The 57,671-nt window shown below is 65.7% G+C and carries 25 protein-coding genes (2 of these 25 running past the window's edge); 13 read left to right on the top strand and 12 right to left on the bottom strand.

Annotated elements, in window-relative coordinates:
- Both NJF35_RS10645 and dsbD read right to left on the bottom strand, forming a co-directional pair.
- Positions 1-636: the 5' portion of a TlpA family protein disulfide reductase gene (locus NJF35_RS10645; RefSeq protein ID WP_225789869.1), read on the bottom strand. Its footprint begins 201 nt before the window's first position; the window shows 636 of its 837 coding nt (coding positions 1-636); its start codon is at positions 634-636; its stop codon lies off the left edge, out of view.
- Positions 636-2,348 carry a protein-disulfide reductase DsbD gene (gene dsbD, locus NJF35_RS10640; RefSeq protein ID WP_253091013.1) on the bottom strand — a complete coding sequence of 571 codons (1,713 nt, stop codon included), beginning with the start codon at positions 2,346-2,348 and terminating at the stop codon, positions 636-638. Before dsbD ends, NJF35_RS10645 begins: the two co-directional genes overlap by 1 nt.
- A gap of 256 nt (positions 2,349-2,604) precedes the next feature.
- On the opposite strand from dsbD, the gene NJF35_RS10635 reads away from it, so the two are divergent.
- The 3 genes from NJF35_RS10635 (at position 2,605) to NJF35_RS10625 (ending at position 6,160) form a co-directional block, all read left to right on the top strand.
- The gene (locus NJF35_RS10635) at positions 2,605-3,288 is read left to right on the top strand and encodes a response regulator transcription factor (RefSeq protein WP_225789867.1); all 684 of its coding nucleotides are present in this window, start codon (positions 2,605-2,607) and stop codon (positions 3,286-3,288) included.
- On the top strand, positions 3,285-4,601 hold the full coding sequence (locus NJF35_RS10630) for an ATP-binding protein (protein ID WP_225789866.1): 1,317 nt from the start codon (positions 3,285-3,287) through the stop codon (positions 4,599-4,601). The genes NJF35_RS10635 and NJF35_RS10630 overlap by 4 nt, the downstream gene beginning before the upstream one ends.
- Positions 4,602-4,768: 167 nt before the next feature.
- On the top strand, positions 4,769-6,160 hold the full coding sequence (locus tag NJF35_RS10625; RefSeq protein WP_225789865.1) for an aspartate aminotransferase family protein: 1,392 nt from the start codon (positions 4,769-4,771) through the stop codon (positions 6,158-6,160).
- 37 nt (positions 6,161-6,197) lie between these two features.
- On the opposite strand, the gene NJF35_RS10620 is transcribed toward NJF35_RS10625, so the two are convergent.
- Positions 6,198-7,169 carry a siderophore-interacting protein gene (locus NJF35_RS10620; RefSeq protein ID WP_225789864.1) on the bottom strand — a complete coding sequence of 324 codons (972 nt, stop codon included), beginning with the start codon at positions 7,167-7,169 and terminating at the stop codon, positions 6,198-6,200.
- A 178-nt stretch (positions 7,170-7,347) separates the two neighbouring features.
- Here NJF35_RS10620 and NJF35_RS10615 point away from each other — a divergent pair, with 178 nt between their 5' ends.
- The 5 genes from NJF35_RS10615 (at position 7,348) to NJF35_RS10595 (ending at position 37,925) form a co-directional block, all read left to right on the top strand.
- Positions 7,348-15,252: a non-ribosomal peptide synthetase gene (locus NJF35_RS10615; RefSeq protein WP_253091012.1), complete on the top strand. Its 7,905-nt coding sequence runs from the start codon at positions 7,348-7,350 to the stop codon at positions 15,250-15,252.
- A 25-nt stretch (positions 15,253-15,277) separates the two neighbouring features.
- Complete coding sequence (locus NJF35_RS10610; protein WP_410896977.1) at positions 15,278-18,604, top strand: amino acid adenylation domain-containing protein; 3,327 nt, start codon at positions 15,278-15,280, stop codon at positions 18,602-18,604.
- Positions 18,605-18,618: 14 nt separating this feature from the next.
- Positions 18,619-25,086 (top strand): non-ribosomal peptide synthetase, encoded by a 6,468-nt coding sequence (locus tag NJF35_RS10605; protein ID WP_253091011.1) that lies wholly within the window; start codon positions 18,619-18,621, stop codon positions 25,084-25,086.
- Positions 25,086-36,923, top strand: coding sequence for an amino acid adenylation domain-containing protein (locus NJF35_RS10600; protein ID WP_253091026.1), 11,838 nt, complete (start codon positions 25,086-25,088; stop codon positions 36,921-36,923). The genes NJF35_RS10605 and NJF35_RS10600 overlap by 1 nt, the downstream gene beginning before the upstream one ends.
- A 63-nt stretch (positions 36,924-36,986) precedes the next feature.
- Positions 36,987-37,925: an alpha/beta hydrolase gene (locus tag NJF35_RS10595; protein WP_225789860.1), complete on the top strand. Its 939-nt coding sequence runs from the start codon at positions 36,987-36,989 to the stop codon at positions 37,923-37,925.
- A 110-nt stretch (positions 37,926-38,035) separates the two neighbouring features.
- Here the strand turns inward: NJF35_RS10595 and NJF35_RS10590 are convergent, their stop codons facing one another.
- The 5 genes from NJF35_RS10590 to pvdM form a co-directional block, all read right to left on the bottom strand.
- The gene (locus NJF35_RS10590; RefSeq protein WP_225789859.1) at positions 38,036-40,477 is read right to left on the bottom strand and encodes a TonB-dependent siderophore receptor; all 2,442 of its coding nucleotides are present in this window, start codon (positions 40,475-40,477) and stop codon (positions 38,036-38,038) included.
- 102 nt (positions 40,478-40,579) lie between these two features.
- Complete coding sequence (locus NJF35_RS10585; protein WP_253091010.1) at positions 40,580-42,229, bottom strand: cyclic peptide export ABC transporter; 1,650 nt, start codon at positions 42,227-42,229, stop codon at positions 40,580-40,582.
- Positions 42,230-42,343: 114 nt separating this feature from the next.
- Complete coding sequence (locus NJF35_RS10580) at positions 42,344-43,264, bottom strand: formylglycine-generating enzyme family protein (RefSeq protein ID WP_410896960.1); 921 nt, start codon at positions 43,262-43,264, stop codon at positions 42,344-42,346.
- Between the two features lie 28 nt (positions 43,265-43,292).
- Positions 43,293-44,573 carry an aminotransferase class V-fold PLP-dependent enzyme gene (locus NJF35_RS10575; RefSeq protein WP_225789857.1) on the bottom strand — a complete coding sequence of 427 codons (1,281 nt, stop codon included), beginning with the start codon at positions 44,571-44,573 and terminating at the stop codon, positions 43,293-43,295.
- A gap of 8 nt (positions 44,574-44,581) precedes the next feature.
- The gene (gene pvdM / locus NJF35_RS10570; protein ID WP_225789856.1) at positions 44,582-45,934 is read right to left on the bottom strand and encodes a pyoverdine-tailoring dipeptidase-like protein PvdM; all 1,353 of its coding nucleotides are present in this window, start codon (positions 45,932-45,934) and stop codon (positions 44,582-44,584) included.
- A gap of 179 nt (positions 45,935-46,113) precedes the next feature.
- Here pvdM and NJF35_RS10565 point away from each other — a divergent pair, with 179 nt between their 5' ends.
- Positions 46,114-47,736 (top strand): twin-arginine translocation signal domain-containing protein, encoded by a 1,623-nt coding sequence (locus tag NJF35_RS10565; RefSeq protein ID WP_253091009.1) that lies wholly within the window; start codon positions 46,114-46,116, stop codon positions 47,734-47,736.
- Positions 47,737-47,856: 120 nt separating this feature from the next.
- Here the strand turns inward: NJF35_RS10565 and NJF35_RS10560 are convergent, their stop codons facing one another.
- The 3 genes from NJF35_RS10560 to NJF35_RS10550 are packed head-to-tail and all read right to left on the bottom strand — an operon-like array spanning position 47,857 to position 52,413.
- On the bottom strand, positions 47,857-49,266 hold the full coding sequence (locus NJF35_RS10560; protein ID WP_253091008.1) for an efflux transporter outer membrane subunit: 1,410 nt from the start codon (positions 49,264-49,266) through the stop codon (positions 47,857-47,859).
- Positions 49,267-49,269: 3 nt separating this feature from the next.
- On the bottom strand, positions 49,270-51,234 hold the full coding sequence (locus NJF35_RS10555) for a MacB family efflux pump subunit (protein ID WP_253080420.1): 1,965 nt from the start codon (positions 51,232-51,234) through the stop codon (positions 49,270-49,272).
- Positions 51,235-52,413, bottom strand: coding sequence for an efflux RND transporter periplasmic adaptor subunit (locus NJF35_RS10550; RefSeq protein WP_253080419.1), 1,179 nt, complete (start codon positions 52,411-52,413; stop codon positions 51,235-51,237).
- Positions 52,414-52,629: 216 nt separating this feature from the next.
- Between NJF35_RS10550 and NJF35_RS10545 the strand changes: the two genes are divergently transcribed.
- The 3 genes from NJF35_RS10545 (at position 52,630) to NJF35_RS10535 (ending at position 55,200) form a co-directional block, all read left to right on the top strand.
- Positions 52,630-53,106, top strand: a complete 477-nt coding sequence (locus NJF35_RS10545) for a sigma-70 family RNA polymerase sigma factor (protein ID WP_225790366.1) — start codon at positions 52,630-52,632, stop codon at positions 53,104-53,106.
- Between the two features lie 212 nt (positions 53,107-53,318).
- The gene (locus tag NJF35_RS10540) at positions 53,319-53,804 is read left to right on the top strand and encodes a histidine kinase (protein WP_225790367.1); all 486 of its coding nucleotides are present in this window, start codon (positions 53,319-53,321) and stop codon (positions 53,802-53,804) included.
- A gap of 70 nt (positions 53,805-53,874) precedes the next feature.
- Positions 53,875-55,200 carry an MFS transporter gene (locus NJF35_RS10535; protein WP_253091007.1) on the top strand — a complete coding sequence of 442 codons (1,326 nt, stop codon included), beginning with the start codon at positions 53,875-53,877 and terminating at the stop codon, positions 55,198-55,200.
- A 157-nt stretch (positions 55,201-55,357) separates the two neighbouring features.
- Here the strand turns inward: NJF35_RS10535 and NJF35_RS10530 are convergent, their stop codons facing one another.
- A complete protein-coding gene (locus NJF35_RS10530; protein WP_253080417.1) occupies positions 55,358-57,022 on the bottom strand; it encodes an electron transfer flavoprotein-ubiquinone oxidoreductase in 1,665 nt (554 codons plus the stop codon).
- A 590-nt stretch (positions 57,023-57,612) separates the two neighbouring features.
- Here NJF35_RS10530 and NJF35_RS10525 point away from each other — a divergent pair.
- On the top strand, positions 57,613-57,671 hold the 5' end (the start) of the coding sequence (locus tag NJF35_RS10525) for an electron transfer flavoprotein subunit beta/FixA family protein (protein ID WP_225790370.1). Its footprint extends 691 nt past the window's final position; 59 of the gene's 750 nt are visible here — the first part of the coding sequence; the start codon lies at positions 57,613-57,615; its stop codon lies off the right edge, out of view.

Here is a 57,671-nt window from a genome sequence, read left to right as displayed (position 1 = left end):
GCTCAAGCCGGTGGTGGCCAGGAACGTACTGACGTTCTCCGGCGTCTCGCCCTGGTTGACGAACAGGAAGGTCACCTGCGGGTAATCGTGCTGGGCCTGCTGCAGCACCGGCATCTCGCGTCGGCAGGGCGGGCACCAGGTGGCCCAGAGGTTGATCACCAGTGGCTTGCCACGGTAGTCGTGCAGCGCTACCGACTGCCCTGTGGCATTGCGCAGGCTTAGCGCCGGCAACTCGGTGCCCTTGCTGTAGAGGTGGCTGCCAAGGCTCGCCAGCCCCCAGAACAGCGCGCCGCTGAACAGCGCCCAGCCCAGCGGACGGCGCAGGCCCGGGTGGCGCCAGCCCTGCCACAGGGTGCCGAGCACGATGCCGATCAGGCCGGCCCAGAGCAGGAAGCCGCCGTCGCGAATGTCGATCACCTGCACAGGGTCGTCGCGGTACATCGGCCAGTAGGCCAGCACGAAGCCCAGGCGGGCGAACACCAGCCCCAGCAGGAACAAGTTGAACAGCGCCGACTCGGGGCTTTCGCCGCCGCGCCGGGCGACCCACCAGCCGACCAGGCTGGCGATCCCGAGAGCTGCGAGCAGCAGCAGGTGGTTGAGGGCCATGGTCAGCGGCCCCAGGGTCACGGTCAGCATCAGCCTTGGCCCCTGGTCTGTGTCCAGTGCTGCAGGAAGGTGGCGGCATCCACCTCGCCGGTGATGCGCCGGGCGCGGCGTTCCTCGCCTTCCGGGCCGATCCAGATCAGGCTGGGCGGGCCTGGCACCTGGTAGCGCTGCAACAGTTCGCGGCTCTGCGGGCTGTTGGCGGTGACGTCGAGGCGCACCAGGTGCACGTTGGCCAGGTCGGCCTGGACATCAGGCCGGGCAAATACCTGTTTTTCCATGACCTTGCACGCCACGCACCAGTCGGCATAGTAGTCCAGCATCACCCACTGGCCGCGCTCCCGGGCGGCGTCCAGTTCACGTTGCAGCGCCTCGGGGCGGTTGACCGTGACGAAGGCATCCTCGGCCTTGGCGTTCGCCACGGGGGCACCGCCCCCCGCGAAGGGTTGCAGCGGTTGCCAGAGGTCGTCACCGCCGGCTGCGGCGCCGACCAGCAACAGGCCACCCCACAGGGCGCCGAGCAGCGGCATGGCGCGCAGCGCGGGCAGGCGGTGCAGGGCAGGCCAGGCGGCCCAGGCCAGGGCGATCAGCCAGGCGCCAGCGAGGGCCAGCAACAGCGTTGCCGGCAGCAGGCTGCGCAGGGTGTACAGGGCCATGGCGAGGAAGACGAAGCCGAACGAGCCCTTGACCAGGTTCATCCAGGCGCCGGGGCGCGGCAGGTAGCGATTGCCCAGGGTCACCAGCAACAGCAGCGGCACGCCCATGCCCAGGCCCAGGCTGAACAGCACCAGACCACCGTGCAGCATGTCGCCGCTCTGGGCGATATACAGCAGCGCACCGGCCAGCGGTGCGGTCATGCACGGCCCCAGCAGCAGGCCGGAGAGGGCGCCGAGCAGCGCTGCGCCATACAGGTTGCCACCACGGGTACCCTGGCCTGCGCGGTCGAGGCGGTCGCGCAGGGCCGCCGGCAGTTGCAGCTCGAAGGCGCCGAACATCGGCAATGCCAGGATCACGAACAACGCGGCCAGGCTGCCCAGCAGCCAAGGTTGCTGCAACCACGCCTGCAGGCTGGCGCCGAGCAGCGCGGCGACCACGCCCAGGGCCGCATAGACCAGGGCCATGCTCAGCACATAGACACCGGCCAGCACCCAGCCACGGCGGGCGCTGGCACCGTTGCCCAGGACCAGGCCGGCGAGGATCGGCAGCATCGGCAATGAGCACGGGGTGAAGGCCAGCAGCAGGCCGAGGCCGAAGAAGGCCAGCAGGCTCCAGGCCAGGCTGGCGTGCTGCAGGTCGCTGGCCAGGGCCTGGTCGCTGGCCAGCTCGGTGGTCGCCGGGGCTTGGCCGCCGAGTTCGATCACGGTGGTTTGCGGTGGGTAGCACAAGCCGGCGTCGGCGCAGCCCTGCCAGCCCAGGCGCAACTGGCCCTGGGCATTGGCGGGGAGCAGCAGCTCGAGCTGCTGGCGGTAGACGGCGCTGTCGCCGAAGAACTCGTCGTGGTGGTTCAGCGCCGGCGGGAGCTGCGGGTGCTGATCGGCGGGCAGGCCCTCGAACTTCAGGCGTTTCTGGTAGAGGTAATAGCCGTCCTGGATCTGGAAGTGCAGGCGCATCTGGCCGTCGGGCAGGCGATCGTGGCTCAGGACGAAAGCCTGGTCGACGGGTAGGAAATCCGGTTTGACCTCGAAGGGGTTGGCCTGGAGCGGGCCGGCCAGGAGGAATGTCAGCAAGAGCAGGAAAATGCGCATGTCTTCGCCTTGGCAGTGCAGTGAGGGGGCCCATGCTGGCCTGGGCTGATTAACCGAGGGTTAACCGGGTCCTACAGGCTGCCTTGTAGGACTGTTGGGTTCGGATGCTGGTCAGTTAAGCGGTATTGGAGCTGCTTTGCAGCCCCACTACCAACAATCACCCCAGCGCGACGAATCTCCCCGCCAGGCGTCATAATCCCCCCTTAATCCCCCCACTGTGCAATGCAAGCCAAGCTTCCCCACTGGAGAACCTCCCATGCACGTACTGCTCTGCGAGGACGACGACCTGATCGCCAGCGGCATCTGCGCCGGCCTCGCCGCCCAGGGCCTGACCGTGGACCGGGTGGCCAGCGCCGGTGCCGCGCGGGCGCTGCTGAAGGCCGCGCAGTTCGACGTGATGATCCTCGACCTGGGCCTGCCCGACGAAGATGGCCTCAGGCTCCTGCGCCGCCTGCGCCAGCAGGGCGAGACCCTGCCGGTGCTGGTGCTCACCGCCCGTGACGCGATCACCGACCGGGTCGATGGACTGCAGGCCGGCGCCGACGACTACCTGCTCAAGCCCTTCGACCTGCGCGAACTGGCCGCGCGCCTGCACACCCTGCTGCGCCGCGTGGCCGGACGGGCGGTGAACGTCATCGAGCACGGCCCGTTGCGCTACGACCCCAGCAGTTGCGAGGCGACCCTCGCCGGCCAACCGGTGGACCTGTCCCGACGCGAGCAGGCGCTGCTCCAGGCCCTGCTGCAGAACCCCGGCCGGGTGCTCTCCAGCGAGCAGCTCAAGGACTGCGTCTACGGTTTCAGCGACGAAGTCGAGAGCAACGCCCTCAACGTGCATATCCACCACCTGCGCCGCAAGCTCGGCAACAGCATCGTCGAGACCGTGCGTGGCCTGGGCTATCGCCTCGGGCCGGCCCAGGCCTCCCAGGAGACCACCCCATGAGCCTGCGTGCACGCCTCTCGCTGATCCTGGGCAGCGCCTTCGTCATCATCTGGGTGCTCGCCGCCGCGTGGATGCTGCGCGACCTGCGCCAGCAGATGATGTTCTCCCTCGACCAGCGCCTGGTGGCCTCGGCGCGTATGGTCGCCGGCTTGATCGACCAGTTGCCGCAGCCGCTGACGGCCAAGGGCGAAGACGCACATTTTTCTGCCGACCAGCTCAGCGTGCCGGACGGCATGGCCTGCCAGGTCAGCTCCCTGCGCGGCGAAATCCTCGCCAGCAACCACAAGCACGACGGGGCCATGGACGACCAGAGCAGCGGCTTCCGTGACCAGTCCATCGATGGCGCGTCCTGGCGCACCTTCACCTACAACCATGGCGATGTGCGCATCACCACCGCCGATCGCCACCTGGAGCGCGAGGCGCTCAACCGTTCGATCCTCCTGGCAGCCTCGGCGCCGGTGCTGATGGCCCTGCTCGGCAGCCTGGGGCTGCTGTGGATCGGCGTCGGCAAGGGCCTGGAGCCGCTCAACCGGATGCGTGACGCCCTGCGCCGGCGCCGCGCCGACAGCGTCGAGCCGTTGCAGGTGACCGGCATGCCCAGCGAACTCCAGCCGCTGCTCGAGACGCAGAACCAGTTGTTCCTGCGCATCGCCCAGACCATCGAGCGCGAACGGCGCCTGACCGACGACGCGGCCCACGAGCTGCGCAGCCCGCTGACCGCGATCAAGACCCACCTGCAAGTCGCGCGCATGACCGACGGCACGGTTCGCGAGCAGGCGCTGGAACACGCGGAGCAGGGGGCCGATCGTATGCACCGCACCCTGGAACAGTTGCTGATGCTGGCCCGGGTGGAGGGTAGCCTGTCGTTCGAAGATGGCGTGCAATGCAGCGCCGAGCAGGTGGCGCGCCAAGCGGTGCAGGATGCTGGCGGAGGCGACAACCGGCGCATCGTCCTGCGCCTGCCGGAGGAGGCTGCCCAGGTCTACCTGGGCATGCCCGCGCCGCTGGCGGTAGCGGCCTTGCGCAACCTGCTGGACAACGCCCTGCGCCATGGCGGCGATACCGCCGTGGAGCTGGAGGTGCAGGCGGCCGACGGGCAGGTGGGCTTTTTGGTTCGCGACCATGGGCCGGGCATCGCCGAGGAGGACCTGCAGCACCTGACCGAGCGTTTCTGGCGCCATGGCCAGAGTGGCGGCTGTGGCCTGGGCCTGGCGATCGTCCAGGCGATCGTGCAGCGCTGTGCTGGCAGCCTGCGCTTCGACAGCCGCAGCGATGGGCTGCGGGTATGGCTGCAGGTGCCGGCGCGTCACTGACGGTGTCGCGCCCCTTCGCGGGCTTGCCCGCGAAGGGGCCACACAAATCCTGTAACAACTGCTAAATCCTCGCCCCGCTGAAGCGTTTTTCAAGCGATGACAACCCGACACACATCCGGCTCCAGGGGCGTGGCGGGCACTTTCGCTTGCTTGCGAGGATTTTTCCGATGTCGACCGCTTCCAGCCTTGCCCAGGTCCTGCCGGCCACTGCGCCGCAGGCGCTGTACGAATTCGAGGATTCACCCCTGTTGCAGCGCCAGCAGCAACAGGAATCCAACGCCCGCAGCTACCCCCGGCGTATTCCTCTGGCCCTCAAGCGCGCCCGTGGCATCCATGTCGAGGATGTCGAGGGCCGTCAGTTCATCGACTGCCTGGCGGGGGCGGGGACCTTGGCCCTGGGCCACAACCACCCTGTGGTGATCGAGGCGATCCAGCGCGTGCTGGCCGACGAACTGCCGCTGCACACCCTGGACCTGACCACGCCGGTCAAGGATCGCTTCGTCCAGGACCTGTTCGGTGTGCTGCCCGAGGCACTGCGCCGTGAGGCGAAGGTGCAGTTCTGTGGCCCCACCGGTACCGACGCCGTGGAGGCGGCGCTCAAGCTGGTGCGCAGTGCCACCGGGCGCAGCACGGTGCTGGCATTCCAGGGGGCCTACCATGGCATGAGCCAGGGCGCGTTGAGCCTGATGGGCAGCCATGGCCCCAAGCAGCCGTTAGGTGCCTTGCTCGGCAACGGTGTGCAATTCATGCCGTATCCCTACGATTACCGTTGCCCGTTTGGCCTGGGCGGCGAAGCCGGGGTCAAGGCTGGCCTGCATTACCTGGAGAACCTGTTGCTCGACCCTGAAGGCGGTGTACCGCTGCCGGCAGCGGTGATCCTGGAGGTGGTGCAGGGCGAGGGCGGGGTGATCCCGGCCGATATCGAATGGCTCAAGGGGGTGCGCCGTATCACCGAGCAAGCCGGGGTGGCGCTGATCGTCGACGAGATCCAGAGCGGCTTCGCCCGTACCGGGCGGATGTTCGCCTTCGAGCACGCCGGCATCGTCCCGGACGTGGTCACCCTGTCCAAGGCCATCGGCGGTAGCCTGCCGCTGGCGGTGGTGGTCTACCGCGACTGGCTGGACACCTGGAAGCCAGGTGCCCATGCCGGTACGTTCCGTGGCAACCAGATGGCCATGGCTGCGGGCTCGGCGGTGATCGGCTACCTGGTCGAGCACCGCCTGGCCGAGCATGCCGAGGCCATGGGGCAGCGCCTGCGTGAGCACCTGCTGCGGTTGCAGCGGGATTATCCGCAACTGGGCGATATCCGTGGTCGTGGCCTGATGCTCGGGGTCGAGCTGGTCGACCCGCAAGGCCGGCCCGATGCCTTGGGTCACCCTCCGGTCAACCGCGAACTGGCACCGAAGATCCAGCGCGAGTGCCTCAAGCGGGGCCTGATTCTCGAGCTGGGTGGGCGCCATGGTGCGGTTGTGCGTTTCCTGCCACCGCTGATCATCAGTGCCGATCAGATCGACGAGGTGGCGCAGCGGTTTGCCGAGGCGGTGACGGCGGCGGTCTGATCGTACCCTGGGGCTGCCGCGCAGCCCCAGGTATCGCTCATTCGAACGAGCGTCCCCTGCGCCAATACCCCATCAGCGTCAGGCATGCACGATCAAGGTGCCGAACATTGATCAGGTGCCGACGAATCCGCATCACAGTGGCCGATTCCCCGGCCACCCAGGCATAGAAATCACCCCGTCGGGCTTTTGCCAGTTCCCAGGGGCGTCGTTGCTCGATGTCGATTTCCTCCAGAAGGCACGCTTTGTTCGGGGCCTGCATGATCGGCAAGTCGGCCAACTGCTCGACGGCCTGCAGCAGGGCGGTGCCGTGGGTGCTGCCGAGCACATCTCGCGGTAGCCAGTGCAGGTGGGTGTCGCGGGGGCAATCCAGGCTCAGGCAGTCGGCTTGCAAGGGGACTTCGACAAAGGCCTGCACCAGGGGTGGTTGCGCGCTTGCGGCCAGCTCTTCGAGGATGCTGGCGATGGCTGGCAAGGCCGTTTCGTCGCCCACCAACAACACGTGGTTTACGCCGGCAGGCGGGTTCCATTCATGGCCGCCTGGGTCTTTTCGGTAGGCCAGGTCGGGTGCCAGCATCTGCAGGCGATCGCCGCTGCGGGCCTGGGCCGCCCAGGCCGAGGCAGGGCCGTTGACACCATGCATGACGAAGTCGATATCCACCTGCGCCTCGGGGCGGCGTAGGGCGCGAATGGTGTAGGTGCGCATTGGCGGTCGCGAGGCCTCCGGCAGTTGTTTGCGCGCTTCGTTCCAGTGGCTGTCGTGGGGCAGTGATGGCAGGCTGCCGTCGGCGGCGGGGAAGAACAGTTTTACCCGCTGGTCGGGCCCGGCGCATTGCATGCTGGCGACATCGGGCCCGGTAAACACCAGGCGGCAAAGCGAGGGGCTGAGTTCGATCTTGTGCAGCAGTTGCAAGTCGAACATCCGGTAGGCGCTGGGTTTTTGCGCCAGGCCGCTGGTCAGCCTGCGAAGGCCCCGCTGCATGGCACTGGCGAGAGAGGAAGAGGTGGACATGGCAGGTCCTTTGGCATCGGGTTCACCGATTGGACGAACCCTGCGCCGGCCAATTTAGCGGCTGTATGGGCCCGCTCGGCTTGCACAGGTGGGGCAGCGCTAATTTTTCCGGCCTGGGTTCGTTCTATAGGGACGACCTGTCATCGGGTCATTCGATCCACGCTCCGGATGCCAAGAAATGAATGCTGAAGACGCCCTGAAACTCGCTCGCCGGTTCATCGGTCTGCCCGTGGAAAAACGCCAGGTATTCCTGGCGGCGCTGCGCAAGGAAGGGGTGGATTTCTCCCAGTTCCCCATCCCGCGGAATGTAGAGGCCCAGGACCGTCAGGCCCTGTCCTATGCCCAGCAGCGGATGTGGTTTCTCTGGCACCTGGACCCGCACAGCGGCGCCTACAACCTACCGGCCGCGGTACGCCTGAAGGGCGCGCTCAATCGCCAGGCCCTTGAGCAGGCTTTCGCCAGCCTGGTCGAACGCCACGAGACCCTGCGCACGGTGTTCCGCCAACAGCCGGACGATAGCCTGTGCCAGGTTCCCTGCGAGCAGGCGTTGACCATTGCCTGGCGCGACCTGGGCAAGCTGGCGCCCGAGCAGCGCGAGGCCGAAGTGGCGGCCGAGGCCGAAGCCCAGGCGCAGCAGCCGTTCGATCTGGCCCAGGGCCCGCTGCTGCGGGTGCGCCTGCTGCGCCTGGCCGAACAGGAGCACGTGCTGCTGCTGACCCTGCATCACATCGTGTCCGATGGCTGGTCGATGACCGTGCTGATCGATGAGTTCTGCCGTTTCTACGATGCCCATGATCAAGGCGGCCAGCCACAGCTGGCGGCGCTGCCGATACAGTACAGCGACTATGCCCTGTGGCAGCGTCGCTGGCTGGAGGCGGGCGAGCAGCAGCGCCAACTGGATTACTGGATGGCGCAACTGGGTGACGAACATCCGGTGCTGGAGTTGCCCAGCGACCATCCGCGCCCGGTACAGCCGACCTACCAGGGGCGCCGCCACGAACTGGCCCTGGATGCACAGTTGGTCGAGCAGATGCGCGCACTGGCCCGGCAGCAGGGGGTGACCCTGTTCATGCTGATGTTGGGGGCGTTCAACATTGTCTTGCATCGCTACAGCGGCCAGGGCGACCTACGTATCGGCGTACCCATCGCCAACCGCAACCGTAACGAGACCGAGGGCCTGATCGGCTTCTTCGTCAACACCCAGGTATTGCGCACCCGGCTCGATGGCATGACCTCGGTGGCTGAGCTACTGACCGATATCAAGGCCGCCTCCATGGGCGCGCAGGATCACCAGGACCTGCCGTTCGAATGCCTGGTGGACGCCCTCAAGCTCGAGCGCAGCCTGAGCTACAACCCGCTGTTCCAGGTGATGTACAACCACCAGCCGGAAGTGGCCGACGTCACCCGCCTGACAGTGGGCAAGGGCCTGGAACTGGGCGTCATCGAGTGGGAAAGCCGCACTACCCAGTTCGACCTGAGCCTGGACACCTACGAGCAGGGTGGCCGCTTGAATGCCGCCTTCACCTACGCCTGCGACCTGTTCGAGGCGCCGACCATCGAGCGCCTTGCCCGGCACTGGCTGACTGTGCTGCGGGCGATGGTCGCCAACCCGGCCCAGCGTATTGGCGAGATCGCCCTGCTGGACCAGCAGGAATACCGCCAAGTGGTCGAGGGCTGGGGCCGCAACGAGGCCCAGTACCCCAACGAGCTGACCGTGCATGAGCTGTTCCAGGCCCAGGCTGCGTGTGCGCCGGATTCGCTCGCGCTGATTTTCGACGGTCAGCAACTGACCTACGGCGAGCTCAATGCTCAGGTCAACCGCCTGGCCCGCACCCTGGTCGAGCGTGGTGTGGATCGCGAAGTATTGGTGGGCATCGCCCTGGAGCGCGGCCTGGACATGGTGGTCGGCCTGTTGGCAGTGCTCAAGGCCGGTGGCGGTTACGTGCCGCTCGATCCCCAATACCCGGCCGACCGCCTGCAATGCATGATCGAAGACAGCGGCAGCCGCCTGATCCTGACCCATGACGGCCTGCTGCAGCGGCTGCCGCTGCCCCAAGGCGTGCAGACCCTATGCCTGGATCGCGACGAGGCCTGGGTGCACGGCGACGACAGCGACCTGCCCAACCGTGCCTTGCCCGACAACCTGGCCTACGTCATGTTCACCTCCGGCTCCACCGGCCGGCCCAAGGGCGTCGGTATCAGCCACCGTGCGCTGGTGCGTCACGCCCATGTGTCGTTGGGCTTCTTCGAACTGAGTGCCGCCGACCGGGTGCTGCAGTTTGCCACCTTCAACTTCGACGGTTTCGTCGAGCAGCTCTACCCGGCATTGATCTGCGGTGCCTCGGTAGTGATCCGTGGCAGTGAGATCTGGGACAGCGAAACCCTTTACCGCCAGTTGATCGAGCAACGCATCAGCGTGATGGACCTGACCACCGCTTACTGGCACATGCTGGCCAAGGAGTTCGCCGCAGTCGGTCCGCGTGACTATGGCGTGCTGCGCCAGGTGCACGGTGGTGGCGAAGCGATGCCACCTGAGGGCCTGCTGGCCTGGCGCCAGGCTGGCTTGGGTCATGTACGCCTGCTCAATACCTACGGTCCCACCGAGGCGACGGTCACCGCCACTACCCTCGATTGCGACGATTATGTGCACGGCCAGCGCCCGATCCCACTGACCCTGCCGATCGGTGCCGTCCTGCCGGGGCGCAACATCCTGGTACTGGACGACAACGGCTTGCCGGCACCGGTGGGTGTGGTCGGCGAACTGGTGATCGGTGGCGAGTTGTTGGCGCGTGGGTACTTCCAGCGCCCGGGTTTGAGCGCCGAGCGCTTTATCCCCGACCCGTACAGCGGTGTTGGTGCACGCCTGTACCGCACCGGCGACCTGGCTCGTTTCAATGCCGAGGGGGTGATCGAGTACGTCGGCCGAATCGACCACCAGGTGAAAATCCGCGGTTTCCGCATCGAGCTGGGCGAGATCGAAGCACGCTTGCTGGAGCGTGACGAGGTGGCCGATGCCCTGGTGCTGGCATTGCCGGGGGCCAATGGCCTGCAACTGGTCGGCTATGTGGTGCCGGCCGAGCGCGAGCTGGTCGACGCGGATCTGGCCACCCAGGCCGCCCTGCGTGAAGCCATCCGCAGCGGCTTGCAAGAGCAACTGCCCGACTACATGGTGCCTGCGCAGTTGCTGCTGTTGGCTCGGTTCCCCCTAAGCCCCAACGGCAAACTCGACCGCAAGGCCCTGCCACGCCCCGACGCCAGTCAATTGCAACACAGCCATGTGGCGCCCCGCACTGCGTTGGAACAGCGAATCGCAGCCATCTGGCAGGATGTGCTCAAGTGCGCGCAGGTCGGTGTCACCGACAACTTCTTCGAGTTGGGCGGCGACTCGATCATGTCGATTCAGGTGGTCAGCCGTGCCCGCCAGGCCGGCTTGCTGTTCAGCCCCAAGGACCTGTTCCAGCACCAGACCGTACAGGGCCTGGCCAGCGTCGCTCGCCTGGGCGATGACGTTGTGGTGATCGACCAGGGGCCGGTGACCGGGGCCCTGGGATTGCTGCCGATTCAGTACGATTTCTTCGCTCAGCCCATACCCGCCCGCCATCACTGGAACCAAGCGTTGCTGCTGCAGCCGAAGCAGGCGTTGCAGGTCGATACCTTGCACCAGGCCCTGGCATCGCTCGTTACCCATCACGACGCACTGCGCTCGCGCTTCGTGGTGCAGGACGGGGGCTGGCGGGCATGGATTGCCGAGCCGACCGCGAGCGATGACGACCTGCTGTGGCTGCGCGAGGGCGTGTCCCTTGAACGGCTTGGCGAACTGAACACCCAGGCACAAGCCAGCCTGGACCTTGTCAAAGGGCCATTGCTACGTGCGGTGCTGGCGACCCTGGACGATGGCAGCCAGCGCCTGTTGCTGGCCATTCACCACCTGGTGGTGGACGGGGTGTCCTGGCGCATCCTGCTGGAGGACTTGCAGCACGCCTACACCCAGTTGCTGCAGGGGCGACCGGTACAGTTGCCGGCCAAGACCAGTTCGACCCAGGCTTGGGCCGAGCGCCTGACTGCATTGGCGCAAACCCCTGCCATGCAGGACGAACTGGGCTACTGGGCCGGCGTGTTGAGCGATGCCCCGCTCGACCTGCCGTGCGATCGCCCGCAGGGCAGCCTGCAAAGCCGTCACCGTCAGGTGGTCCGCGGCCGTCTCGATCGCGAGGCCACCCGCCAACTGCTGCAACAGGCGCCCGCCGCCTACCGTACCCAGGTCAACGACCTGTTGCTCACCGCCCTGGCCCGCACCCTGCGTGGCTGGACTGGCCATGCCGACGCGCTGATCCAGCTCGAAGGGCATGGCCGTGAAGACCTGTTCGCCGACATCGACCTGAGCCGCAGTGTGGGTTGGTTCACCAGCCTGTTCCCAGTGCGCCTCACCGCCCACGACGACCTGGCGGCCAGCCTCAAGGGCATCAAGGAACAACTGCGCGCCGTACCGGCCAAGGGCCTGGGCTTCGGTGTGCTGCGCTACCTTGGCCAGCAGCCGGTGCGGGATGCCCTTGCGGCATTGCCGCAGCCACGGGTGACCTTCAACTACCTGGGCCAGTTCGACGCCAGCTTCGACGACGGTGCGCTGCTGGTGCCGGCCCATGAAGGCGCTGGTGCTGAATTGAGCGAAGACGCGCCGCTGGGCAACTGGCTGGAGGTGGAGGGCCAGGTCTATGACGGCGAGCTGGAGATGCGCTGGACCTTCAGCGGCGAACAGTTCGACACCGCTACCATCGACCACCTGGCCGCCTGCTTCGATGAGCAGCTACGCGCCCTGGTCGAGCATTGCTGCCAGCCTGGGGTCATGGGCGTCACGCCGTCCGACTTCCCGCTGGCGGGCATCGACCAGGCTCAGTTGGATGCGCTGGACGTGCCGGCCAGCCAGATCGAGGATATCTATCCGCTGTCGCCCATGCAGCAGGGTATGTTGTTCCACAGCCTGCTGCGACAGGGCAGTGGCGAGTACATCAACCAGTTGTGCTTGGATGTCAAAGGCCTTGAGGTCGAGCGTTTCCGCGCCGCCTGGCAGGCAGCGATGGATAGCCACGACATCCTGCGCAGCGCCTTCGCCTGGCAAGGCGGTGGCCAGCAGTTGCAGATCATCCACCGCCACCTGCCGCTGGACTTCACCTGCCATGACTGGCGTGGTCGCGACGACCTGGCCGTCGCCCTGCGAGCGTTGGCCGAGCAGGACCGCGCCCGAGGCTTCGAGTTGTCGAGCCCCGGCCTGCTGCGCCTGACCCTGGTGCGCACCGGCGAGCATAGCCATCACCTGATGTTCACCAACCACCATATCCTCATGGACGGTTGGAGCAGCTCGCAGTTGCTGGGTGAAGTGATGATGCGTTATCACGGCCAGGCGTTCGAGCGCCCACTGGGGCGTTATCGCGACTACATCCAGTGGTTGCAGCAACGCGATGCCCAGAGCAGCGAGCGCTTCTGGAAAGAGCGCCTGGCGGCGTTCGAGGCGCCGACGTTGCTGGCCAAGGTGGGCGCCGAGCATGCTGGCGGCAGCGGCCACGAGCTGTTGCATCATGATTTGGATACGGCCTCGACCCAGCGCCTGAACGCCTTCGCCCGGCAGCAGAAAGTGACCCTCAACACCCTGGTGCAAGCCGCCTGGCTGCTGCTGTTGCAGCGTTACACCGGCCAGGATTGTGTCACCGTCGGCACTACTGTGGCCGGCCGCCCGGCCGACCTGCCGGGGGTAGAAAGCCAGTTGGGGCTGTTCATCAATACCCTGCCGCTGGCCGCCAGCCCGCACCCGCAGCAGACCGTGGCGCAATGGCTGCATACCCTGCAGGACCTGAGCCTGGCCATGCGTGAGCACGAGCACAGTGCGCTGTTCGAAGTGCAGGGCTGGGTCGGTCACAGCGGTGAGGCGCTGTTCGATAACATTCTGGTGTTCGAGAATTTCCCGGTCTCCGAGGCGCTGGAGCGTGGAGCATCGCAGGGCCTGCGTTTCGGCCCGGCCAAGCACAGCGACTTGACCAGTTACCCACTGACCTTAGGCGTGACCCTGGGCGAGCGGCTGGCGCTGCACTACAGCTTCGACCTGGCGCACTTCAGCGCCGAGCGCATCCGCCGCATCAATGGCCACCTGGCCCAGTTGCTCGAAGCTTTGGCGCAGGACCCGCAGCGCACCCTGGGCGAGCTGGACATGCTCGCTGTGTCCGAACAGGCGCAGGTGGTCGAGCAGTGGAACGCCACTTTCGTCGATTACCCGTCGGACACCTGCGTACACACCCTGATCCAAGCCCAGGCGCGGAAGACTCCGGACGCTGTGGCCCTGGTGTTCGGTGAGCGTCAGTTGAGCTACCGCGAATTGGACCAGCAGGCCAACCAGTTGGCTCACCAGTTGATCGAGCTGGGGGCGGGCCCGGACGTGCTGGTAGGCATCGCCGCTCAGCGCAGCCTGGAGATGGTCCTTGGCCTGCTGGCGGTGCTCAAGGCCGGTGCCGCCTACGTGCCGCTGGACCCGGAGTACCCACGCGAACGCCTGGCCTACATGTTCGAGGACAGCCGTATAGCATTGCTGCTGACCCAAACCGAGGTGCTGCCACAACTGCCGCTACCGGCGGGCTTGCACGCCCTGTGTCTCGACCGGCAGGCTCACCTGGGCTACCCGCTGAGCGCGCCTCAGGTACAGCCTGCGCCGGAAAACCTGGCCTACGTGATCTACACCTCTGGTTCCACCGGCAAGCCTAAAGGCGCGGGCAATCGCCACAAGGCTTTGACCAATCGCTTGTGCTGGATGCAGCAGGCCTATGGCCTGGATGCCACGGACGCGGTGCTGCAGAAAACCCCGTTCAGCTTCGATGTGTCGGTGTGGGAGTTCTTCTGGCCGCTGATGGTCGGTGCCCGCCTGGTGGTCGCGGCGCCGGGCGATCACCGCGAGCCGTCGCGGCTGGTGCGGCTGATCGAGCAGCAGGGCATCACTACGCTGCACTTCGTGCCGTCGATGTTGCAGGTGTTCCTGCAGGATGAAGGCGTGTCGCGCTGCACCAGCCTCACGCGCATCGTCTGCAGCGGCGAGGCGCTGCAGGTGGATGCCCAGCAGCAGGTGTTCGCCAAACTGCCGAATGCGGGCCTGTACAACCTCTATGGCCCGACCGAGGCGGCCATCGACGTGACTCACTGGACCTGCCGCGACGAAGGTCTGGACAGCGTGCCGATCGGGCAGCCGATTGCCAACCTGAGCACCTACGTGCTGGCCGACGATCTGTCGCCACTGCCAGCAGGGCTGGTGGGCGAGCTGTACCTGGGTGGCGAAGGGCTGGCGCGGGGCTACCACCGTCGCCCGGGGTTGACCGCCGAGCGTTTCGTCGCCAGCCCGTTCGCCACTGGCCAGCGCCTGTACCGCACCGGCGACCTGGCGCGTCAGCGCGCCGACGGGGTGATCGAGTACATGGGGCGCATCGACCATCAGGTGAAGATCCGCGGCCTGCGGATCGAACTGGGCGAGATCGAGGCGCGCCTGCTGGAGCAGCCTGAAGTGCGCGAAGCGGCAGTGCTGGCGGTCGGTACCGGTGCCGACATGCAGTTGGCGGCCTATGTGGTAGCGCATCAAGCAGATTCGGCGCAACTGGGCGAACAGCTCAAGGCCCGCCTGCGCACGCTGCTGCCCGACTACATGGTGCCTACCCACCTGGTGCAGCTGGCCAGCCTGCCCCTGAGCCCCAACGGCAAGCTCGACCGCAAGGCCCTGCCAGCGGTCAGCGCGGCGGTGAGCAGTGCGCAGTTCCGCGCCCCGCAGAGCGAACTCGAGCGCCAGCTGGCGCAGATCTGGCAGGACGTGCTGGGCCTTGAGCGGGTTGGCCTGGATGACGACTTCTTCGCCCTGGGTGGCCACTCGCTGCAGGCGGTGATGCTGCTGTCGCGTATTCGCGGTGCGTTCGGGGTCGAGCTGCCGGTCAAGGAATTCTATGAACTACGCCAGCTCGGACAGCTGGCGGCGCATCTGCAAGGTGATGCCGGTCAGGCGGCCGATGAGCTGGACCTGATCTTCGGCGCGCTCGACGAACTGGAGGAAAGTAATGCCTGAGCACAAGCAGGACCGTACGCAGGAACTGGTTGCGCGTCTGCGCAACCTTGATGGCGAGCGCCGTCGGCAGCTGTTTGCCAAGCTGGCCCAGGCCGGTGTCAATGTTGCGCGCCTGCCCATCGTGCCGGCCCTGGAGCAGGGGCCGCAGCCGCTGTCCTACGCTCAGCAGCGCCAGCACTTTCTGTGGCAGTTGGAGCCGTCGAGCAGCGCCTATAACATCCCGGCGGTGCTGCGCTTGAACGGCGCCCTCGACATGGCTGCGTTGCAAGCTGGCCTCGAAGACCTGGTGCGTCACCAGGGCAGCTTGCGCACACGCTTCGTCGAGCACCAGGGGCAGGTCTGCCAGGTGCTCGATGATGCGTTGCACCTGACGCTGGTGGTCGATGAAGTGGGCGCGAACGATGAAGTCGAGTCAGCCATCAAGGCGTACGCCGAGCGCTGCACCGCCCAGCCATTCGACCTGATGCAGGGCCCGCTGGCCCGGGTCAATCTGCTGCGTGTGGCGTCCGACGACCATGTGCTGGTGCTGACCTTGCACCACAGCATCGCCGATGGCTGGTCGATCAACGTGCTGATCGAGCAGTGGCTGGCCTGCTACGCCAGCCGCCTGCAAGGCCAGGTCGCACACCTGGCCGAGGCGCCGATCCAGTATGCCGACTATGCCGCCTGGCAACGTCAGTGGCTGGAGTCGGGGGAGGGAGACCGCCAGCTGGCCTACTGGAAAGACCAGTTGGGCGAAGCGCCTGAGGTGCTGACCCTGCGGACCGACCGGCCACGTCCGACCCAGGCCAGCCACCGGGGCGCGGTGCTCGACCTGAACCTTGATCCGGCCTTGCTGGAGGGGCTGAAGGCGTTGGCCCAGCGCCAGGATGTCAGTCTGTTCATGCTGTTGCTGGCGTCGTTCCAGGCGCTGTTGCATCGCTACAGCGGGCAGGCCGAGATCCATGTTGGCGTGCCGGTGGCCAACCGCAACCGGATGGAGACCGAACGGCTGATCGGCTTCTTTGTCAACACCCAGGTGATGAAGGCGCGCATCGACGGCCTGCAGCCTTTCGAAGCCCTTCTGGCGCAGGTGCGCGAGGCGGCGCAGCAGGCCCAGGCGCACCAGGACTTACCCTTCGAACAGCTGGTTCAGGCGCTGCACCCGGAGCGCAGCATGAGCCACAGCCCGCTGTTCCAGGTGATGTTCAACCATCAGGTCGCAGGTGCAGGCCAAGGCATGGCCCTGCCGTGCCTGGACGTGCAGCCGGTGCAGCGCGATGAACGCTCGGCGCAGTTCGACTTGAGCCTGGATACCGTCGAAACCGCCACGGGCCTTGTGGCTAGCCTGACTTACGCCACCGACCTGTTCGACCGCGTCAGCGCCGAACGCCTGCTGCGTCACTGGCAGAACCTGCTGTACGGGGTCGTGGCCAACCCGGTCGAACGGGTGCAAGCCTTGCCATTGTGCGATGCCAGCGAGTTGCAGCAACTGGTTCACGGCTTCAACGACACCTTCGTCGATTACCCATCGGGCACCTGCGTGCACAGCCTGATCGAGGCGCAGGCGCAGAAGACCCCAGACGCCGTGGCCCTGGTGTTCGGCGAACGCCAGCTGAGCTACCGTGAGTTGGACCAGCAGGCCAACCAGTTGGCCCATCAGTTGATCGAGCTGGGGGTGGGCCCGGACGTGCTGGTAGGCATCTGCGTCGAGCGCAGTATCGAAATGGTGCTGGGCCTGCTGGCAGTGCTCAAGGCCGGTGGCGCCTATGTGCCGCTGGACCCTGAATACCCGCGCGAGCGCCTGGCCTATATGTTCGAAGACAGCGGTATAGGGCTGCTGTTGACCCAGTCGCACCTGCGCGACCAACTGCCGGTGCCAGGTTCGGTGCGTGCCCTGAATGTCGACGAGCAGGGGCACTTCGCGTGTTCCGTCGAGGCCACCGGCGTACAACCGCAGCCAGAAAACCTGGCCTACGTGATCTACACCTCCGGCTCCACCGGCAAGCCTAAAGGCGCGGGCAATCGCCACAAGGCTTTGACCAATCGGTTGTGCTGGATGCAGCAGGCCTATGGCCTGGATGCCACGGACGCGGTGCTGCAGAAAACCCCGTTCAGCTTCGATGTGTCGGTGTGGGAGTTCTTCTGGCCGCTGATGGTCGGTGCCCGCCTGGTGGTCGCGGCGCCGGGCGATCACCGCGAGCCGTCGCGGCTGGTGCGGCTGATCGAGCAGCAGGGCATCACTACGCTGCACTTCGTGCCGTCGATGTTGCAGGTGTTCCTGCAGGATGAAGGCGTGTCGCGCTGCACCAGCCTCACGCGCATCGTCTGCAGCGGCGAGGCGCTGCAGGTGGATGCCCAGCAGCAGGTGTTCGCCAAACTGCCGAATGCGGGCCTGTACAACCTCTATGGCCCGACCGAGGCGGCCATCGACGTGACTCACTGGACCTGCCGCGACGAAGGTCTGGACAGCGTGCCGATCGGGCAGCCGATTGCCAACCTGAGCACCTACGTGCTGGCCGACGATCTGTCGCCACTGCCAGCAGGGCTGGTGGGCGAGCTGTACCTGGGTGGCGAAGGGCTGGCGCGGGGCTACCACCGTCGCCCGGGGTTGACCGCCGAGCGTTTCGTCGCCAGCCCGTTCGCCACTGGCCAGCGCCTGTACCGCACCGGCGACCTGGCGCGTCAGCGCGCCGACGGGGTGATCGAGTACATGGGGCGCATCGACCATCAGGTGAAGATCCGCGGCCTGCGGATCGAACTGGGCGAGATCGAGGCGCGCCTGCTGGAGCAGCCTGAAGTGCGCGAAGCGGCAGTGCTGGCGGTCGGTACCGGTGCCGACATGCAGTTGGCGGCCTATGTGGTAGCGCATCAAGCAGATTCGGCGCAACTGGGCGAACAGCTCAAGGCCCGCCTGCGCACGCTGCTGCCCGACTACATGGTGCCTGCCCACCTGGTGCAGCTGGCCAGCCTGCCCCTGAGCCCCAACGGCAAGCTCGACCGCAAGGCCCTGCCGACACCCGACAGCAGCCAGCGCCAGCAGGCCTACGTGGCGCCGCAGACCCCGCTGCAAGAGCAGTTGGCGCACGTCTGGCAAACCCTGCTCAAGCTCGAGCGGGTCGGTCTGCACGACAACTTCTTCGACCTCGGCGGCCACTCGCTGCTGGCGACTCAGATGATGATGCAGATCCGTCAGCAACTGGGCGTCGACGTGCCGCTCAAAGCCCTGTTCCAGACCGCCAGCCTGGAACAGTTCGCCGATCAGGTGCAGCAGCTGCAAACAGACGTCCAGCCCGTTGAAGACGAGTTGGCTAAATCCTTGGAGGCCCTCAAACGTCTATCAGCACAAGAGCTTGAAAGTCTGATTTCCTAGTTTGGGGGTTGCGCGTGCAAAAGTTGATCGAGTCGGTGGAAGGGCTGTCCTTGGCCGAGAGGAAAGCCCTCGCCGTGATGCTTGGGAAGAAAGGGATCAATCTGTTCGGCATAGCGCCGATGTTCAAGCGTGATGCCTCCCAGCCGCTGCTTTTGTCTTATGCGCAGGAACGTCTGTGGTTTCTCTGGCAGCTGGATCCTGCCGGTAGCGCCTACAACATGTCGTCGGTACTGCGCCTGCAAGGCTCGCTGGACAGCGATGCCCTGCAGGCGGCTTTCGATGAGCTGGTCGTCCGGCACGAGTCGCTGCGCACCCGCTTCGCCGAAGTCGACGGCCAGGTGGTGCAGCAGGTCGATGGCCAGGGCTGTATCCAGGTCGAGCACCAGTCAGTGGCCGACCCGGCAAGCCTGGCCGAGCTGATCGAAGCCCATGGGCAACAGCCGTTCGACTTGCGTGAAGGGCCGCTGCTGCGGGTCAAGTTGCTGCGCCTGGATGACCAGCAACACGTGTTGTCGTTGGTGCAGCACCATATCGTTTCCGATGGCTGGTCGATGCGCATCATGATCGACGAGCTGATCAAGTTGTACAGCGCCCGTGTCTCGGGTAGCACGGCAGCGCTGGCGGCATTGCCGGTGCAGTACGCCGATTACGCCCTGTGGCAGCGCAGTTGGATGGACGCCGGCGAGCGCGAGCGCCAGCAGGCGTACTGGAAGCAGCAACTCGGTGGCCACCAGCCGGTGCTTGAGCTGCCCATCGACTTCCCCCGGCCCCAGGTCATGAGCTATCGCGGCGACCGGGTGGACTTCCAGCTTTCACAAGCGTTGACCCATGGCCTCAAGGACCTGGCCCGGCGCGAGGGCGTGACGCTCTATACCTTGCTGCTGGCCGCGTTCCAGGCATTGTTGTACCGCTACAGCGGCCAGGAAGATGTGCGCGTCGGTGTACCTGTGGCGGGGCGCAATCGCCCCGAGGTCGAAGGCCTGATCGGTTTCTTCGTCAACACCCTGGTGCTGCGCGCTGTGGTCGATGGCAGCCAGCCCTTCACCGCATTGCTTGCCCAAGTGCGTGAGGCGACCTTGCAGGCCCGGGAATATCAGGATCTGCCATTCGAGCAATTGGTCGAGCTGCTGCAGCCACAACGCAGCATGAGCCACAGCCCGTTGTTCCAGGTCATGCATAACCACCGTGGCCAGGAAGTCGGTGAAGCCTCGGTTACCCGCCTGCCGGGTCTTGAGGTGAGCAACCATGAAGCCCGCCAGCACACCGCGCAGTTCGACCTGACCCTGGAAACCGTCGAAACCCCCGACGGTATCGGTGCTTCCCTGGTGTTCGCCACCGACCTGTTCAGCCCCGCCACGGTCCAGCGCCTCGGCCGCCACTGGCAGAACCTGCTGCAGAGCCTGCTGGCCAAGCCCGCCGAGCGGGTCGATGCCTTGGCGCTGTTCGACGCCGCCGACTGGCAACAGTTGGTTCATGGCAACAACGCCACGGCCATGGCCGTGCCGGCATTGTCGGTGCACCAGCAGTTCGCCGACCTGGCGGCACGCACCCCGAATGCCCCGGCGCTGGCTTTTGCCGAGCAGGTACTGAGCTACGCCGAACTGAACCTGCGCGCCAACCAGTTGGCCCATCGGCTGATTGCCCTGGGCGTTGGTCCGGAAGTGATGGTAGGCCTGGCCGTCGAGCGCGGGGTTGATCTGGTGGTCGGTCTGTTGGCCATCCTCAAGGCAGGCGGCGCCTACATTCCGCTGGATCCGGCCTACCCACAGGCGCGCCTGGACTACATGATCCAAGCCAGCGGCATGGGCCTGCTGCTGACCCACGAAGCCCTGGCGCCACGATTCGAAGGCCGCGGCGCGCAGTTGTTGTGCCTGGACCGTCTGCCCGAGGCAGCGGTGGCGCAGGGTGACCCGCAGTTGAACCTGCCCGCCGATTCGGCGGCGTATGTGATCTACACCTCCGGCTCCACCGGCAACCCAAAAGGCGTGGTGATCAGCCATCATGCCCTGGCCAACTTCGTCGCCAGCATGGCGCAGCAGCCTGGCCTGGACGCTGCCGACCGCATGCTGTCGCTGACCACCTTCTCGTTCGACATCTTCGGCCTGGAGCTGTACGTGCCGTTGACCTGTGGCGCCCAGGTGGTGCTGGCTGGCAAGGACATCGCCCAGGACCCGGCCGCGGCGTTGGCGTTGGCCCGGCGCTGGTCGGTCACGGTCTTGCAGGCCACACCGTCGACCTGGCGTATGTTGCTCGACCACGGCGACACCCAGGCACTTGCAGGCTGCAAGTGCCTGTGCGGTGGCGAGGCCCTGGCGCCAGAGCTGGCCGCGCGCATGCTGGAGGCCATCGGCCCGGTCTGGAACCTCTATGGCCCGACCGAAACCACCATCTGGTCGGCGCGCTACCGGCTGGACGCTGAGCGAACGCGGCCGCTGCTTGGCCGGCCGATCGGCAACACCGAGCTGTATGTGGTCGGTGCCGACTTCAGCCCGGTGCCAGAGGGTGTGGCGGGTGAACTGATGATCGGCGGCCAGGGCCTGGCTCGCGGTTACCTCAACCGCGCTTCGCTCACCGCCGAGCGCTTCCTGCCCAACCCATTCTCCGACCAGGGTGAGCGGTTGTACCGCACCGGTGACGTGGCGCGGCTGAACGCTGGCGGTGAATACGAATATATTGGCCGCGCCGACCACCAGGTGAAGATTCGCGGTTTCCGCATCGAGCTGGGCGAGATAGAGTCGGCCCTGCTGGGTTGCGAGGCCGTACGCGAGGTGGCCGTGGTCGCCCAGCCGGGGATCGGCGGCGACCAGTTGGTGGGTTATGTCGTAGCGCACGACTCGGCGTTGGCCCAGGCCGACAGCGCTGCCCAGCATGCCGTTCGCGAGCAGCTCAAGGGCCGGCTCAAGGCGCAGTTGCCAGAGTACATGGTGCCGGCGCAGGTGATGTTCGTGGCGGCGATGCCGCTGACCCCTAACGGCAAACTGGACCGCAAGGCCTTGCCCAAGCCGCACGCCAGCCAATGGCAACAGGCCTATGTGGCGCCACGTACCGTGCTGGAGCAGCAACTGGCCGCCATCTGGCAGACCCTGCTGAAGCTCGAGCGGGTCGGCCTGCACGACAACTTCTTCGACCTGGGCGGGCATTCGCTGCTGGTCACCCAGCTGGTGTCGCGCATTCGTGACGAGTTGGGCCGCGAGGCCAGCCTGCGTCAGGTTTTCGAAAACAGCACCCTGCAAGCCCAGGCGGCGATGCTTGAAGCCCTGCAATTGGGTGGCGGGCCACGTATCGCTCGAGCGCCGCGTGAAGGTGCATTGCCGTTGTCGTACGCCCAGGAGCGTTTGTGGTTCCTCTGGCAGATGCAGCCCTTCAGCGCCGCCTACAACCTGCCACGTGCCCTGCGCCTGCGTGGCGTGCTGGACATCGAGGCCCTGCGTGCCAGTTTCGACAGCCTGGCCGCCCGCCACGAGCCGCTGCGCACCACTTTCGCCCATGACGCCGACGGTGTTCGTCAGGTGGTGCATGCCACGTTGCCGGTGCAGATTCAGGTACACGCCCAGGCCGATGAAGGTACGCTCATCACCCACTTCATCGATGAGCAGGTGCGCCAGCCGTTCGACCTGGTCAATGGCCCGCTGCTGCGTGTAGCCCTGTTGCCGCTGGGGGAGCAGGACCATCTGTTGGTGCTGACCCAGCATCACATCGTCTCCGATGGCTGGTCGATGCAGGTGATGGTCGATGAGCTGGTGCGCAGCTACGCCGCCCAGGTCGAAGGCCGTGATCCAGGCTTTGCCGCCTTGCCGATCCAGTACGTCGACTACGCCCTGTGGCAGCGCCAGCGCATGGAAGGCGGCGAGCGCGAGCGGCAGTTGCAGTACTGGCGTGCGCAGTTGGGCGAGCAGCAACCCGTGCTGCAACTGCCAGGCGACCGTGCGCGCCCGGCCCAGCCTAGCCATCGTGGCGGGCAGCTTGAGCTGCAACTGGACGCGCCGTTGTGCGAAGGCTTGCGCCAGCTCGCCCAGCGCCAGCAGGCGACCTTGTTCATGGTCTTGCTCGCCGGGTTCCAGGCGCTGCTGCACCGCTACAGCGGCCAGGACGATATTCGCGTCGGTGTGCCGGTGGCCAACCGTAACCGCCAGGAAACCGAAGGCCTGCTCGGTGTGTTCATCAACACCTTGGTCATGCGCGCCAGTGTCGATGGTCGCCTGTCGTTGGGGCAGTTGATCGAGCAGGTGCGCCAGACCACCCTGCAGGCTCAGGACCATCAGGACCTGCCATTCGAGCAACTGGTCGAAGCCTTGCAGCCTGAGCGCAGCCTGAGCCACACCCCGTTATTCCAGGTGCTGTTCAACCACCGTGCCCAGGGCACCCAGGCACAAGGCCCGGTGGTGGCAGGGCTGAACATCGAGACGTTGGCCGCCGACGTTCAGGAGGCCAAGTTCGACCTCAACCTGGAAACCGTCGAAGCCCCCGAGGGCGTGATCGCCACCCTGGTGTATGCCGTCGACCAGTTCGACCCGGATACCGCCGAGCGCCTGCTGGCTGACTGGCGCTGCCTGCTGCAGGCGATGGTGGACGACGCCACCCAACCGGTCGGGGCAGTGCAGTTGGGCAGCGAGGCGTCGCGCCAGGCGCTGGCTGCGCTGTGCCAGGGTGACGTACGGGGCGATAGCCAGGCGCTACAGGCCTTGCAATTGTTCGAAGAGCAGGCAAGAGTCAACCCATCCCGGGTCGCGCTGGTGTGTGGCGAGCAGCGCCTGAGCTACGGCGAGCTGAACCAGCGCGCCGTGGACCTGGCCGTGCACCTGCAAGCCAACGGTGTTGGCCCGGAACGTGTGGTGGCGATTGCCGCCGAGCGTTCGGCGCAGTTCGTGATCGGCCTGCTGGCGGTGTTCAAGGTCGGTGCGGCGTTCCTGCCGCTGGACGTACGGGCACAACCTGCGCGTACCCGGCAGATGCTCGAGGACAGCCAGGCAAGCCTGCTTCTGGGCCCGGCTTCCTGGTTGGTCGAACACACCACCTTGCCTGCGCTGCGCGGCCTTGCTTTCGAAGAACTTGCCCAGTTGCCGCAAGGCGGTTCGCTGGATGCCGTACAGCGCGAGGCCGAGTTGGCCGCCTACGTGATCTTCACCTCTGGTTCCACAGGCCGGCCGAAAGGCGTGCTGGTCAGCCAAGGGGCGCTGGCCGACTACCTGGCTTCGGCGCTGGCGGTGCTGCCATTGGAAGGGGTAGAGCGCATGGCGCTGGCCTCCACTTTGGCCGCCGACCTGGGTTACACGACCCTGTTCGCGGCCCTGTGCAGCGGCCGCAGCCTGCACCTGCTCGACGAGCAGTTGGCCATGGACGCCCAGGGCATGGCGCAGTACATGAGCCGCGAGGCGATCGACTTCATCAAGCTGGTGCCTTCACACCTGCAATCGTTGCTCAAGGTGGCCGAGCCGGCCCAGGTACTGCCGCGTCGTTGCTTGGTGCTGGGCGGCGAAGCCTGCAGTGTCGAGCTGCTCGCCGAGGTTCGGCGACTGGCGCCGACGTGCCGGGTAGTCAACCACTATGGCCCGAGCGAAACCACCATCGGCGTGTTGGCCACTGAACTGCCGACAGCCGCGCAATTGCAAGGTGTGCCCTTGGGGCGTCCGTTGCTCAATGTGCGCCTGCAACTGCTGGACGCCAATCTGCAAGCGGTGGCCGAAGGGGTTCATGGCGAACTGTATGTGGGGGGGCCGAGCCTGGCCCGAGGCTACCTGGGCCGCCCAGGGCTCACCGCCGAGCGCTTTGTCCCGGACCCGCAGGCCAGCCATGGCGAGCGGCTGTACCGCACGGGCGACCGGGTACGTATCCACCACGGCGCGATCGAAACCCTTGGCCGTATCGATGACCAGGTGAAAATCCGTGGTTACCGGGTCGAGCCCGGTGAAGTCGGTGCCTGCCTGCGCGGCATGGCGCAGTTGGCCGATGCCGCCGTGGTCGCCCGTGACACCGAGCAGGGCAAGCAGCTGGTGGCCTATGTGGTGGCGCTGGACGACGCGGGTGGGCTGCGTGAGCAGGTACAGGCCTACCTGCGCCAGCACCTGCCCGAACACATGATTCCGGCCCACGTGGTGAGCCTTGCGGCCCTGCCGCTGACCGCCAACGGCAAGCTCGACCGCCAGGCCTTGCCTGCCCCAAACCTGGATGCCGCCCGGGTGGCGTACCAGGCACCGCAGACCCCACTGCAGGAACAGGTCGCGCAGATCTGGCAGGACGTGCTCAAGGTCGAGCGGGTAGGGCTGGGCGACAACTTCTTCGAACTGGGCGGTCATTCGCTGCTGGTCATGGGCGTGCTGTCACGCCTGCAACTGGAAATGGGCATCGGCGCCGCACCGCAACTGATGTTCCAGTTCCCTGTACTCAATGAGTTCGTCGATCACCTGGAACCGCCCGCCGGCGTGCTGGATGCGGACCGTTTGAATCGACTGGAAAGTTTGCTGGATGAGGTGGATGAAGCATGATGGACAATAAAGCAGCTGCACTGAAGATCGCCGAGCGCTTCATCCTGCTACCGCTGGAAAAGCGTCGGATCTACTTGCAGAAAATGGCTCAGGAAGGCATTTCCCCGGCCAACCTGCCCATCCCCCGCACCCGCGCCCAGTTCGAGCATGTGCCGCTGTCGTTCGCCCAGCAACGCCAGTGGTTCATCTGGCAGATGGAGCCGCACAGCAATGCCTATGCCATTGCGCGTGCGTTGCGCCTGCATGGCGCCCTCGACCTGGCGGCGCTTGAAGGTGCCTTCGCCCACCTGATCGCCCGCCACGAGCCACTGCGCAGTACCTTCCATGAGCATGATGGCCAGGCGGTGCAAGTGATTGCCGAGCCGAGCGCGCCGAACATCGTCGTCGAGCCGCTGGTTTGTTCGGCCGACCCAGAGCAGCGCGACCAACAGATTCGCGCCGCGGTAGAGGAGGAGACCCAGCGCCCGTTCGACCTGGGCAGTGGCCCGTTGCTGCGGATCAAGCTGCTGCGCCTGGCCGCTAACGATCATGTGCTGGTGCTGACTCAGCACCACATCGTCTCCGATGGCTGGTCGATGCAGATCATGGTCGACGAGCTGATCCACGTGTACGCCGCGCTCAGCACCGGTGGCAGCGTCGACTTGCCGGCGTTGCCGATCCAGTATGCCGACTATGCCATCTGGCAACGCCGCTGGATGGAGGCAGGCGAGCAGGAGCGCCAGTTGACCTACTGGCGCGAACAGCTTGGCGCGACCCAGCCGGTGCTGGAACTGCCCACCGACTACCCGCGCCCGGCGGTGCAGAGCATGCAGGGCGCTCGCCTGCAGGTACCGTTCAGCCGTGCGCTCAGCGACCAGCTCTCGGCCTTGGCGCAGCAGCAGGGCGCCAGCCTGTTCATGGTGCTGCTGGCTTCGTTCCATACCCTGTTGTACCGCTACAGCGGCCAGCAGGACATCCGCATCGGCGTGCCACTGGCCAACCGTAACCGGGTGGAGACCGAGCGCCTGATCGGCTTCTTCGTCAACACCCAGATCATCAAGGCCGAGCTGCATGGCGAGCTGAGCTTCCTCGATTTGCTCGCACAGGTACGCGCCACCACCTTGCAAGCCCAGCAGTACCAGGAGCTGCCGTTCGAGCAACTGGTCGAAGCGCTGCAACCGGAGCGCAGCCTCAGCTACAACCCGCTGTTCCAGGTGATGTACAACCACCAGAGCGCGGGCAAGGGCGCTGGCCAGTCGCTGGGCCAGTTGCCAGGCCTGAGTGTGGGGGGCCTGGATTGGGAGATCCGCAGCGCCCACCTGGACCTGACCCTGGACACCGTCGAAGGCCCAGAAGGGCTGTCGGCCAAGCTGGTCTACGCCACCGACCTGTTCAGCCCGGCCACCGCCCAGCGTCTGGTCGACCACTGGCTCAACCTGCTGCAAGGCATCACCGCCAACCCTGCGCAAACCCTGGGCGCCTTGCCGCTGCTCAGTGACGCCGAACAACGCACCTTGCTGCTCGATGGCCAACCGCAAAGCGATGCCCAGGCGCCGCTGGTGCACCAACGCATTGCCGAGCAGGCGCGGCTCACCCCGGATGCGCCGGCAGTGGTGTTTAGCGGTCGCACGTTGACCTTCGCCCAGCTCGATCAGCAGGCCAACCGCCTGGCCCACGCCCTCGTCGCCCGTGGTGTCGGCCCGGAAACCCGGGTGGCGGTGGCCTTGCCGCGCAGCGAAAACATGATCGTGGCCCTGCTCGCGGTGTTCAAGGCAGGTGGCGCCTACGTGCCGCTGGATAGCCAGTACCCCCGCGACCGCCTGGCCTACCTGATGGGCGACGCTGGCATTGGCCTGTTGCTTACCGACACCAGCCTGCAAGCGCAACTGCCGGTGCCTGAGCAGGTCGCCGTGCTGCTGTTTGACAGCCTCGACCTGAGCACCTTGCCGACCCAGGCGCCCGAGGTGGACGTCGACCCGCGCAACCTGGCCTATGTGATCTACACCTCCGGCTCCACCGGCCTGCCCAAGGGCGTGGCGGTCAGCCACGGCCCTCTGGCCATGCACTGCCGCGCCATCGGTGAGCGCTACGAGATGCATGCCGACGATTGCGAGCTGCTGTTCATGTCGTTCGCCTTCGACGGTGCCCAGGAGCGCTGGCTCACCGCGCTGACTCACGGCGCGCGCCTGCTGGTGCGCGACGACAGCCTGTGGACACCGGAGCAGACCTACCGGCAGATGCACGAACACGGCGTGACCGTGGCGGCGTTCCCGCCGGTGTACCTGCAACAGCTGGCCGAGCATGCCGAGCGCGAGGGCAACCCGCCGGCGGTGCGCGTCTACTGCTTTGGCGGCGACGCGGTGCCCCAGGCCAGTTTCGAACTGGTCAAGCGGGTGCTGCGCCCGCAGTACATCATCAACGGCTACGGCCCCACCGAAACCGTGGTCACGCCGCTGATCTGGAAGGCTGCGGCCAGCGACGTCTGCGCGTCGGCCTACGCACCGATCGGCACGCGCATCGGTCACCGTCGCACCTGCACTCTCAACCTTGAACTGAACCTGCTGCCGCCGGGTGCCAAGGGCGAGCTGTACCTGGGCGGCGAAGGGTTGGCCCGTGGTTATCTGGACCGGCCTTCGCTGACCGCCGAACGCTTCGTACCCGACCCGTTCGATGGCCAGGGCGGGCGTTTGTATCGCACCGGAGACCTGGTCAGCCAACGCCAGGACGGTGTGTTCGACTACCTCGGCCGGATCGACAACCAGGTCAAGATCCGTGGTTTCCGTATCGAGCTCGGTGAAGTCGAAGCCCGCCTGCAAGGGCTGGCCGAGGTTGCCGACGCGGTGGTCGCGGCCCAGGACGGCAACACCGGCAAACAACTGATCGGCTACGTGATCGCCCAGCCCGGTACGGCCCGCGAAGGCCTGGCCGAGCGCCTGCGCGGCCAGCTCAAGGCGCTGCTGCCCGACTACATGGTGCCGGCGCACATCCTGTTCCTCGAGCGTTTTCCGGTCACCCCCAACGGCAAGCTCGACCGCAAGGCCCTGCCCAAGCCGGACACCAGCCTGCTGCAGCAAACCTACGTGGCGCCGCGCACCGAGCTGGAGCAGCGCATCGCCGAGATCTGGCAGACGGTGCTCAAGCTCGAGCGCGTCGGCCTGAGCGACAACTTCTTCGAGCTGGGCGGCGACTCGATCATCTCCATCCAGGTGGTGAGCCGGGCGCGGCAGATCGGCATTCGTTTCACCCCCAAGGACCTGTTCCTGCACCAGACCGTGGAAGGCCTGGCGACGGTGGCCCAGGTCGATGACGGCATCGCCCAGGACGACCAGGGGCCGGTGAGCGGCCCGATTACGCTGCTGCCGGTGCAGCAGGCGTTCTTCGCCGAGCCGATGGCCGAGCGTCATCACTGGAACCAGGCCGTGCTGCTGCAACCGCAGCAGGCGCTGGACGCCGCAGCGCTGGGCCAGGCCCTGGATGCGCTGCTTGAACACCATGACGCCCTGCGCCTGCGCTTCGTCGAGCAGGACGGTGTGTGGAGCGCCAGCCATGGCGAGCCGGGCCCGCGCCCGCAACTGCTGTGGCAGGTGAGCCCGGATTCGCTGGAGGCACTGGACGCCGTGGCCAATCAGGCCCAGGCCAGCCTTGACCTGGCCAGCAGCGAGCTGGTGCGTGCAGTGCTGGCGACGTTGCCCGATGGCAGTCAGCGGCTGTTGTTGGTCGTGCATCACCTGGTGGTCGATGGTGTGTCCTGGCGCATCCTGTTCGAAGACCTGCAAAGCGCCTACCAGCAGATCGTCCAAGGCCAGGCGGTGCGCCTGCCGGCCAAGACCAGTGCCTACCAGGCCTGGGCCGCCCAGCTTCAGGCGCATGCTCGCAGCCCACGTTTGCTGCAGGAGCTCGAAGGCTGGCAACAACGCCTGCAGGGCGCCCCTGAAGGCCTGCCGTGTCGCAACCCGGCGGCCAGCCAGGAAAGGCGCCACGCCGTGAGCGTGCACACCGTGCTCGACAAGGACCTTACCAGCCAACTGCTGCAACGTGCCCCGGCGGCTTACCGGACCCAGGTCAACGACCTGCTGCTGACCGCCCTGGTCCAGGTGCTATGTGACTGGAGCGGGCACGGGTCGGCGCTGGTCCAGCTCGAAGGCCATGGCCGCGAGGCGCTGGACGACGCGATCGACCTGACCCGCACTGTCGGTTGGTTCACCAGCGTGTTCCCGGTGCACCTGGCCCCGGCGGCCGACATCGGCAGCTCGATCAAGCGCATCAAGGAACAATTGCGCGCAGCGCCCGATAAAGGCCTGGGCTTTGGCGTGCTGCGCTACCTGGCCGATGCGGACGTACGTCAGGCCATCGAGGTGCTGCCGGTGCCGCGGGTGACGTTCAACTACCTCGGCCAGTTCGACGGCAGCTTCGATGCCGAGCAGGGTGCGTTGTTCACCCCGGCGCCAGAGTCGGCGGGCGAGGAGCAAAGCCCGTCGGCGCCGCTGGGCAACTGGCTGACCGTCAACGGTCGCATCTATGACGGCGAGCTGAGCCTGAACTGGACCTTCAGCGGCGAGCGCTTCGAGCAGGCGGCCATGCAGGCCTTGGCCGATGCCTATGGCGTTGCCCTGCGGCGTGTGGTCGAGCACTGCTGCCAGGCCGACAGCCAGGGCGTGACCCCGTCGGACTTCCCGTTGGCCCGCCTGACCCAGGCGCAACTGGACAGCCTCGGCCTTGCGGCCGGCCAGATCGAAGACATCTACCCGCTATCGCCGATGCAGCAAGGCATGCTGTTCCACAGCCTGTACGAGCAGGGCGATGGGCATTACATCAACCAGCTGTGCCTGGAAGTACGTGGGCTCGACCCGCAGCGCTTCGTGCAGGCCTGGCAGGCCATGCTCGAGCGCCACGACATCCTGCGTACCGGCTTTGTCTGGGGCGGGCTGTTCGAGCAACCCATGCAGGTGGTGCACAAGCACCTGCAACTGCCGTTCGCCGAACACGACTGGCGCCATGAGGCCGACCAGCCGGCGCGCCTGACTGCATTGCTGGCCAGCGAGCGCGAGCGCGGCTTCGACGTCGCCCAGGCGCCATTGCTGCGCCTGGTGCTGGTACGCACCGGCGAAGACAGCTACCAGGTGGTCTACACCAACCACCACGTGCTGATGGACGGCTGGAGCAACTCGCAGCTACTGGGCGAGGTGTTGCAACACTACGCCGGCCAGCCTGTCCAGCGACAACCGGGGCGTTTCCGCGATTACATCGGCTGGCTGCAGCAGCGTGACGCGGTGCGCGGCAAGGCGTTCTGGGATGGGCAACTGCGCCACCTGGGCGAACCGACCCGGCTGGTGCCGGCCATGGCCAGCGGCAAGCTGCTGGGCCTGAGCGGCCACGGCCACTGCGCCCGCCTGCTGGACCAGGCCACCACCCAGCATCTGGCCGACTTCGCCCGCCAGCAGCGGGTCACCCTCAACACCCTGGTGCAGGCTGCCTGGTTGTTGCTGTTGCAGCGCTACACCGGCCTCGACACCGTGGTCTTCGGTGCCACCGTGGCGGGTCGCCCGGTTGAACTGAAGGGCGTCGAGCAACAGATCGGCCTGTTCATCAACACCCTGCCGGTGATTGCCCCGATTCGTCCGGACCTGCGTTTGAGCGCCTGGCTGCAGGCCTTGCAGGACGACAACCTGGCCCTGCGCGAACACGAGCATACCGCGCTGTTCGATGTGCAGCGCTGGGCCGGCCTTGAAGGGCAGACGCTGTTCGACAACCTGTTGGTGTTCGAGAACTACCCGGTGTCGCAAGCCTTGCAGGAAGGCGCGCCGCAAAGCCTGGAATTCGGCGATGTCGATGTTCATGAACAGACCAACTACCCGCTAACCCTGGCGGTGAACATGGGCCAGACCCTGTCGTTCAACATCAGCTATGACCGCGCCTGCGTCGACGAAGCCAGCGTCGAGCGTCTGCTTGGCCAGATGGCGCGCCTGTTGTTGCAGATGAGCGATGATGCCGAGCGTGCCCTGGGCGAGTTCCAGGTGCTGGAAGCCGATGAGCATGACCGCGTCATCCGCCAGTGGAACGCCACCGAGGTGCGTTACCCCGACGAATTCGCCGTGCACCGTCTGTTCGAGCACCAGGCCCAGGTACAGCCGGAAGCGATTGCCCTGGTCAGCGGTGCGCACAGCCTGAGCTACAAGGCACTCAACCAGTGTGCCAACCGCCTGGCTCACGACCTGGCTGCACGTGGCGTAGGGCCGGACGTGCTGGTCGGTGTAGCTGCCGAGCGCAGCCTGGAAATGGTCGTCGCCCTGTTGGCCATTCTCAAGGCCGGCGGCGCCTACGTGCCGCTCGACCCCGAGTACCCGCAGGACCGCCTGGCCTACATGATCGAGGACAGCGGCATCGAACTGCTGCTGACCCAGGCGCGCCTGCGGACCGTGTTGCCGGTGGGCGAGGCCGTGCACATCCTGACGCTGGACGGCTACGCCGATGCGCTCGAAGGCAAGCTGCTGGGCAATCCACACGTCGAGCTGAGCCCGGAAAACCTCGCCTATGTCATCTACACCTCCGGCTCCACCGGCAAGCCCAAAGGTGCCGGCAACCCGCATCGGGGCCTGAGCAACCGCCTGTACTGGATGCAACAGGCCTACCCGCTGGGTGCCCACGACTGCGTGCTGCAGAAAACCCCGTTCAGCTTCGACGTGTCGGTGTGGGAGTTCTTCTGGCCGCTGATGACCGGCGCACGCCTGGTCATGGCGGCACCTGGCGACCACCGCGAGCCAGCTCGCCTGGTGGCGGTGATCGAGGCGCAGCAGGTCACCACCTTGCACTTCGTGCCGTCCATGCTCCAGGCCTTCATGCAGCACCCGGAGTTGTCCGGCTGCACGAGCCTGCGGCAGATCATGTGCAGTGGCGAAGCGTTGCAGGTGGATACCCAGCAGCGGGTGTTCGAGCGTCTGCCGCAGGTAGGGCTGTACAACCTCTATGGCCCGACCGAGGCGGCCATCGACGTCACTCATTGGACGTGCCGTGACGAAGGCGCCGATACCGTGCCGATCGGCCAGCCCATCGCCAACCTGGCCACCTATGTGCTCGACGGCGAACTGGCACCGGTGCCGGTCGGTGTCACCGGCGAGCTGTACCTGGCCGGTACCGGCCTTGCCCGTGGTTACCACCGTCGCCCGGCGCTGACCGCCGAGCGCTTCGTAGCCAGCCCGTTCGTGCCCGGAGCACGCCTGTATCGCACCGGCGACCTGTGCCGTCAGCGCGCCGATGGGGTGATCGAGTACCTGGGCCGCACCGACCACCAGGTGAAGATCCGCGGTTTGCGCATCGAGCTGGGGGAGATCGAATCGCGTCTGCTGGAGCAACCGCAGGTTCGCGAGGCCGTGGTGCTTGCCGTGGAGTTCAATGGCAGCAAGCGCCTGGTCACCTACCTGGTGCCCACCGACGCCAGTCTGCTGGACGATGCGCAAGGCCAGCAGGCCCTGCATGAGACCCTGAGCCAGGCGCTGCTGCGCGACCTGCCGGACTACATGGTGCCGACCCAGACCCTGGTGCTGGCGCGCATGCCGCTCAGCCCCAACGGCAAGCTCGACCGCAAGGCCCTGCCGCGCCCTGATACCGGTTCAGGCACTGCTGCCCTGGTGGCGCCGCGCAATGACCTGGAAGCCAGCCTGGTGCAGATCTGGCAGGACGTGCTTGGCTTGGAGCAGGTGGGTGTCACCGACAACTTCTTCGCCCTGGGCGGTGACTCGATCATCTCCATCCAACTGGTCAGCCGCGCCCGTCAGATGGGCATCGTCTTCAGCGCCAAGGACCTGTTCCAGCAGCAGACCATCGAGAAGCTGGCGCTGTGCTGTGGCAACAGCGATCAAGCGCCGGCCACAGCCGTGCCGGTGGTGCCGCTGCATGGCCTGAGCGAAGCGCAAGTGGCGGCCCTGCCGATCGAGCATGCGCGGGTCGAGGCGCTCTACAGCCTGTCGCCGATGCAGAAGGGCATGCTGTTCCTTGGACTCAACACTCCAGAGGCCGACCTGTACGTCAACCAGCTGAGCATTCCGGTGCAGGGTCTGGATGGTGAGCGCTTCGCTGCCGCCTGGGCCGCCGTCAGCCAGCGCCATGCGGTGCTGCGTACCGGCTTCCTGTGGCAGGACTTGGAAGAGCCGCTGCAGTTCGTCATGGGCGAGCTGCCGGTGCCGCTGAGCACTTACGACTGGCGCGGCGGGCAGGAGATCGAGACGCGGGTGCAGGCATTGGCCGAGGCCGAGCGCAAGCGCGGTTTCGCCCTCGAGGCGCCGCCCTTGCAACGACTGGTGCTGGTACGCACCGGCGAAGACAGCCATCAACTGATCTGGACCTACCACCACATCCTCGTCGACGGCTGGAGCACGTCGCAACTGATGGGCGAGGTGCTGGCCCACTACGCCGGGCAGACGCTGGAACCGGTGGTCGCCTATGGCAACTACATCGCCTGGCTGCGCACCCAGGACGTGAACGCCGCCGAAGGCTTCTGGCGCCGCCAGCTGGCGCGCCTGGACGAGCCGACCTACCTGGTCAATGGCTTCCCGGTGCAACCGGCCGGGCAGGGCCACCATGTCCTGTACACCCGCCTGGACGCCCAGGCCACCGAACAGCTCAAGGCTTTCGCCAAGGCTGAACAAGTCACCCTCAACACCCTGGTGCAAGGTGCCTGGCTGTTGCTGCTCAGCCGTTACAGTGGCCAGCGCACCGTGGCCTTCGGTGCGACCATGGCCGGCCGCCCGGCAAACCTGGCGCACAGCGAGCGTATTATGGGCCTGTTCATCAACACCTTGCCGGTGATCCAGGAGATTGCCCCAGGCCAGTCGGTCGGCCAATGGCTGCGCGCGCTGCAGGACTACAACCTGGAAATGCGCGAGCACGAATACACCCCGCTCAGCGACATCCAGCGCTGGTCGGGCCGCAGTGGCCAGTCGTTGTTCGACAGCATCATCGTTTTCGAAAACCAGCCAGTGGACCGCACCCTGCGCGAGTGGAGCGGTGAATCGCTGCGCTTCGGCGACCTGGAAAGCGCCGGTGTGACCAACTTCCCGATGGACCTGATGGTCACCCTCGAAGAAGGCCTGGTGATCGAATACATGTATATGCGCGAGCACTTCAGCGAGGCGGCAGTAGCGTCTATCCGCGCCAACATGCAGGGCTTGCTGACGCTGCTGGCCAGCGACGCCGACCGCCTGCTCGGTGAGATCGGCCTGCCCGAGGGCTTGGCCCAGCTCGACGGGCCTCGCTTGCCCGCGCCTCTGGACGAGCCGGCCTTGGTGCCGGTGCACCAGCGCATCGCCCAGCTTGCCCTCAGCCAGGGCGAACGGCCGGCCGTGCGGGTGGGCGAGCAGGTGCTCGACTTCGCTGAGCTTGACACCCGTGCCAATGCCCTGGCCCATGCGCTGATCGCCCGTGGCGTTGGTCCGGAGATTCGCGTGGGCGTGGCGATGCCGCGCAATGCCGGGCAGGTGATTGCCCTGCTGGCGGTGCTCAAGGCCGGCGCGGGCTATGTGCCGCTGGACAGCAACTACCCCCGTGAACGCCTGGAGTACCTGATCCAGGATTCCGGCATCGCCTTGCTGCTGACCGAGTCGTCGCTGCTGCCGTGCCTGCCGGTGCCGGCCACCCTGCAGGTGCTGAGCCTCGACACCCTGGCGCTGGACGACCAGCCACGCACCGCGCCGCAGGTCGAACTGCATGCCCACAGCCTGGCCTACGTGATCTACACCTCTGGCTCCACTGGCCGACCCAAGGGCGTGGCGGTCAGCCATGGCCCGCTGGCCATGCATTGCCAGGCGATCGGCGAGCTTTACGAGATGAGCCCGCAAGATTGTGAACTGCACTTCATGTCGTTCGCCTTCGACGGTGCCCACGAACGTTGGCTGACCACCCTGACCCATGGCGGCAGCCTGTTGTTGCGCGACGACAACCTGTGGACGCCGGAGCAGACCTACCATGCCATGCAGCGCCACGGCGTGACCGTGGCCGCATTCCCGCCGGTCTACCTGCAACAGTTGGCCGAACACGCCGAACAGGCCGGTAACCCGCCTGCGGTGCGGGTCTATTGCTTCGGTGGCGATGCCGTGCCGCAGGCCAGTTACGATCAGGCGCGCCGGGCATTGCAGCCGCGCTACATCATCAACGGCTATGGCCCGACCGAAACGGTGGTGACCCCGCTGCTATGGAAGGCGGCCGAAGGCGAGGCATGCGGTGCGGCCTACGCGCCCATCGGGCGCTGTGTCGGGGCGCGGGTCGGCTATGTCCTCGACCAGGACCTCAACCCATTGCCGGTGGGCGCTGCCGGAGAGCTTTACCTGGGCGGCGAAGGCCTGGCCCGTGGCTATCTGGACCGTGCCGGACAAAGCGCCGAGCGCTTCGTCGCCGACCCGTTCGGTGGTCCGGGTGACCGCCTGTATCGCACCGGCGACCTGGTGCGCAAGCGTGCCGATGGTATCTACGACTACCTGGGCCGTATCGACAACCAGGTGAAGATCCGCGGTTTCCGTATCGAGCTGGGCGAGATCGAGGCCAGCCTGCGCCAGGCTTCGAGCGTGGCCGATGCCGTGGTAGTGGCCCGCGAGGGTGGCAGCGGCAAGCAGCTGGTCGCCTATGTGGTGACGGCCAGCGGCCAGACAACGGGCCTGTGCGAGGCGCTTCGTGCGCAACTGCAGCAACGTCTGCCGGACTACATGGTGCCTGCCCAATGGGTGGTGCTCGACAGCTTGCCATTGACCCCCAATGGCAAGGTCGACCGCAAGGCGCTGCCAGCGCCGGAGGCCGTGCGTCAGGGTGACGACTTCGTCGCGCCGCGGACCGAACTGCAGTGTGCCCTGGCCGAGATCTGGCAGGCGGTGCTGAAGGTCGAGCGGGTGGGCCTGACGGACAACTTCTACGACCTGGGCGGCGATTCGATCCTCAGCCTGCAGGTGATCGCCAAGGCGCGTCGTCTGAAAGCGCTGGGGCTGAACCTGAAGCTGCGCGACCTGGTGCAGAAGCCGACCATCGGCCAACTGACGGGGGAGCAGGACAGTGCCTCGGTGTCGCCGCTGCTGACGCTCAACAGTGTGGTCGAACAGGTGCCGGCGTTGTTCTGCGTGCACGCAGGGTTCGGCACCGTGTTCGACTACGAGCCGCTGGCCCGACGCCTGAACGGCAAGCGCACGCTGATCGCCATCAGCAACCGCATGCTGCTCGACGCGCAGTGGCAGGACGACTCGCTGGAGAGCATGGCGCGGGACTACGTGACCTACCTGCGCCAGGCCCAGCCCCAGGGGCCGTATCACCTGGCCGGCTGGTCGCTGGGCGGAGCCCTGGCGCTGCTGATGTCGGCCGAGCTGGAGGCTCAAGGCCAGCAGGTTGCCTTCGTCGGCCTGCTCGACAGTTTCGTGCCGTCCGCCAGCCACAGCGTGCAGGACGACTGGCTGGAGGACTTGCAGTCCTTCGCCCGGGTGATGCTGCCAGGCGCCACGGTACCGGTGGCAGACGTGCCGGAAAGCCCCGACGCCATTCGCCGTTTGCTGACGCAGATGGTCGCCGAGCGCGATGCTGACGAGACTGCCCGTTCGACCTATGCGGCGCTGGGCAGCGACGAGCTGGCCAACGTGTTCGTGGTGGCCCGCAAGCTCAAGCAGTTGTCGGTGCAGTTGCCGCGCTGCCGCGAAGTGGCTGTCGAACCCATCAGCTGGTGGGCGCCGAATCGCGATGCCGAGCGCCAGGCCCTGGCGGAGCAGATCGGCCAGTCATTGGCCGGCGACGTGTTGCCGTGCGGGCACTTCGAAATCCCGCGCGAGGCTTCCCTGCTCGCGGCGCTCGAAGATGCCCTGGATACCCTGACCCTGCCCGTTACCCTCTGCTGACCCTTTCTTTTTCTCTCAACCGCCGGTCGTGCCTTGCGCCGACCGGCCTGGAGCATTCGCACCATGTCCCTGAACCTTGATATCGCTGCCTACCTGCAGCTGGTCGAAGCCGGCCGCGCCGAAGGCAAGACCCTGGCCATGCATGCCGCCAGCCCTGAACAGGCCCGCGAAGCGTTCGACCAATCGTCGCTGCTGATGAGCGCGGGCGGCGACGACCTGGAATACATCGAGGAGCTGGAGATTCCGGCCCGTGATGGCACGCAGTTGCCCGCACGGCTGTACAGCGCCCACGGTATCGACCGTGATCACCTGCAGCCGGGTGTGTTGTATTTTCATGGGGGTGGCTATGTGGTCGGTAGCCTGGATTCCCACGATGCCCTGTGCCGCACCCTGGCGGCGTTGTCCGGTTGTGTGGTTCTTTCGGTGGCCTACCGGCTGGCACCGCAATGGCGCTTCCCCACCGCGGTGGAGGACGCCCTGGATGCCTGGCAGTGGCTGCAGGCCCAGGGCGCGGGGATCGGCATCGATGCCGGGCGCCTGGCCGTTGCCGGTGACAGCGTCGGTGGCAGCCTGGCCACGGTGGTGGCCAACCACGCAGCGGTGGCGCCGCGCCTGCAGGTGATGATCTACCCGGTCACCGATGCCAGCCGCTGGCACGATTCGGTGCAGCGCTACGCCACCGGCTACTTGCTGGAGGCCGACACCCTGGAGTGGTTCTACCAGCATTATCAGCGCAGCGCCGAAGACCGCTTCGACCCGCGTTTTTCGCCACTGCTCGAAGCGAGCGAGCGTTTGCGTGTGCCGGCGTTGCTGCTGGTTGCCGAATGCGACCCGCTGTTCGATGAAGGGCGTGCCTATGCCGCGCACCTGCGTGCGGCGGGTGTCGAGGTGGAGGAGCGGGTTTACGAAGGTATGACCCATGACTTCATGCGCATGGATGCACTGGTGGACGAGGCGCAAGAGGCGTTGGAAGTGATTGCCGAGGCGTTGCGGCGGCTGTAGGAGCCGGCGCCATACATCACGTTGTCTGCATCGCCGGCAAGCCGGCTCCTACAGGGACTGCGTAACTTCTGTAGGAGCCGGCTTGCCGGCGATGGGGGCGTCAGACTAAATCAGAACTTGGCTCGCAGCGCCAGGTTGAAGTTGCGTGGCTCGCCGTAGAAGTTCCAGTAGTTGGGGTTACCCAGGGTCTGGTAGTACTTCTTGTCGAACACGTTATCCAAGTTGTACTGGACTTCGAGGTTCTTGTTGATCTCGTAGATCGCGTGCAAGTTGGTCAGGTGGTAGGCGTCCTGCTGGATCTTGTAGGTCTCGCCAACCTCGGTCTGGGTCATTTTGCTCTGGGCGTAGAAGCTGCCGCCCACACGCAGGTGGTTGAGCGCGCCCGGCAGACGGTAGTCGGTGGCCACTTTGAACAGGTGACGTGGCGAGGCGCCGTTGAAGTCATCGCCCTTCTGCTCGCCGCCGATGTACTTGGACTGGGTATAGGTGTAGCCCGCGGACAGGTTCCAGTCCGGCAGGATTTCACCGTTCATCTCAAGTTCGATGCCCTTGTTGCGCACCTTGTCGGACGAGCGGTAGCACGACCAAGGCCGGTCGCAGAAGATCGCCTCCGCACGACCGGTCTGGTCGGCCTGGAACACGGCGATGGAGGTTTGCAGGCGCTTGTCGAAGAACTCGCCTTTCAAGCCGATCTCGTAGTTGGTGCCGGTCATCGGCTTGAGCATGCTGCCGTCGAGGGCCTGGTTGTCTTGCGGTTTGAAGATTTCGGTGTAGCTGGCATAAGCCGACCAGTTCTCGTTCAAATCCTGGACCAGGCCGGCGTACGGGGTGATCTCGCCACTTTTGGAGAAGTGACCATGGTCACTGTCTTCACGGATGCCGTTGGTGTCGGTCAGGGAGTCGAAGCTGTACCAACTGATGCGGCTGCCGAGAATGAACTTGGTGGTGTCGGTCAGGCTGAAGCGGCTGGCGACATAGATGCCTTTCTGTTCCTGGGTGCGGTTGTATTTCCACTGGTTGACGTCCAGGCCGGTCGGCTTGGGTGGGTCGAACGCACCGAGGTTGTTCATGTCGACGATGTAGCGATAGGAAGCATCGCGGCCGCCATGATAGTCGTGATCATCTTTGTTCCAGTTACCGCCGATGATCAGGTCATGCTGGCGTCCGAGCAGTTGGAAAGGGCCGGTGAAGTACCCATCGATGCTGGTCTGGGTGTCGTCGTAACGAAACAGGCGTGGGTTCAGGGTAAACAGGTCGGTGCCACCGCCTGGGAAGGTGTAGTTGCCCAGGAAGTCCGACTTGGACCACATCTGGTTGACGGCGAGGACGCCTTTCCAGCCATTGTCGAAGGTGTGCTGGATATCGGCGAACAGCGTGGTGTTGCGCTTGTCCAGGTGGTTCCAGTCGCCGGTCAGCGAGGTGGAGCGGGAAATCGGGTAGAACTCGCCGTTTTCCCGACTTGGCAGGCCCGACCAGTCGTAACCGGAGTTACGTTCCTTCTGGTAGGTGAAGCCGAAGGTGGCCATGGTCGACTCGCTCAGGTCGGCCTCGAGGATGCTGTAGAACAGCTGGTTTTCTTTCTGGGCGGTGTCCAGGTAGCTGTTTGCATTGTTGTACGAAATCACCGAGCGACCCCGCACGGTACCGGCTTCGTTCAGCGGCGAGGACAAATCGACCATGGTCTTGTAGTTGTCCCAGGAACCGACAGAGGTCTCGATCAGGGCCTGAGGCTCGGCGGTAGGGCGCTTGCGGACCATGTTGATGGAGGCCGAAGGGTTGCCCGCGCCTTCCATCAGGCCGGTGGCGCCACGCACGATTTCAATACGGTCGTAGATATCGGTGTTGGGCTTGGAGATGACGTCCATCGAGTAGGGGTTGCTGATGTTGGTCGGTACACCGTCGATCTGCAGGTTGTCTACCGACTGGCCGCGCGCCTGGTAAATCGAGCGCTCGCCGCCGTTCTTGACGATGGTGATGCCGGTGGCGTTCTTCATCACGTCGTCGAGGGTCTGCATGTTCTGGTCGTCCATGCGTTGACGGGTGACCACGGTCACCGATTGCGGTGTTTCACGCAGGGACATGGGCAGCTTGGTGGCGGTATTGGAGGTACCGGTGGCGTAGGAGTGGGTGCCTTCGGTGGTGTTGCCCAGGGCAGCGCCACTGATGTTGGTCGGTGCCAGCTCCATGCCAGAACTGTTGCTCTTGCGCAGCAGAATCACCTGCGGGTTGCCCTGCAGGGTGAAGGTCATGCCGGTGCCACCGAGCAGTTGGGCCAGTGCACGGGCCGGTTCGGTGCGCTGCTTGATCGCCTGGCTGGTGAGGCCGCTGACGTCATCGGGGTTGAACAGGATCTGCATGTCGGCCTGGTGGCCGAAGGTTTGCAGGGCGCTGGCCAGTGACTGGGCAGGGATGTCGAAGCTGGCCTCCTGGGCCTGGACCTGGGCTGTGATGGGCAGTGCCAGCAGCAGGCCGAAGCGTGGCAGAGGTTTGAGACGGAGGGTGCAGCGCATGACGAAGCCGGCGAGGCTCAAGGGTTTGTGGACGGGCGACATTTCAAATGCTCATGTAAGTGAACGGCAGATTTTTTGGTTGTTGATAAGAAGACGCATTCATCGACAAATTCCGGAAAGAATCCGTCGCTGTTTTTTGTCGTCTCAGGCCGGTACGGGGGATGAGCTCACTTTGCCGCTGTTCATCCTCACCAACTGGTCCGCCACATCGAAATAGCGGTCGTCGTGGGAGATGACGATGATGGTCTTGCCCAGCCGTTTAAGGTCGGGCAGCAGCTCGGTGTAGAAAATGCGGCGGAAGGTCGGGTCTTGGTCCGCCGCCCACTCGTCGAAGACCAGTACCGGGCGCTCTTCGAGCCAGGCGTTGATCAGGGCCAGGCGCTTGCGCTGGCCGGTCGACAGGTCGGTGGTGGTGAAGCTGCCGTCGCGCACGCTGACCTTGTGGCCGATTTCCAGGCGTTGCAGGTAGCGGTTGGCATCGTCGGGGATGTGCAGGTCGCCTTCGACCACGTCGTCGAACAGGTAGTAGTCGGCGAAGATGGTGGTAAACAGCTGGCGGTACTCGTCACGGTTGCTTGGGTCGATGGCCTTGCCGTTGAGGCGGATCTCCCCCTGGTGCGGGGCGTACAGGCCCAGCAGCAGTTTGATCAGAGTGGTCTTGCCGCAGCCGTTCTCGCCGACGATGAAGATGATGTCGCCTTGCTCGATGCGCAGGTTGACCGGGCCCAGGCGGAATGGCTCGCTGCCTTCGACCGGCGGGAAGGCGTAACCCACGTTCACCAGCTCCAGGCTGTGCACCGGCTCGGGCTTGCTGGCCTTGGCGTCGAGCAGCAGGTGCGGTTCGGGCGAGGAGAACTGCTCGGACAGCTGGGCGATGCGGGCGAAGGCCACCTTGGCGCGGCTGACGATGGGTAGGGTGCCGATCAGGTGTTCCAGCGGGCCTTTCATGTACAGCAGCACCAGCACGAAGCCGCTCATGACCGTCTTGTCGTTGCTAGGCCACAGCGACTGCAGCACCAGGGCCATGCCGATGACCACGAAGAACAACATGGAGCCGAAGGTCTTGGCCACCACGAAGGTGTTGATGGCCTTGATCTGGGTCTTGCAGATGAAGTCTGCGGTGGCCTGTACGCCCTGGCTGAACATGCGGTTGCGGCGCGGGCGGTGGATGCGCAGTTCCTTGGCGCCTTCGGCAATGGCGCTGTAGTTCTTCTGCAGGGTGTCTTCGGCTTCACGCGCGGCGGCGAAGCCACGGCCGCCGCTGGCCTGGGCGACGAACTGGGCGACGCTGCCGATGGCGATGGCCACCACCATCAGCAGGAACATCGGCCAGGACAGCATGGCCAGGTAACCCAGGCAGCCGAGGGTGACGGTCATCGAGATGGCCAGCGGGGCGAAGGCGAAGGCGAAGTCGCTGATGGTGTCGACGTCGTGGGTCAGCACCGGAATCAGGCGATGGCTGCGGTAGCGTTCGATCTGCTCGATGGGGGCGGCGAGGGTTTTCTCGCCCAGCTCCTTGCGCAGCTTGGCGATGATGTTCTGGCCGACGTAGTTGGTGCCGATGTCGGAGCTGATCGAGCAGGCCAGGGCCAGCAGGCACAGGCCGGCGAAGGCGGCGATGGCGGTGCTGGTGATGTTGCTGTCACTGTGCAGGGCGGTGTTGATGCTGGCGAGCAGGGCGGTGACGCTGAGGCCGCCGACCATGCCCAGGACGATGGAGAGGGCGACGATGGGCCAGAAGGGTCTGAGCAGGGCGAACAGTTCGCTGAGGGCGCCGCGGGGTGGCTGAGTCATGGGGCAGGGTTCCGCTTAGGAAAATGGCTTTGGGCTCCCTGTAGGACGACTGGTGGGCGGGGGAATTTAGCGGGAATCTGGGGGGCTGCAAGGCAGCCCCGGGCCTTACGTCGACTAAAGATCGCGCACTACACGAAAACCGATCCAGTCGCCACGCTCGTTCGGATACAGGTCGTTGCGGTTGCCGGAGCGGGAGAACACCGGGGCTTCTCCGTAGTCGTTGCCGCGAATGCTCTGGAACTTGCAGTCCTTTTCCAGCCAGGGGCTGCCGTCGGCCGGTGCCCCGACATAATTGTCGTGCTTGCAGTCAGCGGTCCATTCGTAGACGTTGCCGTGCATGTCGTACACGCCGAAGGCGTTGGCCGGGAAGCTGCCGACCGGCGCGGTGTAGCTGTAGCCGTCGGCGGGGCCATAGGTGTTGGCGTGTTTGGCGATGCTGTATTCCTTGCCCTCATCGAAGGGGAAGGGGAAGGGGCCGGTGCTGCCGGCGCGGGCGGCATATTCGCGGATCGATTCGCTGGTCAGGCGGTACTGCTTGCCGGTTTTTTCCGATAGCCAGGCGACGTAGCTCTGGACTTCCTCGAGGTTCATGCACACGGCCGGGTGTCGGCTGGTGACCTGGTGGTTGCCACCGTAAGTGGGCCGGCCACCCTGGGTCGATGTGCCTGCCTGGCACAGGCGGCCGGGGCGGTCGTCGCCGCTGGGCATCTTGTAGCCGGTGGCCTTGATGAACGCATCCCATTCGCCGAAGGTGATCTGGAAGCGACTGATGGCGAACGGTTTGCTGAAGGTGACCTTGTGCTGGGGGCCTTCATCGGCCTGGCGACCGACTTCGTCGTCGGGAGTGCCCATGATGAATGAGCCGGTCGGCAGCACGACCATCTCGGGGCAGTCCTTTGCGCAGTCCTTGAAGACAGTGCCGGGCGCAGCCGTGTCGGCTTGTGCCGGGGCGGCCGCGCACAGCAGGGCCAGCAACGTCAGTGGGGCGAAGGCGATCAGCGGGCTGCGCGGGGCAGCAGGTAGGGTCGGGTTCATGGGGCGTCTCGTTCAAGGTGGTCAGAGATCACAGCTGGGCGCTGAGCAGGGTCATGAAACGGTCGATTTCCGATTCGTCGTTGAGCAGGCCCGGTGCGGTGCGGACAACCGGGCCAACGTCGCGGTACACCGCATCGACGATCGCCTTGCGCTGAAGCAGGGCAGCGGCGACCTTGTCGCTGTCGCGGTCCTTGACCCGGAAGAAGGTGAAACCAGCGCTGTGCTCGGGGGACAGCGGCGTGACCAGTTCCACCTGGGCATGTTCGCTCAGGCGCTGCTTGAGATAGCTGTTGAGCTGGTGAATACGGCCTTGGACCTCGGCCTTGCCCAGTTGCAGGTGCAGCTTGAAGGCTTCGTCCAATGCCCAGCGGTGCTCGAAGGCGTGGTAGCCGCCGGGGGTGAGGCTGGTGGCGAAGTCGGTGTCCTGGGAGAAGGTTGGGATCAGTGGTGTGATGTCCTTGAGTTGCTCGCTGCGCGCGCAGACGATTCCGGTGCCGCGCGGGCCGAACATCCACTTGTGGGTGCCGGCGATGAAATAGTCGCAGTTCATCTGCGGGAAGCTCACATCTTCCACACCAAAGCCATGCACACCGTCGACTACATAAAGGATGCGATCGGCTTCGGCACGATCGCGGTTGTGCCGCTCGACCAGGGCGCCGATGTCGGCCAGGGGCAGCTTCACGCCGCTGCCCGACTGCACCCAGGTCATACCCAGCACGCGCGTGTTGGGGCGGATGCTGCGGTCGATGTTGCCGACGATCTCGTCGGTGCTGATCTTGGCCGGGTCCTTGAACAGGCGGATCCGACGGACCTGGGTGCCCTGGCGTTGGGTGCGGAAATCGAGAATCGCTTCGACGGCCGAGTGCTCGTGCTCGGTGGTCAGGATCTCTTGATCAGGGCGCACGTGCAGCCCGCCATAGATGATCGCCAGCCCTTCGGTGGTGCTGCCGGTCAGGGCGATCTGGCCGGGGCGCGCTTGCAGGTACTTACCGGCCCATTCGCGCACGCGGGCTTCGTGCTGCCAGGGCTCCTGACGGTCCCAGTCCATCACCAGGCCTGGGTTGCGATCGATACGGGCACGGTAGCGGTCGATGGCGTCCTGCACGGGGCTGGGGTGGGGGGTGATCAGGAAGTTGGAAAGATGCAGGTAGTCCGGGTCCTGGTTGAACAGTCGGCGCAGTTGCGCCCATCGATCCCCCGCTGCCGGCGCACTGGCGGAGCTGGCCAGGGCCTGGCCGAGGCCGCCGCTCAGGGGCAGAGTGACGGCGAGCAGGCTGGCGTGTTTGAGGAAGGTACGGCGGTCGCTCATGGTTGCGCTTACCGGGTCGAGGAGAGAGAAGGGCTGGCGGCTTTTTCCACCTGAGCCCAGACACGCAGGAAATTGCCGCCCCAGAGCTTGGCGATATCGGCCTCGGAATAGCCGCGCTGGATCAGTTCGGCGGTTACGTTGCGCACTTGGCTGACATCATCCCAGCCCTGCACACCGCCGCCTTCGTTGAAGTCCGAGGCGATGCCGACGTGGTCGATGCCGATCTTGCGCACGGTGTAGTCGATGGCATCGCCCAGGTCCTTGAGGCTGGCCTTGGGCTCTTCGTCGAGGATGGCGTAGAGCTGGCTGGCGTAGCTGCCGAAGCGTTGTTCGGGCCAAGCGGCGATGATCGGGTCGCCCGGCATCAGGGCCATCGCCAGGTTGGGCAGCGGTGGCAGGTCGAATTTGGCACGCAGGGCGTTGAGTTTGTCCTGGGTCTTTTGCGTGAGTGGCCGCAGGTAGCTGGAGAAGGCGACGATCTGCACCACGCCGCCACTGTTCTTGATCAGCTGCAGCTCGCGATCGCTGAGGTTGCGCGGAATGTCGACCATGGCCCGCGGTGCCGAGTGCGAGGCGACGATGGGGGCACGGGTCAGGGCGCTGACCTGCTCCAGGGCCTGGGTGGACATCTGCGAGACGTCGATGATCACCCCTAGGTCGTTGAGCCGCTGTACGGCTTGCTTGCCAATGGGCGAGAGGCCGCCAAGGGCGTCTGGCGAGTCGTTGAAGAACGGTAGCGGGCGCGACGAGTCGGCCCAGTCGTTGTTACCGATGTAGCTGAAGCCGAACATGCGCATGCCCCGTGCGGCCCATTTGTCCAGCAGGTCCAGGTCGTTGCCCAGCGGGTAGGCGTTGAGCATGCTGATGAAGATGGCGAACTTGCCTTCGCCGTGCAGGCGGCGGAAGTCGTCAGGGGTGTAGGCGATGCCGACCTGGTTGGGGAAGTCGCGCACCAGGCCAGAAATGATCTTGTAGCGTACTTCCTGCTGGTTGCGGGCTTCATCGAGAAAACCTGCGGTCGGCCGATGCGGCGCGTTGGGGCCGTTCCAGATTTCCGGCCAGCCGAAGATAGTCAGCGCCGCACCTGACAGCCTGCCTTTGGCAGCCTTGACCAAGTCGAACTGGCCGTCACCATCCTTATCGGCTTCCTGGCCGTAGGTGCCGAAGTCCAGTGGCAGGGTGATGTGGCTGTCGAAGGAGATCAGCCTCTCTTGCAGTTCATCGGCCTGCTTCATCACTTCCCGTGGGTAGTGAGGCGTCGGGCTGAGCCACCGATCCCAGGCCAGGTAGCTGCCGGCGCCGAGCAGCAGGGCCAGGGGCACGCCGATGTACAAGGTTTTCTTCCAGCGAGGTCTTGTCATTGCCATCTCGATTCAGGTCCGCGAATGCCGGGGGCTTGAGCTATCTGGGAGGGACGAGCGGCTTGGGCGAAAATTTACCCGGGGAGGGGCTGGGCGCGTTGCGTCGTCGCTAAATTTTGCCGGGCAACATACGTCCTTGCTGGGATAGAGCCTGCTTCATGGCGGACACAGGTAGGGTAATGACGATTTCTCGACGAGGGTTCATGGCCGGTGTGGCCCTGGCGGGCGCGGCCTTGCCGGCGGCCTATTACGCGCACCGCGAACTGACCAAGGACGAATTCCCGGTAACTCCCGCAGAGGCCAGCGTGGAGCTTGCCGACGCCGCCGGTCAGCGGCTGGGCAACCGCCTGCGCGGTATCTGGAGCTTGCGTCTGGAGGGGGCCGATGTCGGTCTTGAGGGCTTGCCGGCGGAGGGGCTGGAACTGTTCATCGATATTGCCGCGCGTGGGCGTGGCGTGCGCGGTTGCCTGGACAGCGCGCAACGTCTGCGCAGCGAACAGGCGCCGCGTTACCAGCTGATCGGCGACCTGGTCGAGGCCGAGCCCAACCGCCTGTATTGGCGCCTCAAGCCGGAGGATGGCAGCCACCTGGGTTACGAAATGGCGATCACCTTCGATGAAGTGTGGGGCGAGTTCGGCAATGCCGGCAGCGAGACCTTGAGTGGGCGCATCGCCGCGCTGAACCGGCCGCTAGCGCTGCCGCTACAGGACAACCGTTTCGTCGCCATTCGCCAGCGCTTCCCCGAAGCGCGCCAGACCATCGCCCTGGAACCGCCATTGCTGGACTGGCTGATTTCACCGGAGCACCGTCTGTTCCACCAGCTCTGGCATGCCTCGCGAGACAAATGGCATAGCCTGCCGGATGACAAGCGTGATGCCCTGCGCGGCCTGGGCTGGCAACCCGGCCCCCGTGATCGGGAGCGCGATGCTCGGGGCAAGCTCAAGGACCGCAACGGTTCGGGCGAGGACTTTTTCTTCATGCACCGGCACATGCTGGCCGCTGCCCGTGCCTTGCAGCCACTCCCGTCGTGGTCGCGCTTTCCGTTGCCGCAGCCGGAGCTAGAACGTGATCGCCTGGGCTTTGCCCGTTACTTCGATAACCTCGACGGTTGTTCGGTGCCGCCGACCTGGTTGGCCCCGGGGGACGACTCGTTCAGCGAGTGGCTCAACGGCATCAAGCGGGCCGAGACGTTCCATGGCAACTTCGCGGTCTGGGAGTCGCAGTACCGAGATCCACGCTACCTGTCGCGGATGACCTTGGGGCAACTGGGTTCGGAGATGGAGCTGGGCCTGCACGACTGGTTGCACATGCGCTGGGCTTCGGTACCACGCGACCCTTCCAACGGGGCGCCGGTGCCGTTGGCCCGTGAGCTAGACGACTTCGCGCCACGTTGGTTCGCGGCGGAAAACGACTTTCTGGGCGACCCGTTCTCGTCACATGTGCACCCGGTGTTCTGGTGTTTCCATGGTTGGATCGATGATCGTCTGGAGGACTGGTTCGCGGCACACGAGCGTTTCCATCCGGGGGAGGTCAGCCGCTTGCAGGTCAACGGCGTCCCCTGGTTTGCGCCGGGGCGCTGGGTGGAAGTGGCCGACCCTTGGCTGGGGCCGGATACCCATGGTTGCAGCACGGTGCCAGGGGGCAGGCCGGGCAAATCGGTGGAAATGGATGTCGAGACCATGAAGCTGGCGTTGCGCATCATTTTTGGCGAAGACGAAGGCAAGCTGGCCGGGCTCATGCGCCAGGTGCCGAAGCGACCGTGGTATGCGCGGCATCTGTCGCTGAAGGGATTGCTGGCCTGAGGGCTTTACAGGGCAGGGCGCGACTGTGCAGCCGACGCTCCCAGGCCGGATCCCGCTGGGCTTGGTTACCCTCCCAAGACGTTGAACATCAGTCTGGCTTTTAAGACGTAGCCCAGGTGTCTACTGCATCGTCCCGACGTGCCAGCCGCCTCCCAGCGCCTTGTACAGCGCCACGCTTCCTTGCAGCCGCGCCAGTCGCAGCTGCGCTTGCTGATCCTGCGCCTCATACAGCGTGCGTTGGGTTTCCAGTACCGTCAGCAGCGTTTCGGCGCCGGCACTATAACGCTGCTGGGCAAGGTCGAAGGCCAGGCGCGCCTGTTGCACTTCCTCGTCCTGCCACTGCCGTTGGCGGTCGACGCCGTAGATGGCGTTGAGCGCTTTCTCGACATCGGCGAAACCGGCCAGGATGCTGCTGCGATAAGCTTCCAGCAATTCCTCCTGCTCGGCCTTGGCCAAATCATGCGAGGCGCGCAGGCGACCGTTGTTGAAGATCGGCGCGACCAGGCCGGCGGTCAGCGTGTAATAGGGGTTTTCGAAGACTTCCGGGAGGGTGCGTACCCTGCTGCCTAGCTCGGCGCCGAGGGTTAGCCTGGGCAGCATGGCGGCCCTGGCCACCTGCACGTTGGCGCTGGCCGCAGCCAGGCGTGCTTCGGCTGCGGCGATGTCGGGGCGGCGGGTCAGCAACTCGCTGGGCACGCCGCTGCCGATCGTTGGCCAGAGCACGGCGTCGATACGTTCGTCGCTATTGGACAGGTTCTGCACGGGGTCGCCAAGCAGGGTGGCCAGGGTCACTCGGTTGTCCTGCCGGCGTTGTTCCAGCAGCGGCAACTGGCGTTCCTGGGCCGCCACCAGGCTGCGTTGCTGCGCCAGCTCCAGGCGCGTGGCCGAGCCGGAACGCTGGCGCGCCTCGACCAGGCCCAGCACATCCCGGGCATTGCGCAGGTTGAGGCGAGCAATGCGCAACTGCTCATTCAGCGCCAGCCCTTGCAAGTAGCTGTCTGCCACGGCACTGACTAGGGTCAGTTCCACTGTCTGGCGGTCGAAGCGGCTGGCGTCAAGGTCGAGCCTGGCACTGTCGCGGGCTGCGCGCAGCCCGCCCCAGAAGTCGATTTCGTAGGTCGCGCTCAACCGGGTGCCGAACGAGGTGCTGGTGCGTTCGCTGCTGCTGGCGTCGAGCTGGTCGCTGCCCGCCTCGCGCATCAGGTGCTGGCGGCTGCCATCTAGGCCGAAGGTCAGTTCCGGCAACAACGGTGCCCCGGCGATCACGGCCCGAGCCTGGGCCTGGCGCACCCGGGCGGTGGCGGCGGCGAGGTCGTGACTATTATGGCGGGCGCGCTCGACCAGCCGGTCCAGCTCGCGGCTGGCGAAGGCCTGCCACCATTGGGCCTGGGGGGGGGCGAGCGAGGGGGCGCCGGAATCACCCTGCCAGGTGCGGGGTGGGCTGATGTCGCTGGCGGGTGGTGGGGGCGTGCTGCAGGCGGCGAGGCAGAGACTCAGGGTCAGCAGGCTGATGCGGCTTGGCAATGTCATGGATTATTCGCTGGTAAGGGCTTTGACCGGGTCGAGACGGGCCGCCTTGCGGGCAGGCATGAAGCCAAACACGATGCCGGTGATCACGGCGCAGGCGAAGGCGCCGAGGATGGCGGGTAGGGCAAAGGCCACGGCGACACCTCCCAGCATAAGGCCAGCGCCGATGCCCAGGGCCAGCACGATACCGGTCACCCCGCCGACCATCGACAGCATCACCGCCTCGCTGAGGAACTGGCGCAGGATGTCGCGCTGGCGGGCGCCGGTGGCCATGCGGATGCCGATCTCGCGGGTACGCTCGCGCACGGTCATGAGCATGATGTTCATCACGCCGATGCCGCCGACCAGCAGGGAAATGGCAGCGATGGCACCGAGCATCAGCGACAGGCTGTTCTGCGTGCGCGCCTCGGCCTGGATCAGTGCAGCGTCGTTGGTCAGCTCGAAGTCCCGCTTGCCCTGGTGGCGCTGGCGCATCAGGTGATCGATGGCCCGTTCGGTCTCGCTCACCCGGCTCGAGTCGGCGGCGGCGATGATCACATATTCCGGGTCGTGCTTGCCGAACAGGCGCACGGAAGCGGCGGAGTAGGGCACCACGATGCGCTCGTCGCTGTCCTGGTCGCCGGAGCTGGCCCCCTTGCCGGCGAGCAGGCCGACCACCTGGAAGGGTACGTTGCCGATCAGCAGGTACTGCCCTAGCGGGTCGCTGCCGGGCTCCATGAGTTTGTCCCGGACCTTCTGGCCGATCACCGCGACGGCAGCGCCGGCCTGCTCGTCGGCTTCGCTGAAGAAGCTGCCTTCGACCACCGGCCAGTTGAGGATCTCGGAGAACTGGGTGTTGTTGCCGCCGACATAGAACTGCTGGTTGTTGTTGCCGTGGCGCACGGTCAGTTGATCGCCGATCACTGGCATGATGCGCTTGACCTGGGGCAACTGGGCGATCGCGGCGACATCGTCCAGGGTGACGATGCCGGCCGGTTCGCGCAGGGTGGCGTGGTGGCCATTGAGGTAGAGAATGTTCGAGCCGAACGCGGCCATCTGCGCCATGACCTGGCGCTTGCTGCCTTCGCCGACGGCCAGCATCACCACCACCGAGGCGACGCCGATGACGATACCGAGCAGGGTCAGCGCGGTGCGGAAGCGGTTGATCCACATGACCCGCCAGGCCGCCTGCAGGGCCTCGAGCAATTCGCCCTTCCAGGCCCCGCGCAGGGTGGCGCCGCGGTCCAGGCGCTGGCGCAGGTCGTCGGCCTGCAGGCCGGGGTGCGCTTGGCCGGCAGGCTGGTCGGCCGCCGAGTCGCTGATCATCAGGCCGTCGCGGATCTCGATCACCCGTCGCGCCCGGGCCGCCACTTCGCGATCGTGGGTGATGAGGATGATCACATGGCCCTGGCTGGCCAGCTCGTCGAGCAGGGCCATGACTTCGGCGCCGCTGTGGCTGTCCAGGGCGCCGGTGGGTTCGTCGGCGAGGATGATGTGGCCGCCGTTCATCAGGGCCCTGGCGATCGACACCCGCTGCTGCTGGCCGCCAGACAACTGGTGCGGACGATTGCCGGTGCGGCTGGCCAGGCCCAGGCGATCGAGCAGGGCAGCTGCGCGGGCGTGGCGCTCGGCGGCCGGGGTGCCGGCATAGATGGCCGGCATCTCGACGTTCTCCTGGGCCGAGCCGGAGGGGATCAGGTGATAGCCTTGGAACACGAAGCCAAAGGCCTCGCGGCGTAGCCAGGCCAGTTCGTCGCTGTCCAGTTCGGCGACATCCTTGCCGGCGAAGCGGTAGTTGCCGCTGGTGGGGCGGTCGAGGCAGCCGAGGATGTTCATCAGGGTCGACTTGCCCGAGCCGGAGGCGCCGACGATGGCGACGAATTCACCGGGGTGGATGCTCAGGCTGATGCCGCGCAGGACTTCCACCTTCGGCGAGTCGATGCCGCCGTAGTGCTTGCGGATGTCGCTGAGTTCGATCAGGGGCGCTGTCATTCAACCTCCGCTGGCGGCCGGGGCGCCGATGACCAGTTGCTCGCCTTCGGCGAGGCCATCGAGGATCTGCACGCGCAGGCGGTCGCTCAGGCCGGTGCGCACCTTGCGCTGTTCGACCTTGCCGTCGCGGGTGAGCACCTGGGCCAGGCGCAGGCCGTCGGTGCCGGCGTCGTCCAGGGCCGCCAGCGGCGCGGTGAGCACCTGGCTGGCCTGGCCGGCGACGAAGAACACCTGGGTGGTCATCTCGGCCATCAGGGCGCCGTCCGGGTTGTCCACGTCGAGCAGCACGGTGTATTGCACCACCTGGGCGCCGGTGGTGCCGGCGGTGGCGCTGGTAGGGCTGCCGCCGCCCTGGCTGGCCTGGTCCAGCGGCTTGGGCGGGATCGGCAGGATCTGCCGCACGGTGCTGGTCCAGCGGCGCTTGCCACCGGCCAGGGTGGTGAAGTAGGCAGTCATGCCGGGCTCGACCTTGCCGATGTCGGCCTCGGACACCTGGGCCCAGACGGTCATCGGCGAGAGTTTGGCGATGCGCAGGATCAACGGTGTCTGCTGCTGGGCGTTGAGGGTCTGGCCTTCGCGGGCGTCCACGGCGACCACGGTGCCGGTCATGGGGGCATAGATGCGGGTATAGCCCAGCTCCGCCTCGTCGCTGCGCAGGCTGGCCTGGGCCTGGCGGATCTGCGCCTGGTACATGTCGATGCGGGCCTGGGTCACCTTGAGCTGGGCGTCGGCTGCCTGCAGGTCTTCTTCGCGGGTGGCGCCGGCGGCGGCCAGGTCGCGCTGGCGCCGGTATTGCTGCTGGGCCAGTTGGAACTGGGCGCGCTGTTCGGCGAGCTGGGCCTTGAGGTTCTCGATCGAGTAGCGCCCGGCGTCGAGCCTGGCCTGCTGGGTGGAGGGATCGATCTCCACCAGCAACTGGCCCTGGCGGACTTCGTCGCCGACTTCCACGTGCAACTTGCGGATCTGCCCGGAGGCCTGGGCGCCGACATCGACGTAGCGGCGCGGCTGCAGGGTGCCCAGGGCGGTGACGCTGCTCTCGATGTCGGCGCGGGTGACGGTCACGGTATCGACCGGCAGCGCGCCGAAGGGCAGGGTCTTCCAGGCCAGCAGCGCACCCAGGCCAAGCAAGCCTAGGCCACCGAGCAGGATACGACGGCGGGTGTTGGTTAAACGTCTCATGCGTACTTCCAGCCAGAGGTGATGGCCGCTCGCTGCCAGATCGTAGCGTGCAAGGCGGTCCCAGATAAACGAAGGCAAGGAGCGGGGATTTAGCTGGATGGAGGCGAGGGCTGTATGTTGCTGAGAATAATTATAATTTGTAAGATGCCGTGTTGATATCACTCAAGTCCCGCACCCCTGTTTTTCAGCGTCAGCAGGGAGACCCCAGGTGCCGTCGTGGAACATTACTATCGCGAACTGGTGAGCTTCTTATCCGCGCGCCTGGGCAATCGCCAGGCGGCGGAGGATGTCGCCCATGATGCCTACCTGCGTGTACTGGAACGTACCGACGCACAGCGGATCGAGCATCCGCGCGCCTTTCTCTATCGCACCGCGTTGAACCTGGTGGTCGATCGTCATCGGCGCCACCTGGTGCGTCAGGCCGAGCCGTTGGAAGTGCTCGACAGCGATGAGCGCTGGCATGGCCCGGCGCTATCGCAGCGCCTGCAACTGGACCAGCGCCTGGACCTGATGCAGCGGGCCCTGGACGAACTCAGTGGGCCTTGCCGCGACAGCTTCTTGCTGCGCAAGCTCGAGGGCCTGTCGCACCAGCAGATCGCCGAGCAGTTGGGGATCTCGCGCAGCCTGGTGGAAAAGCACATCGTCAATGCCATGAAGCACTGCCGGCTGCGCATGCGCCAGTGGGAGTCCTGAGACGCCGGTCGATGGCCAGGTGGCCCCTGGCAGGCAGGGGCGTCGCTGAAAACCCCAGGGCGTGGAAATTCCCGGTGCTGGCGACTTGATTTCTCCTGGTTTCCCGACAACTATCAATGAAGACCCCGCCAGGTACCGTCCTGCCGGCAGCCTGCACTGGCGCAGTATGGTCAGGGAGCGTCTCTCAACAGCCAACTGCCCAGGTCCGGATGATGCCGAACAAAGCCATGCGCATCCTCATCGCCGAAGAGCACCCCTGCCAGCGCCTGCAACTGGAGAAGATGCTCAATGGGCTGGGCTATTACCGCATCGCCCCGGTGGACAGCTTCGACGACCTGCAACGCCTGGTCGAGAGCGCGTTGCAGCCGTTCAACCTGCTGGTCGGCAATATCGAGCTGGCCAGCCATGCCGGCGTCGACCTGGCGCGCTTCTGCCGCGTCAGCCCGCAGATTCAGCATGCCCTGTTGTACCACGCGCAGCACCTGAAAGTACCCGCGGTGCCGCAGGCCGAACGGCATGCGGTGAATGTCAGCCTGGCCAGGGTGCCGGACAGCGAGGCGCTGGAGTCGTTCATGGCGATCATCGACCTGCCGGTGGTGGTGGGGCAGGTGCCCCTGCCGCCTGGGCTCTGTGCCGGAGCGCCGCGTCCCAGGCCACGCATGAACTTCGCCCAGACCGTGTTCAGCCGCACGAGCTGAGGCATGCAGGACCACAGGCAGCGGGCATTTGCTATCCTCTTGCCCTTTGCCGATCTGCAGGACCCCTGCCATGACTGCCATCGATACCCCGCGCCAGGCCCGGTTAAGCCGCAGCGACCACCGGACCCTCGGCCTGGCGGCGCTGGGCGGCGCGCTGGAAATCTACGATTTCATCATCTTCGTGTTCTTCGCCCTGACCCTGAGCCAGCTGTTCTTTCCGCCGCAGATGCCCGAATGGCTGCGCCTGCTGCAAAGTTTCGGGATCTTCGTCACCGGCTACCTGGCCAGGCCCCTGGGGGGCATCCTCATGGCCCACTTCGCCGATCACCTGGGGCGCAAGCGGGTGTTCAGCCTGAGCATCCTGATGATGGCCCTGCCGTGCCTGCTGATCGGGGTGATGCCGACCTACGCCGACATCGGCTATGCCGCGCCGCTGCTCCTGCTGGCCCTGCGCATCCTGCAGGGCGCGGCGGTGGGTGGCGAGGTGCCCAGTGCCTGGACCTTCGTCGCCGAGCATGCCCCGCCCGGGCGGCGAGGCTATGCCCTGGGCTTCCTGCAGGCCGGGCTGACGTTCGGCTACCTGCTCGGCGCCCTGACCGCGACCTTGCTGGCGCAGCTGTACAGCCGGCAGGAGATCCTCGACTACGCCTGGCGTTATCCCTTCCTGCTCGGCGGTGTTTTTGGCGTCATCGGTGTCTGGCTGCGCCGTTGGCTGAGCGAGACACCGGTGTTCCTGGCCTTGCGCGAGCGCCAGGCGCAGCCGGTGGCCTTCCCGCTGCGCAGCGTGCTGGGCGAGCATCGCCGGGCCCTGGTCCCGGCGGCACTGTTGACCTGCGTGCTGACCTCGGCGGTGGTGGTGCTGGTGGTGATCACCCCGACGGTGATGCAACAGCGCTTCGGCATCGCCGCCGCAGACACCTTCGCCTTGAGCAGCGTGGGGATCGTCTTTCTCAACATCGGCTGCGTGCTGGCAGGCATGCTGGTCGACCGTATCGGTGCCTGGCGCGCGCTGGTGATCTACAGCCTGCTGCTGCCCGTGGGGACCGGTGCGCTGTACGCGAGCCTGGTGGGGCAGGTGGGCTGGACCTGGCTGGCCTATGCGTTGGCCGGGTTGTCTTGCGGTGTGGTGGGGGTGGTGCCGTCGGTGATGGTCGGGTTGTTCCCGGCCGAGATTCGTGTCTCCGGTATCTCCTTCACCTACAACATCGCCTACGCCCTGTGGGCCAGCACCACGCCGCTGGCGCTGATCGCGCTGATGCCGTGGAGCCCGTGGGTGTGTGTCGGCTTCTGTCTGGCCATGGGCGTGGTCGGGTTGCTCACGGCCTTGTACTTCGGGCGTCGGGAGCCCTTGGGGTTCGCCGCGGAGCCTGTGCCGATCATGTGTGGTGACAAATGAGGCGATAGCGCCTGATCGAGGAAGTACGCACTGCCAGATATGAAAAAGCCCCCGAGCCATGTGGCCAGGGGGCTTTTTCGTGGGGCGGGGAAGGCCTCATGTGGTCTTCAGTCGCCATTTGGGGCTGCAAAGCGGCCCCTGGGGCCCGCAGTGGATCTTACATGTTCGGGTAGTTCGGCCCGCCCGCGCCTTCAGGGGTGACCCAGGTGATGTTCTGGGCCGGGTCCTTGATGTCGCAGGTCTTGCAGTGCACGCAGTTCTGCGCGTTGATCTGGAAGCGCTTGCTGCCGTCTTCCTGGGTGACCACTTCGTACACGCCAGCCGGGCAGTAGCGCTGGGCCGGCTCGTCGTACAGCGGCAGGTTGCTGGCGATCGGCACGTTCGGGTCGGCGAGCTTCAGGTGGCAGGGCTGTTCTTCTTCATGGTTGGTGCTGGAGAGGAACACCGAGCTGAGTTTGTCGAAGCTGAGTTTGCCGTCGGGTTTGGGGTAGTCGATCTTCTTCGCGTCGGCCGCGAGCTTGAGGCAGGCGTAGTCCGGCTTGGTGTCGTGCAAGGTGAACGGCAGCTTGCCGCCGAACCAGTTCTGGTCGACATAGTTGAAGGCTGCGCCGAAGATCGGGCCGAACTTGTGCATGGCCGGGCCGAAGTTGCGGCTGGCGTACAGTTCTTCGTACAGCCAGCTGGCCTTGAAGGCATCGACATAGCCCTCGAGCTTGTCGCCGCCTTCGCGGCCGGCGGCCAGCGCGTCGGCCACTGCCTCGGCGGCGAGCATGCCGGACTTCATGGCCGTGTGGCTGCCCTTGATCTTGGCGAAGTTCAGGGTGCCGAGGTCGCAACCGATCAGTGCGCCACCGTCGAACACCATCTTCGGCAGCGAGTTCAGGCCGCCCTTGCAGATGGCGCGGGCGCCGTAGCTGATGCGCTTGCCGCCTTCGAGGTACTGGCTGATCACCGGGTGGTGCTTCAGGCGCTGGAACTCATCGAACGGCGACAGGTAGGGGTTGGCATAGGACAGGTCGACGATCAGGCCGACCACGACCTGGTTGTTCTCCAGGTGATAGAGGAAGGAGCCACCGGTGTTCTCGGCGCTCAGCACATCCAGCGGCCAGCCGGCGGTGTGCACCACCAGGCCTTGTTCGTGCTTGGCCGGGTCGATTTCCCAGATTTCCTTCAGGCCAATGCCGTAGTGCTGGACGTCGGACTCGCTGTCGAGGTCGAAGCGCTTGATCAGCTGCTTGCCGATGTGGCCACGGCAGCCTTCGGCGAACAGGGTGTACTTGGCGCGCAGCTCCATGCCGGGGGTGTACAGGCCGTCCTTGGGGTTGCCTTCGCGGTCGACACCCAGATCGCCCGTGACGATGCCGCGGACTACGCCGTTGTCGTCGAACAGCGCTTCCTGGGCGGCGAAGCCCGGGTAGATCTCCACGCCCAGGTTCTCGGCCTGCTGGGCCAGCCAGCGGCACAGGTTGCCCAGGGAGATGATGTAGTTGCCCTGGTTGTGCATGGTCTTGGGCACGAACAGGTCAGGGACCTTGGTCGAGCTGCCGGCATCCTTGAGCACATAGATGTCGTCGCGCTTGACCTCGGTGTTCAGCGGCGCGCCGAGCTCTTTCCAGTCGGGGAACAGCTCGTTCAGGGCACGGGGTTCGAACACCGCGCCGGAGAGGATGTGGGCGCCGACCTCGGAGCCTTTCTCGACCACGCAGACGCTGATCTCGCTACCGGCTTCGGCGGCCTTCTGCTTCAGGCGGCAGGCGGCGGACAGGCCCGCCGGGCCGGCGCCGACGATGACCACGTCGAATTCCATGTATTCGCGTTCCACTGGTTCTCTCCTACTCAAGGCTCATCGCTGTTGCTTGTCTTATTGGGTGTCGGATACCTACGCACGGCTACGCAAGCTGTAGCTTCGTGAACGACGGACTACACCGTTTTCTCTTGGCCGCGCATTATATCTACACCACTTGGCGGGTCCAATACAAACGTTTGTTTGAATTTGCCGGAGCCCAGTAAAATCACTGGAGCGCGGCTGGAGGCTGGCCAATTTGCCGTATTGACCGGATTGGGTGTTACGGTCAAGATACGAGCGGTTTTACGCTCGCCGTAGGCTGACCGTCGGGCGCAGGTGCACCCCTAAAGACCAGGCGTGGAGCAGGGTTTTCAGGCCGAATCCCGTTTTGTAGTGGAGTCTACACGCCACGACAGGAAATGACCCGTCGGTTTTGCCCTGGCAGTCGCGATAGGACTTATCGGTCACTGGAAATTTCCTCTGCGCCGGAACGTTTTTAGAGGTGCCCTTGTACCCACGCGCAATCGCAGGGGTAGGGTTTGTACGAAAGATCGCGCAGGCACTTTTCGTACAAAGCCTAATTGCCCCAGGCGACATTCTTTTCACCGGAGAGTAACGAGGAATCCATGAAGGTTCTTGTAGCTGTCAAACGAGTGGTCGACTACAACGTCAAGGTTCGCGTCAA

The organism is Pseudomonas guariconensis, assembly GCF_024127895.1.
GTDB classification, from domain to species: Bacteria; Pseudomonadota; Gammaproteobacteria; order Pseudomonadales; family Pseudomonadaceae; genus Aquipseudomonas; species Aquipseudomonas guariconensis_B.
Note: the sequence above shows the minus strand (reverse complement) of the source record. Positions and strands in the feature narration are given on the sequence as shown.

Bases quoted from the DNA above. Each gene is read 5' to 3' on its own strand.
- dsbD (WP_253091013.1), bottom strand. From the start codon at position 2,348: ATGCGCATTTTCCTGCTCTTGCTGACATTCCTCCTGGCCGGCCCGCTC.
- NJF35_RS10635 (WP_225789867.1), top strand. From the start codon at position 2,605: ATGCACGTACTGCTCTGCGAGGACGACGACCTGATCGCCAGCGGCATC.
- NJF35_RS10630 (WP_225789866.1), top strand. From the start codon at position 3,285: ATGAGCCTGCGTGCACGCCTCTCGCTGATCCTGGGCAGCGCCTTCGTC.
- NJF35_RS10625 (WP_225789865.1), top strand. From the start codon at position 4,769: ATGTCGACCGCTTCCAGCCTTGCCCAGGTCCTGCCGGCCACTGCGCCG.
- NJF35_RS10620 (WP_225789864.1), bottom strand. From the start codon at position 7,169: ATGTCCACCTCTTCCTCTCTCGCCAGTGCCATGCAGCGGGGCCTTCGC.
- NJF35_RS10615 (WP_253091012.1), top strand. From the start codon at position 7,348: ATGAATGCTGAAGACGCCCTGAAACTCGCTCGCCGGTTCATCGGTCTG.
- NJF35_RS10600 (WP_253091026.1), top strand. From the start codon at position 25,086: ATGGACAATAAAGCAGCTGCACTGAAGATCGCCGAGCGCTTCATCCTG.
- NJF35_RS10595 (WP_225789860.1), top strand. From the start codon at position 36,987: ATGTCCCTGAACCTTGATATCGCTGCCTACCTGCAGCTGGTCGAAGCC.
- NJF35_RS10590 (WP_225789859.1), bottom strand. From the start codon at position 40,477: ATGTCGCCCGTCCACAAACCCTTGAGCCTCGCCGGCTTCGTCATGCGC.
- NJF35_RS10585 (WP_253091010.1), bottom strand. From the start codon at position 42,229: ATGACTCAGCCACCCCGCGGCGCCCTCAGCGAACTGTTCGCCCTGCTC.
- NJF35_RS10580 (WP_410896960.1), bottom strand. From the start codon at position 43,264: ATGAACCCGACCCTACCTGCTGCCCCGCGCAGCCCGCTGATCGCCTTC.
- NJF35_RS10575 (WP_225789857.1), bottom strand. From the start codon at position 44,573: ATGAGCGACCGCCGTACCTTCCTCAAACACGCCAGCCTGCTCGCCGTC.
- pvdM (WP_225789856.1), bottom strand. From the start codon at position 45,934: ATGACAAGACCTCGCTGGAAGAAAACCTTGTACATCGGCGTGCCCCTG.
- NJF35_RS10565 (WP_253091009.1), top strand. From the start codon at position 46,114: ATGACGATTTCTCGACGAGGGTTCATGGCCGGTGTGGCCCTGGCGGGC.
- NJF35_RS10560 (WP_253091008.1), bottom strand. From the start codon at position 49,266: ATGACATTGCCAAGCCGCATCAGCCTGCTGACCCTGAGTCTCTGCCTC.
- NJF35_RS10555 (WP_253080420.1), bottom strand. From the start codon at position 51,234: ATGACAGCGCCCCTGATCGAACTCAGCGACATCCGCAAGCACTACGGC.
- NJF35_RS10550 (WP_253080419.1), bottom strand. From the start codon at position 52,413: ATGAGACGTTTAACCAACACCCGCCGTCGTATCCTGCTCGGTGGCCTA.
- NJF35_RS10540 (WP_225790367.1), top strand. From the start codon at position 53,319: ATGCCGAACAAAGCCATGCGCATCCTCATCGCCGAAGAGCACCCCTGC.
- NJF35_RS10535 (WP_253091007.1), top strand. From the start codon at position 53,875: ATGACTGCCATCGATACCCCGCGCCAGGCCCGGTTAAGCCGCAGCGAC.